This window comes from Virgibacillus subterraneus (assembly GCF_900110695.1).
In the GTDB taxonomy this organism is placed as follows: domain Bacteria; phylum Bacillota; class Bacilli; order Bacillales; family Amphibacillaceae; genus Lentibacillus; species Lentibacillus subterraneus.
Genome location: NZ_FOEH01000006.1, coordinates 1 through 57,671, shown reverse-complemented (window position 1 = coordinate 57,671; position 57,671 = coordinate 1). Strand labels below are relative to the sequence as shown.

Here is a 57,671-nt window from a genome sequence, read left to right as displayed (position 1 = left end):
CTGCACCTGTAATAATGGCTACTTTATCTTGTAATCTATTCATCTTTCTACGTCCTTTCTGCTATGCATTAGTCTTTTGTTAAAGAAAATTGGCTTATCGTCACGTATAAATGGCGAAAGCCTTAATTGCATTTATGCAGTAAAAAAGTATTTATACCTTCTTACTGGTTAAAAAAAAGTCTTCCATGAGTTCCAAAAGATTGTCAAGATCATCAATCAGTGGTGAATGTCCACTTCCGGTTAGTTCTTTGTAAGTTGCTTTTTCTCCATAGTCCTCGATGAGCTCATCTGTCATTTGTTTTGTAACAACAAGGTCTTCATCGCCCCAGGCAATTAATAACGGGATGCTTATATTCTTGATTTTGTCTTGACCTTTCGTAAGCCCGTTATGAACATTGCTTAGATTGAAGATATTTAACACTTGATACGTCTCAGCAAGATTTCGCTGTGTTGTCATGTCAGCCAAATATTTTTCATATCTTGCTTGATTAGGCTTATCTTTTCGGTAAATTAACATATCCCACGTTTGCTTGAGTAAATCGAAGTTCTTTGTGTCATATGCATTTTGAACAACTTTTGTTTTGCCATCCTGCTTAACTTGCTCCAACGTTTCAAGACGATTTGATGTTACTGGCAATCCATCTGCTCCAGTTTCAAAGTAAGCATATCCTCGTGAAGATGCGGAAGCTAGTAAAAATAGATGTGTCGCATAATCAGGATAATCAGCACAAAACTGCTGGGCAACTGCTCCTCCGAGCGACCATCCTACAAGTGAAAAGTCCCGCAATCCAATTTCATCAACAAACAGTTTTAAGTCATTCGAGAAATCCATTATCGTTTCTATCGGCTTGTTGTAGGATGATTCACCAAACCCACGCAAATCTACTGCATATACTTTAAAGTCTGGTGATAGATTTTCAATTACCAAGTCCCAATGAACCGATGATGTCATGTTCCCATGAACAAGTAACACGTTCTTATCTCCACCCTTTCGTTCACGATAAGCGATTTCTTCACCATTCGACAATAAAACCTTGTTCAGCAATACGTTTGACATAAGACTAGCCTCCCTTTATTTTCCCCATTGAATCACATTGGCTCCCCAAGCATATCCAATCCCGGCAGAAACAAGTACTACGATATCGCCATCTTTAAGCATATCACGGTCTTCTGCAAGCTCGAGTGAAATAATTTGATCCATTTGACCAATATGACCATAGTTTTCCAAATAGATAGATTTGTCATAATCAACACCTAGCTGATCTAGTACGTATCTATGCGCAGACCTCTTCATGTGCAGCATCGCAACATAGTCAATATCCTCTTTTGTATAACCGCTTTTGTCCAGTGCCTTCTCAATACACGTTATAAAATTTTCCATCGATTTTTGTTCCAGACGTTTTTTCATCTCTGGTGGGTCCAGTACATCCAATTGATACAATCCTGCGTCCAGCGTTTCTTTAGTAACTGGATTTTTCGTACCACCTGTCGTAACAACTACATCCTCAGAAAAAGAACCATCTGTAATCATGTGGGTTGCCAGCAAATGGTTTACAGCGTGATCCTTTTGTAAGATTATTGCACCCCCACCAGCTCCAAGATTGAACATAAATCGGGTACGAGGATTCTGATAGTTAATAAAATCGACATTCCGGTATCCACCCGCTAACAAGACAGTGTTTATACCTGGATCAGCTAACATCATATCTTTAGCCAGCTTTAGTGCCATTATCGTTGTTCCGCACCTCAATGCCGTATCAAATGCCCAAGCATTGACTGCTCCAATCTCATACTGCAGTTTTATTCCAGCAGTCCATAAGGGATATTCTTTATGTTCTTCCCCAATATAGATTACAACGTCAATTTCTTTAGGATCCAACTTCACTTTAGCTAATGCATTTTTAGCAGCAAATATCCCCATTTCACACGTATGATCGTCTTCGCCAGGGATAGGTTTTTCTCTAATTCCCATCTTTTCTTCAATAACTTCCATGGGGAGTCCGGACTGATCAGCTAAATCTGCTGATGTAAGCTTCTTTTCAGGAATATATACCCCTGTACTTAAAACACCTACTGCTTCCATAACCGACACCTCATTTTTTAAATAACCCTTTAGTCACTCGATTAGAAAACTTGGATTGTATTGTTCCGGCAATACCTAATGGGAAGAAAATAACAGCTAAAATATAAACAATCCCATATAAAATAATCCAGCGTTCGAAAATCCAATGCACGTCAGCTAAGTCCGATAGCCAGTGGTGAGCAAATTCTACCAATCCGGCACCGATAAGTGGACCAATCAGTGTTCCAACCCCACCGATAATCGTCATTAACAAGGCATCCAGCGTAACGTCTACTGCAAATACACTTGTATCAATAAATCGTAACGACAATACATATAGTACACCGGCAAAACTTGCAATCACACCTGCTATTACACTAACAATCACTTTATAATGCAGTACCTGAAATCCTAAAGATTCAGTACGATTTTCATTTTCTCTTATCGCCACCAGCACTTTTCCTAATGGTGATTTTGTAAATCGCCTGAGTCCAAAAAAGAAGACTACAAGTGAAATAAGACAAATCATATACATCGTTCCCGAGTCTCGAAGGAACTCTGGCAATCTAAATGTGAACCCTTCTCCACCACCAGTCAAACTGGTCCACTTTTCGGCAGCTACCAGAAACAGCCCAGCCAGTGCCAATGTCAGCATGGCATAAAAGTGACTTTTAAGCCGCAGCGTGAGTATACCGGCTATAAAACTGACAATCGCAGCAATAATTACCGCAACTAAAACCCCTGCGGCTAAAGAAAGTAGTGTAGAATCGTTTAAATCCATCACAATTGCAGCAGAATATGCACCAATCCCAAAAAACATTGCATGTCCGAATGAGATAATACCGGTGTATCCCAGAAGCAGATCGTAACTCATTGCAAAAATACCAAAAATAAAGACCTGCATAATCATAAATAGCATGCTGCGACCTGTAAATAAGAATGGGACGATAAACAATAACAATGCAAAGGCTATATATATCCAGGTACTTCTTTCAATATGGCGTAAATTCATTTATTATCTCACCCCTTCACCTTAAATAATCCTTCTGGTCTGAAGATAAGTACTGCTGTCATCAAAAGCATATTTACCGCTAACGATAGTGCTGGTACATAATAAGCCATAAATGCTTGAGTTAACCCTACTAAAATAGCTGCAAATAAGGATCCTTTAAAACTGCCCATTCCGCCAATAACAACCACAATAAACGCTAATATCGCAAACTCCAGGCCCATTTCTGCATATATAACTCCTGAATATGGTGCCATAAGCATTCCACTCAATGCCGCCATCGCTGCGCCGACCATGAATACTGCCATAAATACAAATTGGATATTAATTCCGAGTGATTGTACCATTTCTTTATTCATTACTCCTGCTCGAACAATTAATCCAATACGCGTCCGTTTTAAAATAAACGTAGTAAGCGCAAATATAAATATTCCTACTGCTATGATAAATAATCGATATTTAATGAGGATGATATCACCCAACATAAAGCTCCCGTCAAGAAATGCCGGGGGAACTGCGGACTTTTGTTCTGGCCCAAAAACGACCTTAATCAATTCACCAAGCACCAGCATAAGCCCTAATGTTATTAATATCTGTTGAATGTGATTTCCGTAAACCGGTCTGATGATTAAAAATTCCGTAATTGCTCCCAAAATCAGCCCCGTTACAATTGCAGCAGCTATTCCAAGCATGAAATTTCCGGTTAGATTGTAAACCCATACACCGCTGAAAGCTCCCCAAACAAATAAACCGCCATGTGCAAAGTTTAAAACATCCATTAAACCAAAGATCAGTGTAAGCCCTGCCGCGAGAAGGAAAATCAGCATACCGGTCGCAAGCCCATTTATTGCCAAACTAACTATTAAATCCATACCTTCCCCTCCCTATGCAATACCTAAATATTTTTTCATCAATGCTTTGTCATTTTTTAATTCATCCATCTGGCCATTATGAATTGTTTGCCCATCATCAATAATATAAAAACGATCACCAATTTTACTTGCCATTAGAAAATTTTGTTCCACCAGCAAAATGGTCGTTTGTTCCTTCATTTGCTGAATAGATTCCATCACTTTCTCTACGATAATCGGAGCGAGCCCTTTACTAGGCTCATCAATTAAAAGCAATTCATTTTCATTTACATATGCTCTTGCAATTGCGAGCATTTGCTTTTGTCCTCCACTTAATTGTCCACCTGGTTTCTTCCAGAATTTTTGAAGATCCGGGAATAATCCAAGAACCCATTCCATACGTGTTGTTGTCTCTTCATCTTCTTTTTTCATTGCAACTTTCAAATTCTCACCAACAGTCAGGTTATCAAATATCCCCTGATCTTCTGGCACATAGCCAATCCCGTTTTGGGCAATTGAATGTGTCTTTAACTGTCCAATTTCTTTATCATTATAGATAATGGATCCACCAGAAGCCTGATTTAGCCCCATAATTGTCCGCAAAGTAGTTGTCTTGCCGGCACCATTTCTGCCAAGAAGTACGGTTACTTCACCCTTTGGTACTTCAAATGAAATGTCGTGTAATATATGATATTGCTGTATGTATGCTTCAACCTGTTGTAGCTCAAGCAAGTTGCTCATCGTACATGCCTCCTAGATATGCTGACTGAACCGTTTCATTCTCAATTATCTCCTCAGGGGTTCCCTTTGCTAATAACTCCCCATGAAATAGAACCAGTACTTCATCCGATAAGTCCATAATCATGTCAATCTTATGTTCTATTAGCACAATTGTCCGATCCTCTTCTTCCTTAATCTTTTTAATCACTTCGATAATTGCCGGAACCTCTTCAAGGGACATTCCTGCTGTAGGTTCATCAAGCAAAAGGACCTCTGTATCCAATGCCAGCAGCATCGCCATTTCAAGCTTCCTTTTTTCCCCGTGTGCGAGGTTAACAGCACGTAACTCAGCTTTTGCGTCCAGGAATACTCTTTCAAGAAGCTCCATCGCCTTTGCTTCAAATTGCTTGTAATACTTGAAATGTGCAAGCATTTGATAACGAACCTTTGCTTGGGATTGCACCGCTAATCGAACATTTTCAAGTACTGTCAGATTAGGAAAAACATTTGTGATTTGAAAGGATCTTCCTATTCCAAGACGAGTTCGCTTAGTCGTTGATAGTTTTGTAATATCTTGATCCTTATAAAGAATTTGACCGTTTGTTGGAGATAATTGGCCACTAAGCAGGTTAAACAATGTCGTTTTCCCCGCACCATTTGGACCAATAATGGAGGTAAACTTCTTTTCGGGGATTTGTACGGAAATATGGTCAACAGCTGTATGGCCGCCAAATGCTATAGCCAAGTCTTTTGTTTCCAATATTGCGGTCATCGTTATTCCTCCCTGTGAATTAATGGTGGAACAACCCCCACCACATCAGGCGAGGGGATGTTCCAAGTTTGGTCAGTTAATTATTTTTAATTGGTGGTGCAGTTTCCTCTGGAGTAAGCACTCTTTCCAGGACAGGAATAGGATAATCATGCTCGTCACTTTCCTCTAATGTGACAGCATATAATGATTGTAGTGCCTGATGATCTTCTGGACGGAATGTCATTGTTCCTTTAGGTGATTCAAAACTCATCCCTTCCATTGTTTCTATCAGTTTATCTGCAGATGTCTCTCCTTCTGAATTCTTAAGTGCTTCCACAATTGAAATTGCAGCACTCATACCGCCAGGAGTAAATAAATCTGGTACTTCACCATCAAAGCGCTCTTTATGTTCCTTGACCAGCCAATCATTTACCTCATTATCAGGTAATGAATGGTGGTATACCGTAAACCCTGCCATTCCAACCAAAGGCTCCATTGTTGGCAATGTAGCGATATCTGCTACACCAGTTGAAATCTGAATACCCTGTTCCTGTACTTTCATGTCAGCTATCTGATTCCAAGGTGTATTTGCCCCTGCCCAAATAACATATAAATAATCTGGCTCTGACTCTATAATTTTTTGGATATTCGCCGTGAAGTCTGTCGCTGCAGGATCCGCATATTCTTCATGACTTATTTCTGCACCCAGATCAGTTGCTGCTTCCTTAAATGCTGCAACTCCGTCCTGCCCAAATGCAGAATCAGGAGCAAGTGTCGCAATTTTTACTCCTTCATCAGCAATTGCTGCTGCACCTGCGACAGCATCCTGAGATGAATTACGACCTGTTCTAAAAATATAATCGTTGTACTCTGAACCTGTAATACTGTCCGCTACAGCTGGTTCAACAACCATGATTGTTTCATATTCCTCTGCTAATGGTGTCACTGCCAAGGTATCACCTGAACTCGATGATCCTACAAGGAAATCCACATTTTCATCCTCTAATAAACCAATAGCTTTTTGACGAGCAACTTTCGGATCTGTTTCAGTATCCTCAAAAACTACTTCAATTTTTTTACCTGCTACTTCCATTGTTCCATCAGTTGCATAGTCAAGTCCTAACTCAAATCCCTTTCTAGTTTGCTTCCCATATGCTTCCAATGCACCAGTTAATGAAGCAAGAACACCAATTTTAACCGTTTCAGCCGTTTCTTCCCCTTCTCCATCACTTCCATTAGATGAACCTTCACTTTCACCAGAAGCATCCTCATCTCCACAAGCTGTTACAAACACAGCAATTAACAGCATGATAAATAAAAACCCAGTTATACGCTTTACATTCATGACTAGTTTCCCCCTTTTTAAATGGTTGTTTCACTTGCAGTTATCATAAACAATTGAAGTTACATAGAAGTAACAACTCTACTTTTCACCCAGCCAGCGGATTACCGTAGCTGCCCATGTATACCCGGTTCCAGCAGAGACTGCTACAGCAACGTCCCCTTTTTTAAGTAACCCTTTTTCCTCAGCGATATGAAGTCCATAGCAAGGATCCAGTGCTGACATGTGCCCGTAATGGTCTAAATAAACAGCCTGTTTCTCCTCCAACTCCAATTTATTCAATATTTCATGAAACATTGACTTTTTTGTATGGAGTGGCAATAGAACTTTTAAATCCTCGAGATTTACACCACTTCTTTCTAAGGCGGTTTTAATTACTTTTATAAAATTTGGTATCGATACAGGATCTAAACGTTCTTTCATACTTGACGGGTCTGGCACATCAATATAATGAGATTTATCATCAACAACCTTTTGACTGACTGGATGAACAGATCCTGCACCAGGAACTAAAACGTCCTTACTAAATGAGCCATCTGTGATAATTGATGAGCCTAAAATTTCACTTTCAGTAGCGTTCCTGGAAACTAAAGCTGCAGCTCCACCATCAGCAAAATTAAACATAAAACGCGAACGCGGATTATCGTGATTGATTATCATCGACTCTTTGGAGCCACCGGCAAGCAGTATGTTATTTATATAAGGATCAGAATTTATCATATCCTTTGCAACTTTAAGTGCTAAAGGAAAACAGGAGCTTACATTCATCATCTCAAATGAATAGGCATTTATTGCCCCTAACTCATGCTGAATCCGGGAGGACGCTGTCCAAATCTGATAATCTTTAAAGGGACTCCCAAAATAAATAACTACATCAATAGACTCCGGATTTACATTTTCCAGGATCTTTTTTCCTGCTGCTATCGCTAGATCTGATGCATGCATGTCAGACGATGCTACTCTTTTTTCTACTAGACCAAATTTTTCAATTATAATATTTTCCGGGATTTCTGTTTTAACAGCCAGGTCAGCTGCAGTCTCTATTGTGTCCGGTGTGAATATGCTAGTTGCTTTTATACCTATCATTATCCCTGCTCCTTCTTCGGAAGCTTCATAACCCCTTCACCATCCAGCACGGTGCTCCCGATCTGATTTCGACAAGTTGTCTGTAAGATTAACAATCTTGAATCTTCGTTTATGTTTATTACTTCTGCGTAAGCTGTTATGGTGTCTCCTATATATACTGGCTTGGTAAAGGTCAATGATTGGGATACATAGATGCTGCCCGGACCTGGCAAGTGCATACCTAATAGTCTTGATAACATGCTGGCGGTCAGTAAACCATGGCTAATTCTCCCACCAAAAAATGTACTTTCAGCATATTCCTGATCGATATGAATTGGATTATAATCACCACTAAGTCCTGCAAACATAATAAAGTCCGTTTCCGTTACCGTTCGGGAAAATTGCGCTGACTGGCCTATTTCAAAATTCATGTAAGATTTCACCCCTATCCCAAATAGTACGTAATGCCTTCTTATCTATTTTTCCAGTAGCATTTTTAGGTAATTCATCCAATTTAATTATTTTTTTAGGAATTTTATATTTCCCTAATTTACTAGAACAATAGGCTTTGACCTCATCAGAAATTACCGAATGATTACGATTGGGAGACAAGAACGCAATAGGCACTTCCCCCCATTTTTCATCATGGACGCCAATTACAGCAGTCTCACTCACTTGAGCTAACTCCTTTATTACCTGCTCAATCTCCAATGGATAAATATTTTCACCACCGGAAATGATCATATCCTTCTTTCTTCCAGCGACATATATAAATCCTTCTTCATCACGACGAACTAAATCTCCGGAATAAAGCCATCCATCACGAAGTGCCTTATCTGTTTCATCAGGAAGCCCCCAATATTCCTTCATTACATTTGGACCTTTGATTAAAAGTTCTCCTATTTCACCATCAGGTACAGACTCGCCACCCTCATCAATAATCGTTATATCTGTAAACATTACTGGCTTTCCAATAGATCCTACTTTTCTTTTATAATCTTCTTTTGATATCATAAATATAGTGGGTGCTGTTTCTGTCATGCCAAAGCCTTGCCCAAAAGGAAGGCCATGGTCAATGTATGCATTTATTAGTTCTTCAGGACATGGTGCACCACCACTGTAAAACCAGCGCACCAATTCAAAATTGGCAGTTTTGAACTCCTTACTTTTTCTAATCGCATCATGTATGGCAGGAACTCCCATGACAACCGTTACCTGATAATCCTCTATAGTTTGTATTGCACTTTCCGGTTCGAACTTTTCAGGTATGATAATTGTTCCACCAGCAAGTAAAGTCGGAAAGGCAAATAATCCTATCCCACCTATATGAAATAGCGGGAGAAGAATAATAGATTTATCAGCAGATGTAATATCTATTGCCAATTGATTATTTACAGCATTCCAATACATGTTTTCCTGCGTTAAAACTGCTCCTTTAGGACGCCCCGTTGTCCCAGACGTATAACAGATAATAAAGGGATCGCTTGATAGATGAGAGGATTCACTAATTTCTTCATAGCTAAGTTTGCTTATGTCGGATTCATCAAAGGAGAAAGCGTTTCCAAAATTAATGTGATTCCTTATATCGTTATATAAAACCTCCGTTTCACGCTCATATATGATCGTTCTCGCTCCACTGTCCTTAATTTGAAATGCTAGTTCAGGTGCGGAGAGACGAATATTTAAAGGAACAGCGATCAACCCCAAATGAGCAATAGCAAAATATGTAACCATATACTCTTCACGGTTTTGTGAGAGGATAGCTACTCGATCACCCTGACTTAGCAGCAATTTATGTTTAAGTATGGAAGCCATTTTATGGATGTCCTGTGAGAGATCACGATAGGTACTTTCTTCCTTCACACCAATCATTGCTACCCTATCAGGTGTTATCTCGGCTCGTTTATGAATCCAATACGAGATGCTATTCATTCTTACTTCACCTCCTTAGCGTTTAATCCATTAAAAATTAATTCCATGGCATCATCAAAAACGTGTGCGGGAACGACTTCTTCATCCCAATATACCCAGCGCATACCGATGAACTGTCCTATCCCCATCAGACAATAGCTGACAGTTTCAGCATCCAGCGGCTTGCATTCCCCGTTACTCACGGCTTCATTAATAGATTGAACAAAGCCCTTTGCCAACTTTTCGTAATACCAGCGATAAAGATCCTTATCGACCAGGACGGATTGCTGAATGATACTATAAAGATTTCGATGATTGATAACCCATTCAAAAAAGGCTAAGTAACCTTTCCGCTGCTTTTCCTTAAATGCAGATGCTTCTTCCATTGCTACTTTTATATGATGCCGCAGATTCGAACTTAACTGATAAACCAACTCATCGTATATTGCTTTTTTGGTTTGAAAATAATTATAGAAAGTTCCTTGGGCAACACCAGCACGTAAGGTGATTTCTACTATTGACGTTTCAAAATAGCCTTGCTCACCGATAATTTCTTCAGCTGTATCGAGTATTTTTTGTCTAGTAATCATCCCCTTCTTTGTTAATTGGTTATTTTCAGGAATTGACATATGAACCACCTCTCAGTTTTTGATTATACGGAAATTTCTAAAAATTATCAAGTGTTTTCAGAAATATTTTTAATAAAGATTGACATGCTTAATATCGCAACGGAAATATGCTCGCTTTACGTGAGATCGTTCGGTGTTGGTACAGGAATTTAGACGAAACTCACAGAAGTTTAGCATATTCCAACTGTTGGTTTAAATGGTTTAAAATCTTGTTTTTATCCATAACAATAGACATTTGTTAATTTCCAAGATATTGTGAACAAAGCTTAGCTTAGGAAATTCACAAAGCCTTAATAGTGGATGCTGTAGTTGCACTTATGCAGTAAGAAAGCTTTTTTACTTTTATATGGAAATACCTCACTAGCTTGGTTACAAATTTTTCTTCATAATAGCTGGTGGCTGCGTGTTGCGGAGGCATGGGGTTTTCTTTAAAAAACTTAACGAGCGGACACAGGGGACGCTATTTCTATAAAAAAAAGACCTATTCGATCTTATCCGGACACAGAAGCCCTTATTTTACATATATCATGGTAAATAGAGGGCATTTGTGCTAAATAAGGTCCCTGGTGTCCGCAAACACCACCATTTTCGTGGATTTCTACCAAATAAGGTCTCTGGTGTCCGCAAAATCTCAAATTCGCTATATGAAAACACCTCTCTAATTCGACCACAAATTCATTTTCATGCCAGATGGTGACTGCGCATTCGGCAGCCTTGTTGGTTTCTTAACTGCTAAAAAACCCCCTTGATTCTGCTGTTATCAAGGGGGGGTTATCAGTATGATTTTAGCTCTTCCGATTCGATAATCATATAGTACATTTCTCTAGTTGGTTCCATCGGCTCGATTCCAAGTTCTTCCTCTAAATTAGAAGCACATTTCTCATACCATTTAATTGCTTGGGGACGGTTATTATTTTGATAGTAGCTATACATTAACAGGCGATATGCCTCTTCCCATGCATTATCAATCGCTAAAATCTTTTCACACCAGTCAATACATGCATTGAATTCACGGAGTCTAACTGACACCTGTGCCATTTTTTCCAAACCACGGAGATAAATTAATTGCAGCCGTTCACGTTCTGTAACACACCAGTCCGTAAATCTGAGATCTGCCAGATAATCGCCTTCATACAATGCTAGGGCCTTATCCAACTTTTCTTTGGCATGCTTTGGGTCGCTTTCTTCAATTCCGCTTAGTACTCCTTCTTCAAATATAATACTATCTAATTTGTATCCAGAATCTTGGTTCAGCCCGTATGCACTGCCTTTTCGTTTTATAAAAAAGGATTCCTCACGAGCCTTTCGCATTGGTTCCAATGCTTTTAATAATGCATTCAGGGTAACTTTAAATGTTTTATTTGCACCATTCTCATCCTGGTTAGGCCAAAGCTTTTGGAGGATTTCCTCTTTTGATATGAGCTTTTCCCGATTCGTTATAAGTAATTCAAATAGCTCCTTAGCCTTTCCACGCTGCCAATCAGTGTTTTCAACTTGCTTATTTCCTAGCCAAACCTTTAAATGACCAAATGTCTGAATTGTTAACGTATAGCCTGGATGACTTTTTATTGTTTCATCAAACCCAAGTTCATATAGTAATCTTGAAACAAATGCGGGCTCTATATCAAGATTTTTAGCCTTTAACAGCATGGGAGCAATGTTTTGAACATCAGTTGGACCAAAGGTAGTTCTTTTTTTAAGGAAAAAATCATATTCTTCTGTTTGCAATTCCTTCAGAAAGAGTTGCATCTCTTGTTTGAACCTTTCATCATTTTCCTGTTTAAAGGCGATAAACGTATTCCAAAACCTACTAACTAAATTGCCATAACGATCACCACATGATTTAAACTCTCTGTGAACCTCCATCATAACTTGTGACGCTCTTTCTAAATCATTGTTATAAATTTCGGTTATCCCAATACATAACTTAATCATTGCGCTTAGCCAGCGATCCTTAACTTTTTCCGTTTCACGCAATCCTTTATTTGCAGTTTCAACTGCTTGATCATATTGTTGCTTTTTTCCATAAAGGATTGCTAAACCCATATAAGGCTCCGCTTTACCTCGTGATACGTTAATTTTCTCCATGATATCCAAGGCGGTCTCATAACAATTAATTGCTAAATCAGACTCATAGTGATCCGATAACTGAACAGCATGGCCCATTCGCATCCATCCGCATGCCTCTACAAACGGAGACTGGATATTCAACCCTAACTGTATTCCATTACTCGCCAGTTTTCTACTCGATTCAGCTTCACCCATAAATGCTTCGATAATCGATAGCAGAATGTCTGTTTCGCGATGAGACTGTGGTAAATGTTTTGTTGTTTTTGCGTTTTGTTTTCGTTGAATCAGAGTCTCTCGGGCTTTTGCAAGTTTGCCAGTCCGCAAGTATATTCGCGCTTGAAGGTTTCCCTCTTCCAATGGCAAATTTAATTCTTTTGCACGATCAAACCAGGATTCTGCTTTCATTGCCTGACCAGCATTTATCAGGTTTTCAGCCATTAACTGATATAGTCTTGCCATCTCTTCCTTGCTTGCACTTGACCTCTCACGCATCTGGATAGCCTGATTCACATAGCGTTCTGCAATGTCGGGCTGGATGGTATCCAGATATATTCGCGCCATCCCTTCGAGTGCAATGCCAGCAATATAATAATCTTCTTTACATCGCTCCAGTATCCGGTTATAGTTCTGCTCGGCTTCCGCATAGGATGACCGGTAACGCTCAATTTCACCTTGATAGAAATATAGAATCAGATCTTTTTCTTTAAACTTTTCCGGTAGCTCGTATAATAACTCGTATAAGTGCTGCAATCTCCCTGTTCGAAGCAATTTAGATCCTTGTTTTTGCAAGATATGAGCTATCGCACTAAATGCCTGTATTTGTCGATAATGGTATAAAGCTGTTTCCATATGAAATATTTTTTCGTAGTATTGTGCCGCTCGTTTATGTAAGTCTTTGAATTCGACTGGATACGTTTTCTGCAGACGATTTTCTAAAAAAGCCTTGAATAAGGCGTGGTAGCGATAATGACTACCCTCACCCTCTACAATAAACAAATTCTGTTCAACCAGTCCTGCCAGAATTTCCTCTGAACCGTTAATTTGTAACACATAATCACTAACATCAGGTGTTAACACATCAATGATGCTCGATTGTAATAGGAATTGTTGCGTAATTAGTGATTGTTTTGATAATACTTCAGACGCCAAGTAGTCGAATAAATCCTGCAGCGATTGCTGACGATTTTGAAAGATATTATCTATCGATGACTCTGATTGCATATGCTGGATAAACATACTAAATGCTATTGCCCATCCTTCAGTTAACTGATGAATTTTTTGTAAATCTTCTGATACTAGGTTAACTTGATATATGTCTTCTAGAACATGATGCATTTCATCAGATGAAAGAACTAAATCATTTTGTGGAATATCAAGTAAGTCACCCTTTATCTTTAATTTCGGTATGATATCCCATTTCGGTTTAGTTCTGCTGGACAATATGATATGCATATTTTCCGGAACATAATCAAGAAGCTGTTTTATCCATTGCTCGATTTCATTCGAATTTTTTACATGATGGAAGTCGTCCAAAATTAATGTAACCTGTTTTTTCATTTCAATAATCTCATTAATAAAGGATGAAGTCAGTGACCATATTTGCTCGTCATTAATGTAATTGTCCAACTTCTCAATTTCATTTAGAATTGATTTGCCAAACAACGGATATTTTAACTTAACTGCGTGAATTAATTTATTTATGAAAGGAAGGATGTCGTCATCGTTTTGGGAAATTGAATACCAGCATGAACCAGGACTAATGTCATGCACAAATAAAGCCAATGCAGTACTTTTTCCATATCCTGCGCCAGCATGCAATAATGTGAGTGGATACTTATTCGCATTGATCAGTTTTCGATTCACTTTTGCGCGCCTAACAAATCTATCTTTTATTGGTGGTGGACTAAGCTGACTTTGTATGATTGGTATTTTCCCCATAGAACCCATACCTTCTTTCAAAATTTCAGTCTCCCCTTATTTTAACATATGATTTAAGATTCAAAATAATTTCTTTAGCTTCCTTGTTTGTGATATATTTTACTTATGTAACAAATTTTAGAAAATTTGGCTTATCGCAAAATAAAAATATGGTTAGAAAGTCATATCGATACAGACATAGACAAGGGGATCATAATGAGAAAACATCTATTTTGGATTATACCATCCATCATTATTGCAATTGGCATTTTCAGTGTTTTTTATCAAAATATTACAAACGCGTCAGAACCTCCAGATGAAGGCTGGAGCAGAGCATTACAAATTGGAACGACAACTGTAAATAACGGACTTCCAGTACAAAAGACTAATGACGATAAGCTTATCATTCAGACTTATGAAGAAGGCCAGCTTTTGACTAAGACATTAAATAATAATTTTGAAGTAGTTAATGAAAATTCGTATGATATTCCGTTTGACAAATGGACACAAGTGTTTATTCAAGAAAATAATCTGATTTACCATGATTACAAACACATTTATGACCAGAAAGGTAACATAATCGTCTCCGATGCTAAACGATTCTATCCATTGAAGGACACCATTCTTTACACAAAAGACAATACATTATATAAGCTTAATCAAGTTGATAAGACTTCAAATAAGCTGATGGATTTAAAAGATGGTACAGATGAGATCACTCCATTCGAGGGAAAACAGGGACTTTACTTAATGACAAAAAATTCCATTAATAATAATGTTGAGATTAATGTTTATGCAGTTAAAGCTAAAGGTATTGAACAAGTCCATCAGGAAAAATTCACAATTACGTTTGGACAAATTATCAACCATATCGATTTTGCCGTTAATGACCAAGAATTGACTTATGCATTTGAAACACAGCAAAAACAATCCCAGGGACCACCACAATTTTATACGTACTATAAGCAAGTAACCATAGGTAGCAATGAGAAGTTTCCACTAGAGCAATTGAAGTTCAATGACCCTGCTGGCAACGGGAACCTTAGTGAAGTTGGTAGTATTAACATCTCGTATCGTGACGGCAACCCCCATTTCATTTTTAATGCTAGCGGCTACACTCAGACAAAATTTAAAGAAAATACTGCATTCAATATCTATTCAGCATCCATGTCAGATAATGGAGATGTAGAAGTCTTTCGTAAAAGTAATACACCTGATGTATCAGGAAATCCACAATGGCTGGATGAATCAACAGTTATATGGCTTGATCTGAAAGGGGAAAGCAATGATATAAACGTTTCCTCCAGCAAACCTGCAATTGTTGATAAGGCTCCTGGGCTGACTATGGATGACTGGATTAGAGGACTCGGCAAAACACTGGGTATGATGTCCATGACGGTAATCACCATATCTATTTCAAGTATTTGGTTTATTTGGCCCGTAGTGTTCATAGTCATCATGCAGATGTCAAAAAGTAAAAAGCTGGACGAAGATCCGCCATGGATATTTTACACAGGGGTAGGTATTTACATGCTGGCAGTCTTCATTTTTAAGGACTATATTTTCGTTCAGTCGATCTACTTAAATGCACCTGATTACCTGACGTTTAATGGCAGCTCGTATGTGTTTATCCTGCTATCCGCTATGATTGCATACATTGCAGCACAATCAACAAAGAAAACAAGGGACTGGAATGCATCGGCTAGGATATCTTGCTTTGTTGGGGCGCACATTTTAATGCTACTTTCATTTTTCGGACCATATTTTATCTAAAGGATAAGGCTGTCTGCAATTGAAGCAGACAGCTTTTTAAAGCACTTTTAGACAGATTTCTAATATGAAAATCATTTATTTCCTTATATATTCCAATCTGTGTTATAGTAAAAAACAATCATTAAAGAACAATTGGGGGAAACGAGCATGACATACCAACGAAAGAAAGCCACATTTGCAGGCGGATGCTTCTGGTGCATGGTTAAACCGTTTGATAAATGGGATGGGATTCATGGGGTAGTGTCTGGATATACAGGCGGTCTGACTGCCAACCCAACCTATGAAACTGTAAAAAGTGGAACAACCGGTCACTATGAGGCTGTTGAAATCACTTATGATCCTTCAGTTATTTCCTATGAGACAATTTTAGAAGTATACTGGCGTCAAATAGACCCGACCGATGATGGCGGACAATTTCATGATCGCGGCGATTCATATCGGACAGCTATTTTTTATCATAACGAAGAACAAATGGAACTAGCTGAGAAATCCAGGCAGTTACTCGAAAACAGTGGAAAATTTTCCAAACCAATTGCAACCAAAGTCCTGTCAGCTACAACTTTTTATCCAGCTGAGTCGCATCACCAGTATTACTACAAAAAAAATGAGGAACATTATTTGCAGGATCGTGCTAAGTCGGGACGCGATGAATATATTGAGGAAGTATGGGAGAAGTAGATGACTAAATCTGCTTCTATTTATTTTCTTGTTGAGATTTCACTTATCCGGCCGAAATTTGTGATATCCACTGTGGTCCCTCACATCCAGCTAAATATTTCGCCTATTGGGTTGAATATACATACCCTACCTACTTTTTTAGTGGCATTCACCAAGCATTAATAGTGAGTGCCTTAGTTGCATTTATCTAATCAGAGAGTAGTTATGCTTTCTTATCTGCCAAAAAAGTTTATTTGTATACTCCAAGTATAGTATAATTAAACCTTTACAACTATAGGGAGCGAATTCAATGCCTAATAATCAATCATTAACACCCTTGAAAATGTTATTATTCAGTTTTCATGCTACAAATACAATTATCATAAGCTTCTTGCCATTGTACCTTAACTATAAAGGATTAAATGGTACGGAGATAGGATGGGTACTAGCAGTCGGTCCTTTAGCTGCAATCTTTTCACAACCTTTCTGGGGCTATATGAGTGATAAATATAAAACCGTTAAAAGAATGCTGATAATTTGTATTTTCGGATTACTGATTAGCAGTGTTTTATTTTTCCAAATGAATGGTTTACTTGCAATTATTCTAATGGGATTCGTATTTTACTTTTTCACCTCACCGATAGGGGCTCTTGGTGACAGCTTGGCTCAACGCCGGGCAGATGATTTACGAATTTCATTCGGAACAATCCGAACATGGGGGTCAATCGGTTTTGCAACCTCTTCTTTAATTGTTGGGGCGGTTCTCTCAGAAATTGGTGTTCAATATATGATCTGGCCATACTTATTTTTTGGTGTAACAGCATTAATTGTCGCGTTTCGCTTAACCGATGTGAAAGTAGAATCTGATCCTATTCAATTAATTGATGTAAAGCGATTAGCCAAAAACAAGCCATTTATCATTTTTCTATTTATGATTATGTTTCTGACAATTTCACACCGCGCAAATGACAGTTTTATTGGATTATACATTACTGAACTTGGTGGTGGCGAAGGATTAGTTGGCATAGCTTGGTTCATTGGTGTTGCAAGCGAGGCAGCAGTCTTTGCACTGGCTGGTCGATGGTTCAGAAAATACCATACGCTATTATTTATTATTTTTGCTGGAACTATCTACAGTATGCGTTGGTTCTTGTATGCTGCAGTTGACGATCCGATGTACATCCTTGCATTACAGTTTTTACACGGCTTAACTTTCGGCGTATTCTATTTAGCATCATTTGAGTATATCACCAGATTAATACCAAGCATATTACAGTCAACTGGACATCTCGTGTTTTATTCCGTATTCTTCGGCGTATCAGGAATCATCGGATCGCTTACTGGTGGGGCATTAATAGATTCATACGGCGGTGGAACATTATACTTTGTACTGGGTTGTTGTGCATTATTCGGCACTTTATCTCTAACTGCATTTCACCTGTTACCATACGGAAAAAAAGCTTGAGGCTAAGACTAAAGCGCAAGCGCCTGTTCAGCGCCGTATGGACTGGACTGACCCGTGTGAGATAAAGGATACACGAAGAGCGTAAGCGATTCGATGTTGACTTATCGTAGACACGGGGAGGGAAGTCCACTAGGCGCTAAGCGCTGGAGCTGGACATGACTGATTCAGAATTCCAGTTATCCACGGCACTTAAATTTTGTGGTATCCTAACAAACAAAAGCGAAACCATCCTATGAGATGATTTCGCTTTTTTTCAGTGTTCTAGCTTAGGAACATAAAATAAAGAATAAATATAACAAATAATACATACATAACCGGATTTATTTCTTTGATACGGCCCTTCAATATCATCGTGATTGGGTAGAAAATAAACCCAATAGCAATCCCGGTTGCAATACTATATGTTAATGGCATCATAATAATAGTTAGAAATGCTGGTACGGCAATTTCAAACTGATCCCAGTCAATATTTTTCAGTGTTGACGACATCAATACCCCAACAATGATCAGTGCTGGTGCAGTTACTTCTGCAGTCACAACACTCAACAGAGGTGAGAAAAATAGCGCGAGAAGGAAAAAGCCTGCTGTTACGATTGAAGTGAAACCAGTACGACCACCGGCTCCCACGCCTGCAGTTGATTCAATATAAGATGTTGTTGTGGAAGTCCCGGCAACCGAACCAACAACTGTCGCTGCTGAATCGGCAAAAAGCGCCTTTCCTGCACGCGGAAGCTTATTATCCTTCATTAATCCTGCCTGATTAGCTACCGCCACTAAAGTCCCAGCTGTATCAAAGAAATCAACGAACAAGAAAGTTAAAATAACCACTAGCATTTCAATAGTAAAAATATCACCAAAGTGAGCGATTGCCTGACCAAATGTTGGCGCTAAGCTGGGAACTTCCCCAACAATTCCACCAAGACCTGACGGCGGATCAATCAGATTAAAGATAATTCCTGCGATAGCAGTTAAAATCATACCATAAAAAATGCCGCCTTTAATATTTAAACTTAATAGAATAACAGATATTATAATTCCAAAAATTGCTAGCAGTACAGTTGGTGATGTTAAGTCACCCATTCCGACAAGTGTTGCGTCATCACCGACAATTATTCCTGCATTTTGAAAACCTATAAATGCAATATATACACCAATACCCGCTCCAACTGCCATTTTTAAATTTGCCGGAATAGCATTGATAACTTTTTCGCGAAGTCCCGTTAATGTCAAAACGATAAAAATAAGTCCGGAAGCTAATACGCCCGCTAGAGCAGTTTCCCATGGTATCCCATATCCCAGCACAACGGTATACGCAAAAAATGCGTTTAACCCCATACCGGGTGCAAGCGCAATTGGATACTTCGCAAAAATACCCATAATTAATGTACCGATAGCTGCTGCAATGGCAGTTGCTGTAAATACTGCACCTTGGTCGATTCGTGTAACTCCTTCTGGTAATTCTTCAATTCCTACCAATGCAAGTGTTGATGGGTTAACAAATAATATATATGCCATGGCAAGGAATGTCGTTAGTCCTGCCATAAATTCAGTCTTATAGTCTGTTCCCAATTCTTTAAAACGAAAATACTTTTTCATCACTATTCCTCCTCACTTCATCTCAAATATTAGAAACTTTGCTTATCGCTAAGCCTTTGTTGCATTTATGCAGTAAGAAAGGAAAGATTACTTAACTGCAAATAAAAAACACCCTTGATGGACAAGAGTGCTACAAAACTATGCAGGAAAAAGCAATTTGGCAAAGATATACTCTCTCAGCCTAATTACTATTATCCGCGTAGTCAGACCATTTACGGTAGTCTGGTAGAAACTCTGGGCCCTATCCCCGAAATTATACGCAAGATGCTTATTTAATTACCGAATCTAAGACTATATTACTATCAAAATTCGACAAAGTCAACAAAAAAACGAACAATTATTCAACAAGTTAATCTAATGTCCGTTTATTCCCATTCGATTGTTGCAGGTGGTTTGCTGGTTATATCGTAAACAACTCGGTTAATGTGCTCAACATCATTCACAATTCTTGTCGATATTTTCTCCAGAACATCCCACGGAATTCGTGCCCAATCCGATGTCATCCCATCGATTGAGGTGACTGCCCGGATACCAATTGTATAATCGTATGTGCGGGCATCCCCCATCACACCGACACTTCGGATATTAGGAAGGACTGTAAAGTATTGCCAAATATCACGGTCCAATCCTGCTGCAGCAATTTCCTCACGTAGGACGGCATCTGATTCACGAACGATCGCCAATTTCTCGTCTGTTACTTCTCCTAATATTCGAATAGCAAGACCTGGTCCTGGAAACGGCTGTCTCCAAACAATTCCCTCTGGTAATCCGAGCTGTAAACCAAGTTCCCTTACTTCATCTTTAAATAAGGTATTCAATGGTTCAATTAATTCGAACTGCATATTCTCTGGCAGGCCACCAACATTATGGTGTGACTTAATTGTTTGTGCTGTATCTGTACCACTTTCAATAATATCTGTATAAAGTGTACCTTGTGCAAGAAAGTCAATATCCTTCAGCTTTGCTGCTTCATCATCAAAAACATAGATAAATTCATTACCAATAATTTTACGCTTTAGTTCAGGATCATCCACTTTCTTCAATTTAGATAAAAATCGATCAGCAGCATCAATCTTAATAATGTTCATGTTAAAATCATCAGCAAATGTCTTCATAACATCGTCTGCCTCATTTTTCCGCAACAATCCATGATCGACAAATATACATGTGAGCTGATCTCCTATTGCTTTGTGGATGAGCGCTGCAACAACAGATGAATCAACCCCTCCGCTCAAAGCACACAAGACGTTCCGATCACCTACTTTTGCTTGTATTTTCTCTACTTCCATATCGATGAAATTTTCGATTGTCCATTCACCATCACATTCGCACACATCAAAAACGAATTGCTTCAGTAAATGATTTCCGTACTCAGAGTGACGAACCTCCGGATGAAATTGTACACCATACAATTTACGACTATTATCGCTCATGGCAGCTATAGGTGTTGAAGGACTAGTTGCATCAACTTGGAAAGATACAGGTACTTCCATTACTTTATCCCCATGACTCATCCAAACAGACTGATTTTTTGGTGTGTCTTTAAATAATATTGGGTCATGTGTTAGTTCAATTAGAGCCTTCCCGTATTCACGATTTGTGGCTTTAGCAACATTGCCACCAAAATGTAAAGCCATAATCTGCATGCCATAGCAAATTCCTAAAATGGGGATATCTAATTCAAAGATTTCCTGATCACATCGGAAGCTGTTTTCATCATAAACACTATGCGGACCGCCTGATAGGATGATTCCTTTTGGGTTCATTTTTTTAATAGCTTCTGCTGTTAATTTGTGTGAGTGTAATTCACTGTACACACCGTGCTCTCTAATCCTTCTTGTGATTAGCTGATTATATTGACTGCCGAAATCAAGCACTAAGATCATTTCATTACTTTCCATGTCAATCACTCCTATCCATTTACACGCTATCGATAAAGACAACAGGTTTACCCACATTAAAAACCTGGACCTACCTACTGTGCAGAATATAAAAAACTACACAAAGGCAGAAATCCAGGTCGACAAATGAGCATACCTTGAGAAATTCCGCCTTCATAGTCAGAGCGTTTACGGTGCTCCGGTAGATACTTTCGAACCATATTATCGAGGATATACGAACGGCGTATTTATTTCGTTAAAATTAATATTATCCTATTCTACTAATCAAAAGAAGGACGGTCAAGCCATTATACGTTTAATTAAATTTTTCCACAATTGGCGTAAATTTACTGCTTCCTCAGTATCCAGTTCATTTTTATACAGGATACGTTCATAATGACTTGTTAAACGTTTCATCGTATTTGAACCATAGAGTGAGTCAATTCGTTTGGAATACTCTCGTAAAGTTTGATCAGCATCTTTTGGGAATCCGTTATGTGCCAATACATTGAGTAAATGGTGATATGCGTTTTGATATGTTTTCGCATCACCTTTATTTTTAATTTTCATGTTTAAATATACTGTCTTCCAGCGAAATCTTGTTAGATAAATGATAAATGTGAAAAGAAGTATTACAGTAAGTCCAATTAGAACATACCACCAATTCACTTCAAAATTGCTTGTATTACTAGTAGATGATGATGTTTCTGATTCATTCTCTTCTGGCAGCTGTTCTTGCTCAGACTCGGTTTCTGGTGCCTCATATTCGTCATCATTTTCTGATGTACTATCTGAGTTAAAATGAAATTCTGCCATATTAGGAAATCCTTGTGTCGGTTCGAAGGGAACCCAGCCTTTATCTGGAAAATAAACTTCAACCCATGAATGAGCATTGGAATTTGTTACCTCATATATATCATAGGAATTCTGATTTTCACCTTCTTCAACTATTTCACCACTCGTAAAGCCTTTTACCCATCTTGCAGGAATATCAAGTGATCTGAGCATTACTATCATCGAAGTGGAATAATTGTCACAATACCCTGCCTTGGAATCAAATAAAAATTGATCCACATAATCCTGGTTTTCATTAGGGACAGGAACATCACTTATCTGATACACGAATCCATTTCTGCTAAAATACGATTCTAATGATCTGGCTTTATCATAACGATTATCATCTTCTGCAGTAACTTCTGCCGCCAGTTCACCTACTCGCTCTGGTAATGAATCTGGTAATTGTGTATATCGCTCGTTTAGACTAGCAGGATCCTCATCGCTTACTTTACGTAACTCATCAATAGCAAATGAAGGTCGTTCATAAGTAATCGTGTAGTTATTCAGCCTTAGACTACTTCCTTCAAGCTCTGTTCTAATTTCTCCAAACTGACTATCAAGCATTAGTCCAACATTCTGTGTTGTTTCAACACCGCTAATGCCGTATGGATAGATCAGTTTTTCCATATTGTTATTACCTTGAAAATCCAGTGTGGTAGTAAACTTCTCTGTTTCTACACTGTCAGCAAAAGTCTCAAGTGAGATAGCATTATTTTGCTGTAATTCATACTGTGGATCCTGCGACTTTTCCCAACCTTTTCCTGTATAGACATCCTTCGTTTCTACTCTCCAGTAGTGGTCATCTTTAGCTGCTGCCTGAAATACTGGGGTATAATCTTGTACAAAGGAACCACCAAGTCGTGAATCATTATCACCGTACCCGACCTTACTGACCCCCGAGCCAGCATCTGAACTCCCAGCGTTTTCAGCGGTGCTTTTCAAGAAAGGAACTGGATCAGGCCACTGCGGGTCAAATTTCGGTGCAGCAAATCCTATTAACGTGGAAAATAGTACGATAGTTATTAAAGGGACAACCCATATTGGTGATTTTTTTAACCACGAAAAGCGAATTGCTTCACGGTCAATTTCTTTAAAGAAGTTTGTCATACCTAGTGCAACAAACGATACGATGAATGTACGGACAATTGCTGCATCTGCTTCATATATCGTAAATGTATCCAGAACAGTTATATAAATAATCGTAAGTAGGACAAATAAGAAAATCCGCTTCATGACAATGAACCAATAATGCAACAGATAGCTCATTAGCCAGATTAACAATAAGAATAATACACTGCGGAATAAAGGCGTTAATTCGTACCATTGCTGTGAAAACAATACATTGATATTAAACGATATTTCCATAAATAGTTGATCGAACCATAGTTTACTAAAAAGAGGGTGCGTTAAAAATAGACTATTAATAATAAAAAGTAACCCGAATCCTTTTAAAGGCATTGATATATACCATTCAATTTGAAGCATAGAGATAAAAAAGCAAAATATTGTAAACAAAATAAAAACGGTTAAGTTGTTTACATCACCAATGACATTTACCGGATAAAGCCATTCCAGAAATAAAACAAATGCGCAGATATATAAAATAGAGGTGTATAATAATGGGATTTTCATTTTCATGATACATTCACCTCAATAATTTTCTGGACTAACTGTCTTTCAGTTAAAACATTAATAACAACACCTTCAAAACGAAGCTGCTGGATAATATTGTGTTCACTACGTGAAATAAGTGCAGATGATTGTATGAATAGGATAATTACACGTTTAGAGCGTTGCTTCACCTTCTGAATTGATTCTCTGAACATGTCATCCATGTGAGTTGTAACCAATATCATGTTAGCTCCCGATGAAATCTTCGTTGTTTCCTCTCTCAATACCATCGAAAAGGACCTTGTCCCACCAGGCTGCAGTCTTGTTAAGTGTTGCCTGATTAAATCTTTTTTGGCTGGATCATGGTGCATAGGAAAATAAACCACGTTTTCGCCAATTGACAGAAAGCCTACTTGTGATGCCTGTTTTCGGATCGATTCCACTAACGACATTGTCAGCTCAATTCCTGCTTCAAAAGCCAGATCATTTATTCCACGATTATAGCAACTGTCCAATATGACCATTGTATCTGTACTTTTTTCTTGTTCGAATTCTTTTGTGATTATTGTATTCTTCTTTGCTGTCTGTTTCCAATCAATCCAAGAAAATTTATCACCAGGCGTATACTCACGGATCCCCGTTGCAACATTTGAATTCTTTAAATTCATCGCATAAGCAGAAATAGACCCTTGTTCATAGCTAGTGATACTTTCTGTAATGTGTACCGGACGTTCATTTGGAAATGCTACAATTTGGTCTGACAAGTAAAAAATATGCTCTTTTTTAACAAAACCAAGCACATCTCCAGTTCTTATGCGTAAAGCCTGGAGCTGATGTTCACCACGAGGTACTTGCTCGATATAATATGGCAGTTCGATTTCACGACTGAATCCCGGGAAAACAATCTTCTTTATTTTGCGACTTACTTGTAACTTATTTGGTTTATCCATGTTACGGTACTTCTCGTTTTGATTATCCACTTTTTGAAGAGTATCTGGGAAAATCTCCTCACAAATACAATAATATAAGGGGTAAGGGATAGTTCTCTTTATTTTAACCGTGACAGCTATTCGTCCTCCAGCCCGAATGACATGATGTGACAAGCTTCGTGTGACATGCCATCTTTTGATTGGGTAAAACAATAACCCTAAATGATAAAGGAAAATCGGCAGAAACCCAAAAAATAAGAACCAGCTTACAAACCCGCCCTGGAACATTGCAAATGAAAATAAAAGTAGTAATAAGAAAACGACAAAACTTAATTTGCCTATAAATCTAATAGTGCCAGTCATTAATTAAATTCCTTCCGAATCGGGATATGTGTATCTTTAACAACTTTTTCAATAACCTTATCACTCGTAAGCCCGTCATATTTTGCTTCAGATGTTAAAATAACTCGGTGAACCAATACAAAAGGGGCTAAGTACTTCACATCATCTGGCAATACATAATCACGACCATGAATGTATGCATAAGCTTTGGCAGCCTTCATTAAGGAAATTGATCCACGAGGGCTCACACCTAAATAAATGGCTTTATTGTTCCGTGTTCCAGTTACTAGATTTATAATATATTGTTGGACATTCTTGTCGATATAAACATCCTTGACTTCTTCTTGAATGGATAGTAATTCATCTCTATTAATAACAGATGATATAGATTCAATTGGATGATCTTTAGATGTGAGCTCTAACATCCGCAGCTCTTGTTCAATTGATGGATAACCCATTTTTAATTTTAAAATAAATCTGTCCAGCTGAGCTTCCGGAAGTGGGTATGTTCCTTCATACTCAATAGGATTCTGTGTTGCCATGACAAAGAATGGCTGTTTTAATGGGATTGTATTACCATCAACGGTAACGTTCTTCTCTTCCATACCTTCAAGTAGTGCAGACTGTGTCTTTGGAGAAGTTCGATTGATTTCATCAGCTAGGACAATATTCCCGAGAATAGGACCACCTCGGAATTCAAACTCCATTTCTTTTGGATTATAAATAGAAACTCCGGTAACATCTGAAGGTAGTAAATCTGGTGTGAACTGAATCCTTCTAAAGTCACAATCCAAAGACTTTGCTAATGTTCGCACAAGCATTGTCTTGCCAACACCCGGTACATCCTCAAGTAAAACGTGCCCCTGTGCCAATAATGCTACCAAACTTAAGGTAGCAGCTTCTTCTTTTCCAATCATAACTTTATTTATATTCGCAAGTACCTTTTCTACTCTTTCATGATATATAGCAGTTTCTTGCATCATCTTGACTGACCCCTTCCCGGCTACGTTACTTTTCTATTAAATTAGTTAGTTTAACTATACTAAAAATGTCCTATGAATAAAAGCATAATCACAGGCATTTTTGATTATTTGAAAAATTTGGCTCATCATCCAAAAAAGGTGCGCCTTCGTTTTACAAAAAAGATATAAACTGCGTCGTAACTTAATCGTGATTTACTTCCATCTTTTATAAGATGAGTGCTATGACAACGATTAGGAAATTCACTACACTGTTTTTTTCACTTTATCCTAATAATTAACAAATATATATCGTGATGGATAAAAACAAGATTTCAAACCATATAATCGTCAGTTTCGAGAAACGCGCAGTTCTTTTTAATTTAGGTACGGAAAAATACTCGCTTTCACATTGTTCTTAGCCAGTGGAGCACTTCAGCCTCTAATTAGAAATCTCTACCAGCGGAGGCAGAATACGTGGACTCCTATGGGAACAGCACGTGTCCAAAGACCCCGGAAGAAGCGTTCTTAGCATAATGAGAAGACTGAGGGCGTCCCATGGCTAATAAGACACTGCAAATGTGCTAGCTTGAGCAAATGTCGCATTGGTACCCTGAACGGTGAAAGCGAAATATTCTGCCGAAACGAACCTAAGCACTCAATCATCATTAGAACAAGAGAAAGCAGCATAAAAGAAAATTCTCATTGTGTCGCAGTTCAAATCAATTACAATGGTTAAAAAGCATCAATCTTTTAAGAAACGTCTTCAGTAAAAAACTTACAATCTAGTATTAGTCGATTTGGGCTGTTTTATACGGTAACATCGGATTTCCATTCATCCCAACCCAAATATTGGATTGCTCCAATTGAAACGCTAACTGCAGGAGCATGTCCTCTGCACCTTTGGACGCCATTACCTGAACGCCTAAAGGAAGACCATTTTCCGACTGATAAACCGGAACGGACATTGCTGGTTGTCCTGTCAGATTCGCAAGCTGTGTAAATGGTGTATAAGTTAAACTTGGCAGAAACATGTCATAAATCAGTTCTTGCTGTTGTGACTTATCTACCTCTCTAATTTGCTTCACAAGATTTCTCTTCTTTGTTTCTGAATGGGACAACTCACCAATTTTCGGTGCTGTAAATGCTGTAGCTGGTGTTATATATAAGTCATATAATTGATGAAAAGCAGCCATTTTTGCTGCTGCGACATCCCATGAAGCCAGACTTGCAGAGAACTCAGCTGCTGAAACAGATTTCCCAGCCTCATTCAGCAACCAAGTTTCAACCTCAACATCCTCAGCAGTCAGTGGTCTGCCGAGCGATTTTTCAAGCTGTTGAATGACAGAAGAGATTTCACCACTATTCATGAGATAGTAATCTTTCATTAATTGAATACCATCTACATCATTTTCTTTTTCCTCAACAATATGCCCTTCATTTTCCAACCATTTAACTGTCTTTTCTACAGCTATGCTGGCATCCTCTGAAACAGGGGTGTCTACAGGTGATTTCGTCGTATAAGCAATTCGAAGTGAATTATTAAATGGCTCTTTCATATTGTCCTTGTAACTTCCACTAAATAGCGGTGTATTAAATGCCGCTGCTGGCTCTACAACTTGAAGATTATCAAGCATTGCAGCACTGTCACGTACACTTCTGCTCAGTACGAAGTCAATTGCCGCACCTTGCCATTGACGCCCTACTCCTGGACCAACAGGGGTACGTCCGCGAGTTGGTTTTAGTCCAAATAAGCCAGTGAAGGAAGCAGGAATTCGAATTGACCCACCACCATCACTTGAACCAGCAACAGGAACAATACCAGCAGCAACTGCAGCCGCAGATCCCCCACTTGACCCTCCTGATGAATGGTCCTTATTCCATGGATTTCGTGTCGGTCCATATAGTTCAGGCTCGGTAATGTTTTTCAATCCAAATTCAGGTGCATTCGTATGCCCCATAAACAATACTCCAGAATCACGAAGCCTTTTCACAAAATTTGAGTCATACTCACTTATTGTAGCCCCTAGTAGTTTAGATCCAGACGTGATCGGCTCACCCTTTAGTGATTGTGAAAGGTTCTTTAATAAGAAAGGAACACCAGAAAAAGGTCGATCTGCACTAAAACTGTTTACTTCATTTCTTACACGTTCTTTTCGATTATGTACAACAGCATTTAAAGTTGGATTAACTTTCTCCAACTGCTGGAAACTTAGATCCATCAACTCAGATGGGTTAACTTTGCTTGCTTTAATTTGTTCTGCCATTTCAGTAGCATCCATTGTCAAGTATGTTTGAAGGTTCATTAACTCACCCCAGATATTTATTATTTATATTGTATCATTTCATTCAACAGTTTCCATTTTATAGCATTTAAAAATCATATATTACTTTCCTTGTTATCCAATCCTCAGATTGAATGTTTCCCATTACTCTAGATTCTTATACTGGATACCTGACTGTTTGTGTATAAGAGTCTTATTTATAGCCAAACTAATAACGAAATAGTTTGAAGGGGGAAAGAAGGCGAACGCAGACCATTAACAGCCCTCGAATGGCCAACCTTTTCTTTAATCTTCTAAGTAATGATTCGGGCATGGATACGTTAACAGGCTTCAGTTAGGTTGTACAATTGAAGTAAGTGAAGAAATAAATCATAAAAGGCATCAAGATTACAGAAAAACATGTTAGTGTGCGGAGTTGCTGCCATTGGTATTAGCTTCTAAGGAACGAGTAAACACCAAACATTAGAAGAGAATCAGCTACACAATATACAAGGCTCAGATCTGAAATCGCATTATTTTCCGAGGATGGTGCAAATATAATTACAGATAATGAATGGCTTGAAGAGCCGCCGCGTATGATGGATCGTGAGGAATTAGTAAAGGAGAAGTGAACATATGGAAAATCTTAAGAAAAATATCCCTTTAACCTCTGCGGAAATCTCCAGCCTATGGACTTCCTATCAAAATGAGACAATGACGATATGTGGATTAAAATATTTTCTGCAACACGTTGACGATGATCAAATACAATCTATCCTTGAGCAAGTACTAGCCGTATCAGAAGAAAATAAAAGTAAATTGACGAACTTCTTTAACGCTGAGAACTACCCTATCCCACACGGATATACGGAAAAGGATATAGATTTACAAGCTCCACGGCTTTTCGCAGATAAGCTTTATCTTGAGTACATGCTCAATTTAACAATCTTATTACTTGCTGCATATGGGACAGCATTAGGACTTGCTGAGCGGACAGATGTGATTAAGTATTACTCAAATTGTCTAAATACAACACAAGAATTACATTCTAAGATAAAAGAAATGTCAAAGGAAAAAGGGATTTATTTACGCTCTCCAAAAATTCCGAAGCCTAGGCAAATCGATTTTGTGAAGAAACAAAAATTTTTAACTGGTTGGTTTGGTGACCGCAGACCACTTCTAGGCATTGAGATTGCTAACCTTGTTTTCCACGCAAAGCGCAATGCTCTTGGACAAGCAGTTATTGCTGGATTTAGTCAAGTCGCTAAATCCAAAGAAGCAAGACGTTACTTTGAAAGAGGCAGGGATATTTCTGGCAAACACGTTAATATTTTTACTTCCATCCTGCATGAAGAATACTTGTCTAATGGAACATTGATACTATTATCCGAAGTAACTGATTCTACAGTTCCACCTTTTTCAGACAAACTCATGATGTCGCTTGTAACTCTACTTACCGCATCTGGAATCGGTCAATATGGTATGGCCATGTCAGCTAGTCCTAGACACGATTTAGGTGTCCATTATACCCGTTTAATAGCAGAAATAGCACACTATTCCGATGATGGGGCAAACATCATGATTAACAATGGATGGCTAGAACAGCCGCCAATAGCAGCAGACAGAAAAGAACTGGCAGACTAAATAACAATGGAAAAACAATACGGGAAAAACAAAGACAAATTAGAAAAGCTGCTATGGAGTATTGCCCTACCTGGATTTGGACAGTTATTAAATGGTAAGTATCTTAAAGGAATTATCTTAATTACACTCGAATTTGTTGTTAATGTTTTTGGGCATTTTAATCAAATAATCCTACTTAGCTTTAATGGTAATATCAGTGAAGCCATTGAACAAACCAATTACCAATGGTTGATGTTTTATCCATGTCTATATTTCTTCGCGATGTGGGATGCTTATAATGACGCAGAGGGAGAGAGTAAGCCGTATGCATTTATGCCATTCGTGTTTTCAGCTTACTTTGTAACAGTTGGTTTAATCTATTCGCAAACGTTTACTATTTTTGGACATTTAATTGGGCCAGTATGGCTACCAATAATCTTTTTAAATTTTGGTCTGCTTATAGGTGGGGCTATACGATGGGTGTTGTTGAAGCGACTTGAAAAAGGTCATAATACATAAAGGATTCCATGCAAATGCATATACATAAGCGGGAATCCTTTTTGTTTTATTTCATTTATATTCTTTTCCGACTATAGAACAGGACTAATAAACTTAAAACAATTATGATCGCAGTTATTACTAACATGGGGAAATAATCACCAAACATTGAATTTGTCTTAATATCCTTATTCACAGTACTAGACTCATTAATTTTTACTCGATCAGATAACTTATCAAGATGGTACGAATTAATGATAGTGCCATCTTCCCTTACAATATCCAAAGTCCCATCCTCATTCACTTCTCTATTCACCTGTTCACCCTGCATATGGGTAAATCTCAATTCTTCAGATGTTTTATATGTTTGTTCACCAGCTTTAAATGTAGTCCCTTTGGCAACGCTGGATCGCTCAAAGTTTTCAAATCCATAGTTTAGCAGATTTTTAGTATCATTGTATGAAGCGGACGACAAATTACTATTCAAAGTAATTACTATGAGGTTCAAATCATTTCTCTCTGCTGTAGTTGCGAGGGTGAAACCGGACTTACTTACATATCCTGTTTTACCACCTGTAGCGCCTTTATACGGAATAACTTGCCTAACTAATTTATGATGTTTCAAGAGGGTTGTATCCCAAGATTCACCATTCCATTTCAATTCTACTGTACCAAAAATATCCCGAAACGTTTGGTTTTTCATAGCATATTTCGTAATTTTGGCTAAATCTTCAGCTGTAGTAACGTGATTTGGATCATAAAGACCATGAGGATTTTCAAAATGTGTATATTGTACACCAATTTCATTTTTTAAATATGCATTTAAGTCCGTTGAAAATTGTTCAACACTCCCGCTTAAGTGTTCCGCAATAGCCACACCGGCATCATTGCCAGAATTAATTAATAATCCCTGAACAAGCTTTTTGAGTTTAACTTGTTCCCCTTCATTCAAAAAAACGCTTGTACCTTCTTCATCGCTAGCGTTCTCACTTACAGTTACAACATCATCCAAGTCACCTATCTCTATTGCATAGATTGCGGTTGCGATTTTGGTAAGACTTGCTGGATACATGGATGATTTGGAACTTTTTTCATAAAGTACAGTACCGGTTTCTGAATCCATTACAATTGCAGCTTCGCTAACCACAGATGGCCGCTCCTCACCAGATCCAGCATGTGCATATGCCAGGGATGGTGAGCTTAAGATTACGATGACCACTACGAATAAGATGATTCTATTCACAATTACACCTGCTTCTTAGTTGATATATATTTTTATTGTATATTATTTTCACTGATATTTTGTCCAGATTAATTAATTGTTATTTGATTGTAACAGGAAAATAAAGGGAATATTTTCATTTATTCAGAAAACTCGGCACTTGTTAAATAGATTCTTATGAAAGTGTATTTTGCTTTCTTGGAACCCCTTATACTTTGTACAAGCCTTAATGGTGAATGGCTAAGTTGCACTTATTCAGTAACAAAACCCTCTGATGCCCAGATCACGAAATATTAGGAAAACCGTAAATGTATTTCTAAGGTTTACTGACGTTTACTGAACGTCACTGAGTCCACTCAGTGTTACTCACGGTTCTTTACGCCGTTTGGGCAATAGAAAGATGACTGTTAGTGTACTAGTACTAGGAAACAATTGGGAGGATTTAGAATGAATAACAACCAGCAATCGCCAAAAAAAAGAATTATTGACGTTGATATCCATGAAAGTGTCCTGTACAAAGATTTATTCAAGTATTTAGACAATCCTTACAGAAGGTATATAGAGGATGCAAATTGGATTCAGGAGAAACATTTGCCGTATACACAACCCTCTGTGGCGGGTGTGAATCGTGCTGATGCAAAAACACCAGATGGCGGAATAGCAGGGTCTGATCTACCCTTCATGCAGGAACAACTGCTTGATGACATTGGTCATGAGTACGGTATTCTCACCGGTGCCTTGGATCCTTCACCATCATCTATGCACGGATGGTATGAGATGGCGACAGCACTAGCTTCTGCCTATAATGACTGGCAAATAGAGAATTGGTTAGAAAAAGATGAGCGTTTGTACGGTTCTGTACACATTAACGCCGAAGACCCAAGTGGAGCCGTTCGTGAAATAGAACGCGTTGGTTCACATCCGAAAATGGTTCAAATATTGCTGCCTATTGATGATAAGATGTGGGGCGATCCTTATTTCCACCCCATATATGAAGCTGCCGAAAAACACAATTTGATGATCGGCATGCATCACAATGAGCCACCTATTTATTATGGTAAATGGCCAAGATACTTTATAGAATGGCACAGTCTTCTGCCAACAACACACATGATGATGGTCACAAATATGATTTTCAATGGTGTTTTCGAGAAGTTCCCAAACCTTAAACTTATGATGATTGAAGGCGGCTTTACTTTTGTTCCTCACTTAATGTGGAAGCTTGATCAGCAGTATACTGACCTTCGTCACGAAGTACCGTGGATTAAAAGAAAGCCCAGCGACATTATGAAAGAACATGTCCGGTTTTGCACCCAGCCATCAGAAGAATTAAATAAGAAGGATTTCTTATCCGTACTTGATCAGATGGGTTCAGAAGAAATGATCTGCTTTGCAACGGATTATCCGCATTGGGATTTTGATTCGCCACATCGAGCCATACCGAATTTTGACCCTGATTTAAAGAAAAAGCTATTTTCCGAAAACGCCAGAGCATTTTATCCAAAATTAAAATAAAGGAGGGATAACATATGAAGGAACAAACTGTCTGTCACATCGATGATATGCAACCGGGGGAACTTAGAGAGTCTGTAATAGGACGAATTTCTATAGTAGTTTGTAAGACTCTAGATGGAGAATTTTACGCATTTACAAATAAGTGTATTCATCAAGGTGGCCCTTTAGCCAAAGGTAAACTTTGTGGTGCTCCCCAGTCTGATAACCCAGGTGAATATACATTTTGCCAGGATGGGGAAATTCTTCGTTGTCCTTGGCATGGACGTGAGTTTGACGTAAAAGATGATGGCCGCATGCTAGCTAATCCAGAACGTAAACTGCCAAGCTTTCCGGTCAAAATAGAAAATGATTATGTAATCGTATATAAATAATTGGAGTGGTTTTTGTGCATCAAGAACAACACATCCATGACGTGACTATTATCGGAGGAGGTCCCGCTGGATTATTTGCGACTTTCTATGGAGGTATGCGCGGAATGGATATTCACTTAATTGAAAGTCTGCCAGATCTGGGTGGACAGCTAACTGCATTGTATCCCGAAAAGTACATCTATGACGTTGCTGGCTTTCCAAATGTAAAAGCCAAGACGCTAGTTAAACAGCTTGAGGAACAAGCATTAGCATTTGATCCTGATATATCCTTAGATACAGCTGTAACACATGTAGAAAAATTAGACGATAAATTATTCCAAATAACAACAACAAAAGGTGTATACTTTTCAAAAACAGTAATAATCAACAGGCGGAGTTGGTGCCTTCCACCCACATCGTCTGCCTATTGAAAATGCTATAGAATATGAAGGTTCACATCTGCACTACAGTGTTAGTGATATCGAAACATTTCGGAATAAGAGAGTTCTGATTTCAGGTGGAGGAGATTCAGCTGTTGACTGGGCATTAACGTTACAGTCTGCTGCTTGCGATGTTACATTAGTACACCGTCGTGACAAGTTTCGTGCCCATGAACAAAGTGTAAAACAATTACAAACATCCGATATTACCTTATTTACTCCTTATGTTATTAATTCTTTATCAGGGGAAAATGGAGAACTGAAACAAGTAACAATTGGGAATAAAAATAGTTCAGAGGAAATTAGTTTGGACATTGATTCGCTAATAGTTAGTCATGGATTCAAGTCAAATCTAGGACCTATCCAGGACTGGGGAATAGAATTAGAGAAAAAATCTATCATTGTCAATCCAAAAATGGAGACGAATATTGATGGTATTTATGCTGCCGGTGACATTACTAGCCACGAAGGCAAAGTAAACCTGATTGCCCTAGGATTCGGTGAAGGGCCGATAGCTATTAATCACGCAAAGTCATATATTGATCCCAAATCACGCGTTCAACCCAAGCATAGTACTAGCCTGTTTTGACAGCAAACCGATAATTTACAATGACAGGAGGATTCTGAATGTATAGTAAAAAGATGTTTATAAATGGGGATTGGATCCAGCCACACAATGACCAAACCCGTGATATTATTAATCCCTTTAACCAGGAAGTCGTCGCCACTGCTGCTGAAGGTGATAAAGCAACTGCACAAGAGGCTGTCAACGCTGCTAGAATTGCTTTTGATAACGGGGATTGGCGAAATACTTCTGCCACAGAGCGCGGAAAGCTTATATTTAAGGTGGCTGATTTTATTGAACGCGACAAAGAAGAACTAGCTGAGCTAGAGACACTTGATACAGGGAAAACAATAGCAGAAAGTCGTGCAGATATGGATGATATTGCTGGAGTTTTTCGTTATTATGCTGGACTAGCTGACAAAGATGGTGGAGAAGTTATTGAATCACCTATCCCTAATTCCTCGAGTAAGGTCGTACGTGAACCAATAGGTGTATGTGCACAAATCACCCCATGGAATTATCCGTTACTCCAGGCTTCATGGAAGATAGCACCTGCACTTGCAGCTGGTAATACGGTGGTATTGAAACCGAGTGAAATCACACCACTTACTACCATAAAAGTTACTGAGTTAATCGAAGAGGTTGGAATACCAAACGGTGTCTTTAATTTAGTACTAGGTGCTGGAGATACGGTCGGCCAAGAGTTAGTTGATAACAAGATGGTCGACCTCGTATCCTTTACTGGAGGTATTCACACAGGAAAGAAAATAATGAAAGCTGCAGCCGATTCCATGAAAAACATTGCTTTGGAGCTTGGTGGTAAAAATCCAAATATCGTTTGTGCCGATGCTGATTTGGAAACTGCATTGGATCAGGCACTTAACGCAGCTTACTTCCATGCCGGTCAAGTGTGTTCCGCTGGTTCCAGGTTAATCGTAGAGGATAAAATCCACGATTCCTTTGTATCTCAATTAGCTGAGCGTGTTAAAAAAATTAAGCTTGGCAATGGGTTTGATGAGACGACACAATCCGGGCCAATGATTTCAGCCGAACATCGTGAAAAAGTGGAAAGCTTTGTAGCAATTGGGAAACAAGAAGGGGCAACTTTACTCGCAGGCGGAGAGCGCCCTGATTCCCCTGAGTTACAGAACGGCTTCTTTTATAGGCCAACAATTTTCACAGATTGCACAACAGATATGGAAATCGTCCAAGAAGAAGTATTTGGACCTGTACTAACAGTTGAGCGTTTTACAACCAAAGATGAAGCAATCCAATTAGCTAACGATTCCATTTATGGCTTAGCAGGTGCAGTCTGGACAGAAAATATGCTTAAAGCTAATCATGTAGCTGCCGAACTCCGCATGGGAACGGTATGGATTAACGATTTTCACCCATATTTCGCCCAAGCACCCTGGGGCGGCTACAAACAATCAGGGATTGGTCGGGAATTAGGTAAACCTGGCCTTGAAGAATATACAGAAGTAAAACACATCTTCCTAAACACTAAGCCCGAGCCGATATATTGGTTTAAATAAGTTCTTTATTTCAATAACCGATGATTTAAAGGCTGCCACAGAAGGTCGTATCAGAGTCCTTTCTATGGAAGTCTTGCATGATATTCCAGATATAAGATTAAATAGCATTTGAAAGGTATATCGTTAGCCTATTACAAATTTGGCCACAGAACTTTCATCCCCTTAGGCAAGTTAATGAACGGATAAAAGTTTCTTTGTATAGATAGCTTGATTAGGATTACTTTCATAATGTTCAGGAGGGAAGTTTTGGTGCCTGTTATAAGATTGTTCGATTTATATTAGCTTTTTCTCGCCGTAAAACACTTTATGTTTAGCCAAGCAAAAATAACTACCCTCTATCCTGCTAGGCTTATGGGTGGTTATTTTTTTTGGTCTGACAGAACCGCCACAATTAATGACCCAAAAGTGATCATTAGTACAAGCGTTTCGAACACTGTCACCTGCCACCATCCCCTCTCACTTTTAAGTCAGGGTAGTGAATCGCCATTTGTGAAAGCTTTATTGTGTAGATTTGTTGGTTATCTTATTATTAATTTATCATTTTACTCGATATATTCACTCTAAAATTAATTCTTTTTCGGGTAATCCATTTGCGACTTAAATACCCTTTCCTCTATCTTGCCATTTATAAATAGTTGTTTATTTTGCAATTCAAGGTCTGTTAAGAATTATTACCCTCCCATAATGTTTTTGATACTTACTTTATAATTTTAATATATATAATGATATGGGCAGACCTGCTCGTCTTATTACATTTATTATTTTTAAAAGCGCAAAAAAAAAGCCTAAGCGACAAAACTCCTTATTCTTCCAAGTAAATACACTGGCTTAACGGCGGGGATCCTAACACAATCCAAATTTTGATAAACAACTCTAATCGTGGCTGAGACACGTTGTTAAATATTTTGCTTATATTTGGCGGTTGCATCTCCAGTTGGTCAGCCACATCTTTAATATAGATATTTTTATTTTTAGCTATTTCTTTAAATCTGTTCTTCACTTTTGCCTGTGCATTGTTTTTAATCAATGGGTTAACCTTATTAAAATGTTTTATTTGTTCTACTTTATCCACTATACAACCCACAACAAACTCCTCAGTTTTATAATTGTCACTTCTATTTTTGTCTCTGTGGCGATTTATTAAATTTTCCAGTTCTGTTATTTCTCTTATTTGTTCATATGTTTCATCATTTAATTCAATAGTAATTTTTTTCACGTATAAATCACCTCACTTTGGGACAATGTATAGTTGAAAGGATGATAAAAAATGATTAAAAATAATGATAAAGAAGATGTTATAGAAATAATCCATGAAACATTTGATAAAGGTAGAAATGGGTAATATTAAATTCAAGAAATTGTGGAGTTAAGCGAATTAACCTTCTGTTTATTAATACAAGACTCAGGTATAGTTCCTTAACTCCTTTCTGTTTTAATGTAAACTCTTTATAAGAATATATTCTATTTCTTCTGGAAAATTCCTTTGCGATTAATATACAGAAGAGCCTGATTACAACTGTATCACTTAAATGATTTAATATTACCGAGTATCAATCAAGTGGAACTGCATCCTTTCTTCTACCAGGAGGAAGTGCGCCAGTAATATGAAAAGCATGTCAATATGAACCGACCATCTTGCTCGATCCAAGAATATAACCATTCGACTTCAATTTCGTAAAAGTCAAAGTAGCGGACTATATCTATTATGTTAGAATATCCATATCAGTCACATTTATGAACAAGTTCCACGTTATTTTTTGAAATGCAAGATAATTGTTCATTATCCGAATCACTTAACAATACTGAAGCTAGGAATAATAGTTCAATATTTTCCTCATCTATTGGGACTTCGATCAACGTTTTGAATACTGCTTGTTCTAATTCAGTTAAGCTACCACTATCACCTTACTAACAGATCCTTCCACATCAAGAATTTAAGGGCGTAACCAGATACAAATCCCATGTCCTCGCTGTATAAGCTCTACAGTGGATGGCAGGAAAATTCTTTCTTCAAGCATTCTTTGCAAATTCAAATTTAATCTTATAATCTTCATCTAGTGTTAAAGCTGTACTAAACGTTTTCTTTCCCTTAAATCCTTTTAGAACTTTCGTCCGCTTCATCTCACACAACGTTTTAATCATATTCTTCGTTAACGTTTTTCCGGCTAACTTTTTCGGAAAAGTTACTTTGCACCCTTCTTTGTAAGCGGAACATCCATAAAATTTGTATCGATCCATAATAGATCCTGTAGGACAGGAAGGACATTTGGCGATAGGATCATTCCATTTGCTTTTCTCTCCGGTGCTTCGAACGTTAACCTTTTGAATCGAGTCGGGGATTTCTTGAATTAATGTTTCAATAAATTGGCTTGTCTGTTTAATAAATACTTGTTTCGATCCTTCACCGCTGCCGATTTTCTTTAAGTATGATTCCCATTTCGCGGTCATAGAGGGGCTTGATAATAGCGTTCCTTCAATCGCTTCACAAAGCATAATTCCTTTATCTGTGATAGACACGTTGTTTCTTTTCACTTCAATATATTTCTGTGCCTTAATCGTTTCAATAATACTTGAACGAGTGGCTTCTGTTCCCAAACCTTCAACTTCCTTTAAAATTTCCACATCTTCCTCATCATCCATGAGCTTTCCGCAGGTTTTCATCATATTGATCAGTTGACCTTCTGTGTACGGCTTCGGCGGCTTCGTCATACTTTCCTTAATATGAAGTCGTGCGCCTACCTGCTCACCATTTTGGACATACGGAAGATTTGCTTCCTTCTCCTGTTTTGCTTTAGACGACTTTGGAAATAGCTCTTTCCAGCCGCTTTTCACTTCTCTTTTGCCTGTAGATTTAAAGGGTAAGTCATAAACATTTGTAAAAATCGTAGTCTCTTCATACACGTAGTCCGCATGGAACATCGCGAGGGTCGTGGCCAGAACTTCATGATAAATATTAAGTTCTTCATAGCTTAGTCCAGTCAGCTTTTTTTGAGAGGGGACTGATTTTGTCGGAATGACCGCATAGTGTTCCTGAACCTTGCTACTGTTTACATACCGTTTATTGGGTTTTAGGGACGCAGGTTTGAACGAAATGTTCAACACTTCCTGATACGAATTCAAGTTATCCACTAAATAAGCAAATTCATGTTCGGTTATAAAGTTACAGTCTGTTCGTGGATAGGTGACAAGGCGCTTTTCATAGAGTTTTTGCAACGTCTTGAGGACTTGCGACGGTGTATATTTCCAACGTCTGTTGGCAACACTTTGCAGGGTGGAAAGCGAATGCAGTTTAGGTGACTTTTGATGTTTTGTCTTTTTGTCTGTATTTTGGACAATCCCTATTAAATCCACCTCTTCTTTGAGCCCATACTCATCCAAAAGTGCCTGCACCTTTGTCTTATCCTTTTCCTTAATCTCAGCCAACCCTTGATATATACCTGCCTCCGATTGAAAAGACCCCTCAATCTGGTAAAAGGGTTCGGATTTAAAGTTTTCAATTTGCTTGTGCCTTTGATAGATTAAATAAACTGTAGGAGACTGGACGCGTCCAATCGATAAATAGCTTGGGAAACCTTTTTTCTGCAAAAGCAAAGTAAACAAGCGACTAGCATTGATTCCAACCATCCAATCACTGATTTGACGGGCTTTCGCTTCATCAAACAACCGCAAATCCCTTTCGTTGTTTTGTAAATTCTTAAATCCTTTACGTACTTCATCTCTCTCGAGAGAATTAATCCACAAACGTCGAATAGGCATTCCTTTTACACCCGTTAAGCGAAGAATACTGTAAAAAATATTCGACCCTTCCCGATCGACATCTGCCGCATTCACAAGCACATCCGCCTGCAGGAATAACCTCTTGACCGCTCGAAACTGCTCCCACTTTCCTTTAGAGACCTTCTCATGGAACCTCTCTGGAACAATCGGCAGTTGATCAAGCTTCCACTTCTTCCACTCGGGCTTATAATCATGGGGTTCATTTAATTCAACCAGATGGCCGACTCCCCACGTGATTGTCGCACCATTTGGGAATGTATCATCTGGCTTTAATTGAATGTAAGTTTTCGTTTTTTCCAAAATCGTAAAGGCCTCTGCATATGCTTTTGCCTGAGAGGGTTTTTCCGCTAAGATGACCACTTTCGTCATGGTCTCTCCTCCCTTCAATGAACTTAATAGTACTATGAGATATGATTGGTATTCACCCCTTGAAACCCTTCTTTCACGAACATATGTTTCCATTAATTATACCCCGTTCAAATACTTAAATCAATGATTAACGCAAATATTTTTTTATTTTTCAAAATAATTTCGTGTAGCTTGTTCCAGATACTTGAAGTGCCACATAAACCCTTTGTTCATGTGACACTCCGCATCTACCTCATTTTCGTCCCTCACATAAAAGCGATAGCGTGAAAATCTGTAAGGGGGAACCAGCAGACCCTCTTTTCTAACATTTCAATAAAGTTATCGGTTACCTGCTTCTTCTTTTAGTACTAATTTTGCGACCGCTTCGACATGCGCCGTCTGCGGAAACATATCCACCGGCTGAATACCTTCAACCGCATAGCCGTTCTTCTCCAAGTACTTCAAATCCCGTGCCTGAGTCACCGGGTTACAAGACACATACACTACCCGCTTCGGCTGCAGCTTCACCATGCTGGATAAGAACGCTTCGTCACTCCCGCTTCGTGGCGGATCCATTATCACCACATCAGCTTTCTCACCACGTGCTGCCATCTTCACCATGAACTCCCCGGCATCGCCCTGATAGAATCGGGCGTTTTTCACACCGTTGCGCTTTGAATTATGGATAGCATCACGAACCGCATCATTATTCAACTCCACACCAATGACCTTTCCGGCTTTCTTACTGGCAATCAGACCAATAGTGCCGATGCCGCAATACGCATCCACCACAGTTTCCTTTCCAGTCAGCTCTGCCATGTCAATTGCCTTTGCATACAACTTTTCCGTCTGGACCGGATTAATCTGATAGAAGGATTTCGCCGAGATATCGAACTTCAGTCCGCAGAGTGTATCTGTTATGGTACCCTTGCCAAACAGTACTTTTTCTTGCTTGCCCAGAACCATACTGGTGTCCCGGTTATTGACGTTCAGCAGGATAGTCGTAATTTCTGGATGCTCTTTTCTTAGTGCTTTCACAAAATTATTACTGCCCTTGAACATAGGTGAAGCAGCTACCAGCACTACCATGATCTCACCGCTTTTCTTTCCGACCCTCACCAATACGTGTCGCAAAAATCCCTGCCCAGTGTCTTCGTTGTAAGGCTGCATTTTAAAGGACTTCATCATCCCCTTGATGGTTTGAATAATCTCATCCGCTTTTTGATCATGGATGATGGACCTTTCCATTGGTATTATCTGATGAGTATTTTCAGCGTATAGCCCACATATAATCTGCCTTTTTTTATTCAAACCGAATGTCATAACATTTTTGTTACGGTAGTAAAACGGAAGCTCCATGGTTATGATTGGCTCTGGTTTTCCGAAAGGCTTCATTAGTTCATCTATAATTTTCTGTTTGAAACGCTTTTGGGCATGCTCATTCATGTGCTGAATGTGGCACCCCACGCCCTCGTAATAAGATGAGCGCGATAAATTGGCACGGTCTTCTGAAGGTTTAATCACCCGCTTCAGCTCTGTATCGAAAAAACGCCCTTTCTTAGAAATGTTCACCTCAGCCGTCTCACCAGGCATTAGATGCGCTACTTCCAATTGCTTCCCTTTCCACTGAACAATGCCTTTTCCATCATTGGTCAGACCTGAGCAGGTTACCTCTGCGGTTGCGTTTTTCTGGCTACGCTGACGCGCATTATTCGCCGTATGCTTGCCTTTTGATTTGCCGCCTTCCGTTCGACTCCCACGTGCCACGTACTGTTTTTCAGATTTATTGTGCTTTTTTCCCTTTTTTCTATATTCGCTATTCTTTTTTTTAGTCATAGGCACTTCCCATCTTTCCTTCTTCTTTGACACCTCATTATATAATACACAAAGCCAGCAAGTAAAACGAACTATCGTAAAAATCGCCTTGGTCACTCTCAACACAAAAATTGTACAGAAATCTAACAAGAGAGAGAACAAAAGCGAGCGCCTGTTCAGCGCAGTATGGACTGCGCTCAGCGCTGCGGGTGGGTCGACGTTTCCGCGCAAAGCGGCGGTCTAAGCCGGTCTTCCTGTTCCCTGTTAAAGGATACACGAAGAGCGTAAGCTGCCCCACAGGACGTGGGGTAGTTCGACGTTGCCACAGGATGTGGTGGTTTTAGTCGAACATCCTTTATTTCTTTCTTAGAAACGGGGAGGGAAGTCCACTAGGCGCTAGGCGCTGGCCGGTGAGAACGCCACGTCCTGTGGCATCACCGGCACTAGTACGTCCTGTACGTCGGAGCTGGACGTCGCTGATTCGGAAGTCCAATTATCCACAACACTTAAATTTATAATTTCCTATACATTAAAAAAGAGGCTTCTCAAAAGTTAGATTTAACTTAAGAAAAGCCTCTTATTATATTTACAATGTTAAGTCATACTTTCACTAACATCAAAACCCTTTTATATCAAGGGAATGGAAGTATAGTTCAACTCCCAGGTCATTTTCATTTTTTGGATTACATCATGCCCGGCATTCCGCCGCCCATGCCGCCCATGTCTGGCATGCCGCCACCGGCACCGCCATCTTCTTCTGGGTGGTCTGCTACTACTGCTTCAGTTGTTAGGAACATTGCTGCAACAGATGCTGCATTTTGCAATGCTGAACGTGTAACTTTTGTAGGATCAACAATTCCTGCTTCAACCATGTTTACCCATTCGCCATTAGCTGCGTTATAACCAATGCCTACTTTTTCACCTTTTAGGCGCTCTACTATGATAGAACCTTCAAGGCCTGCATTGTGTGCAATTTGACGAACTGGTTCTTCTAATGCACGAAGTACAATACTTGCACCAGTAGCTTCGTCATCACCTTTAAGTGATAGTCCGCCTACTTTACTAAGCACGTTAACAAAAGCAGTTCCACCACCTGCAACAATACCTTCTTCAACTGCTGCACGTGTTGAGTTCAATGCATCTTCAATGCGAAGTTTACGTTCTTTTAATTCAGTTTCTGTTGCAGCGCCAACTTTAATTACTGCAACGCCACCTGCTAGTTTAGCAAGACGTTCTTGTAGTTTTTCTTTATCAAATTCAGAAGTAGTTTCTTCAGCCTGTGCACGAATTTGTGCTACACGAGCGGAGATAGCTTCAGGGTTTCCTGCACCCTCGACCATTGTTGTATTGTCTTTTGTAACAACAATTTTGGATGCGCGACCTAGTTGCTCCATTGTTGTACTTTTCAGGTCAAGTCCAAGGTCTTCTGTAATTACTTCAGCGCCAGTTAATGTTGCGATATCCTCAAGCATTGATTTACGACGATCACCAAAGCCTGGAGCTTTAACAGCTACGGCATTAAATGTTCCGCGAAGCTTATTGACAACTAATGTTGCAAGTGCTTCCCCTTCAACATCTTCAGCAATCATTAGAAGTGGTTTACCTTGCTGTACTACTTGTTCTAGTACTGGTAATACTTCTTGAATGTTACCAATCTTCTTATCTGTAATTAGAATGTAAGGATCTTCTAGTACTGCTTCCATTTTATCCTGGTCAGTAACCATATATGGAGAAGCATACCCACGATCAAATTGCATACCTTCAACTACTTCTAATTCAGTATTAAATCCTTTTGATTCTTCAATTGTAATTACACCATCGTTACCGACACGTTCCATCGCTTCAGAAATTAGACCGCCAACTTCTTCATCACCTGATGATACAGATGCAACTTGTGCAATTGACTCTTTGCTTTCAATTGGCTCTGAGATAGATTTCAATTCGCCTACAGCAGCTTCTACAGCTTTTTCGATACCGCGACGAACACCTACTGGATTAGCTCCAGATGTAACGTTTTTCAAACCTTCACGAATCATAGATTGCGCCAATACAGTTGCCGTAGTTGTACCGTCACCTGCAACATCATTTGTTTTCGATGCTACTTCTGATACAAGCTGTGCACCCATGTTTTCAAAATGATCTTCTAGTTCGATTTCTTTGGCGATTGTAACACCATCGTTTGTAATTAATGGTGAGCCATATTTTTTATCTAGAACAACATTACGACCTTTTGGCCCCAATGTTACTTTTACAGCATTTGCTAATGTATCCACGCCATTGAGCATTGCGCGACGAGCGTCTTCACTAAACTTGATTTCTTTAGCCATAGAAATTATCCTCCTTAAATTCGTATGATATATCTTTCTGACATTTTAATTTAGCCTACAACAGCTAAAATGTCATTTTCGCGTAGAATTAAGTATTCTGTGCCTGAATATTTCACTTCTGTTCCAGCAAACTTAGAGAAGACGATACGATCTCCTTCACTTACCTCAAGAGCAACTCTTTCTCCATTGTCTGTTACACGGCCAGAACCAACCGCCACAACATTACCTTCTTGTGGTTTTTCTTTTGCAGAGTCTGGAAGGACAATACCGCTTGCTGTCTTTTCTTCTTGCTCAACAAGCTCGATTACTACACGATCTCCTAGTGGTTTAATCATGTACACAACCTCCTTAATTCCTTTTCTTATTTTTATTATTTATTAGCACTCGAATATAGCGAGTGCTAATTCCAATTATTATAATAAATAAATCAGCTAAAAAATGCAAGTATTCTCTTTTAAATTTTTTCAGTTTTATATTTGTATGTCCATCTAAACCATTCTATTATAACGCATACTGAAATTATGATAAAATATTTATAGAGTCTTTCTTTTTAAGCTGTTAAGATAGTAGCCATTAAGGCTTGCACTCCTAAGCATAAAAAGTTTTTAGAAGACTTGGTGTTCGCCAAGCTTTAATGGAGAGTGCTTTGTTAAAGAAAAGTAAGAAAATATAACTGCTATGAAAGCAAAATACGCTTTCATAAGAATTCCTTTAACAATAAGCAAGTTTTCTAATAGAGAAATTATCCAAAGCATACACTATATTAATTATGAATGCTAAAGGGGTCGTTACATTTTGACAAAACGTTATTGGTATGTGATCTTAACATATTTAATTATGCAATTTTCAGGATTACTATTTGTACCAATCCTGCTTATAACATTGCCAATAGGACGGCAAGATGCTGTTATCTATTGGACAATATTCAGCTTTATCATTGCCCTGATTATCGTTTTAGTATTAATGAAACCAGATATGAAAATGGCACAGTCCAGAAATGCCGTATCAATCAGGGGCGTTATTCTATGGTCGTTTGTTGGTGTTTTTATGGCTTATTTTGCCCAAGCAATCGCGGTGACTATTGAAACGAGTGTCTTTAATATTGAACAAGGTTCCCAAAATACGGAGATGATTATGGATATTACACGTGCTGCACCAATATTTATGATTATCCCTGCAATAATTGCACCCATATTAGAAGAACTTATTTTTCGTAAAATAATCTTTGGAGCGTTATATAGCCGTACTAACTTTTTTATTGCGGCCCTACTCTCCGCGCTTATTTTTGGCGTCATCCATGGAGAACCACAGCACATCCTGATATATGCATCGATGGGATTTGTTTTTGCCTTTTTATATGTAAAAACAGAACGCATTATCGTGCCTATAATTGTTCACATGGCTCTTAATTCTATTTCTGTAATTGTACAATTTTCATTGGATCCTGAAGATATTGAAAAAATGCAGAAGCAACTTGAACAGATGCAGATGATTTTAATTGGAGGCTAATACAGATATGAAGATCTCACCAAAAGCTATGTTTGTCATTTATTTTATAATGGGGATACTATTCACGTATATGGCAATACAGAGTACCGGAGAATCCGTTTGGAACTTTTCTACTATCATTCTTGCAATAATTGCAACACTTGATTTCGGTGTCGGATTTCGAATGCTCGTCATCCATTTTAGATTAAAGAAAAAGGATTAGAAAACTGGGCATTCGCCGAGCCCTTAGGCGAATACACTTAGTTGCACTTATGCAGTAAGAAAGTAGATATACTTTCTTATTTGCTAAAAAGAAGTAACGCTGCTATGCGTTACTTCTTTTTAATTCATTCAGTTCTTCAGTTCCCTTCATGGCAAATGATACTGGGACCATCAATAAAATGAATACACCGGCAATCATGAAAGCCTCGTTTAATGCCTGCAATGTAGCCTGCTGGGTTTCCATATTCTGAGTAAACAGTTGTGCCCGCCGTACCTCATAATAAATTGAGAAAAAGACGATTCCAAACGATGAAAATATTTGTCGGATAACATTATTCATTGCCGATCCTTGTGCAACCTGATGGTCAGGTATCGTGTTCATCCCGGCTGTAGTTGCAGGCATATTGCACATACCGAGTCCTGCACCTCGAGCAGAGTTCAAAATCAGGATAAACCAAAATGATGTAGACAATGTGTTAAACCCAAGAGCCAGTGTGAATCCTCCAAGAATAACAAGACCAATTGGAACCACGTGTTTTGGGCCTTTTTTATCCAATATTCTTCCACCCAAGGTCATAAACACACCACTTAATAAGGCAGCAGGCAAAAATAATAAACCTGTCTGTATTTCACCTAACCCATAAACTTCCTGAATCAACAGCGGCAACAGGAATATTCCTGAAAATAGCCCGATTGATGCAGTTGCCGTTATAGCAATTGAAACGGTATATGTTGGTATTTTAAAAATAGATAAATCAAGCAATGGCTGTTCTTGTTTGTTCTCATACTTCACAAAGATAAAAATAAGGATTAGTCCAGTTAATATTAACCCGATGCTTAATGGTGAGAACAGTAATTCTAATGTAGCTCCTCGACCCAGCGCATATAGTATTGAGCCAACCCCACTTGAGATTAACAGGAATCCAGGAAGGTCAAATTTAAGATCCTGGTTTTTTTCGGTTGGGGCTAGATATTTAGTAGAAAATAATATTCCTAAAAGAGCAAATGGCAGATTAAATAGAAAAAGGAACTGCCAAGTAAAAAACTCGATAACAACCCCGCCAACGGTTGGTCCAATTGCAGGTGCTACCATTGCTGCAACACCATAAATACCAACGGCGAGACCTCTTTCATTTTTAGGAAATGCGTTAAAGATAAGTGCCATCGCTATTGGCATCATAAGGCCTCCAGCAGTACCCTGAATAGCTCTTGAAATAATTACCATACCTAAATCAGACGATACCGCCCCTGATATCGAGCCAATCATAAATATGATGAGCCCAATTATGTAAATACGCTTTTTCCCAAAACGATCACCTAAGTAACCTGTCAACGGCATTGTCATTCCCATCGACACCATAAAAATTGTCAGCATCCAACTGACCGCTACAGCATCAACTTCAAATAGTCTCATAAAGGTAGGCAGTGTTGGGTTTAGCATACTATTATTTAAAATGACGGTGAATGTCCCAAACAATACTGACATTACTACAAGCCATTTAGAATCTATTCTTCGCATGCAAATACCCCCAGTAACAGAAGTTAGCTATTTGAAATTTAATCTAAGTCCAGTGGATAATGTTTCAAAAAGTAAACCAATGATTGCAATTCTACTGCTAAATCAATATGATGAACACGGATTTTCTCAGGAACCGTAATTCTTGCTGGAGTGAAGTTAAGGATTCCGGAAACGCCATAGTCGACAAGTCTGTTTGTAATGCTTTGTGCTTCATTGGCCGGTACAGTTAAGATTGCTACACTGACTCCTGTCATTTTCTCCTCTAAATCATTAATATGAAATATCGGTACGCCTCCAATATCTGTTCCAATTTTTTCTGCATTAGTATCAAAAGCCTTCACTATCTTTGTATTGTTATTTTTCATAAAATTATAATGTAAAAAAGCAGTTCCAAGATTCCCTACACCAATTAATGCAACTTCAGTTACCTCATCTTGGTCCAATGTCTTTCGGAAAAACCCAAGCAGGTATTCGACGTTGTAGCCATACCCTTTTTTTCCCAATGCCCCAAAGTAAGAAAAGTCTCTTCTGATAGTAGCGGAATCAACTTTTACCGCCTCACTCAGTTCTTTTGAAGATACTCGCTTTTTCCCTTGGTGATTCAAGTTATTTAAAAATCTATAATATAATGGAAGCCTCCTTGCTGTAGCCTGCGGAATTTTATTTTGATCCATGATTATTCCCCCTGATCTTCACGATAGTAATTTCCTGACTTACCGCCTTTTTTCGACAGTACATACGTTGGACCGATTACCATTCCTTTATCAATTGCTTTACACATATCATATACCGTAAGTGCTGTAGCTGAAGCTGCTGTTAGGGCTTCCATTTCAACACCTGTACTTCCTTTTGTCTTCACAAATGCCTGTATTTGCAATACATATGTATTATTAGTCTCCCAATCAAATGAAATATCAATTCCCTTTAATTGTAAGGGATGACACATCGGTATCCAGTCAGGTGTTTTTTTGGCAGCCATTATTCCAGCAACCTGAGCCACCGAAAGTACATCTCCCTTTTTCATCTTATTTGTTGTTATTTTTTGATAGATTTCTTTGGTTACTTGAATACTTGAAATAGCAGTAGCTGTCCGCTCGGTTTCACTTTTATCACTAATATCAACCATTTTTGCTCTTCCCTGTTCATTAAAATGAGTAAAATCTGCCATATGCTCAACTCCCTGCCATGTCTTATTAAGACCTATTCTATCAGAAAAAAACAGATAAGTCGTGATTAATTTCACAATATCATTGCCGAGCCAATTCATTATAAGATACACTTGTATAGGATGAGGTGAACGAAATGATTATTATGCAAATGAATGGTCTCTCCAAATCATTTGGAGCAGACGAGATTTTATCAAATATAAAAATTGAAATAAAAGCTAAAGACCGAATCGCGATTGTTGGCAGAAACGGGGCTGGCAAGTCAACCTTACTTAAAATTATGGCTGACGAACTTTCTCATGATGTAGGTGAATTGTTTAAACCAAAGGATCTAACCACAGGCTATCTTTCGCAACACACTGGCCTTGAATCTGATAAAACCATTTGGAATGAAATGGTAGAAGTATTTGAGCACTTGCTAATCAAGGAGCAGGAACTTCGTAGTCTTGAAAAAGAAATGGAACGGGCAGCAACGCTTTCTGACGCAAACTATGAACAGCTTCTGCTTGATTATGACAAAAAACAACAAGCGTTTGATGATGAAGGCGGTTATCGATATGAAGCTGATATCAAAGCAGTTCTAACAGGCTTACATTTTCATGATTTCGATTATAATACACCAATAAATGAGCTTAGTGGCGGGCAGAAGACGCGTCTGGCGCTCGGGAAGTTATTGTTGAAAAAACCAGCACTACTGATTCTGGACGAGCCTACAAACCATCTCGACATTGAAACCTTAGCGTGGCTAGAAAATTACTTAGCAAACTATCCCGGTGCTGTAACTATCGTCTCACACGACAGGTACTTCCTAGATAAGACTGTATCAATAGTTTATGAAGTATCTCGTCATAAAACAAAGAAATACCATGGAAGTTACAGTAAATTCCTCGAACAAAAAGCATTGGATTATGAACAGGAATTGAAGGAATTTGAAAAGCAGCAAAATGAGATTAAAAAAACAGAGGACTTTATTCAAAAAAACATTGTACGTGCATCCACAACAAAGCGGGCTCAAAGTCGACGTAAGCAATTAGAAAAAATGGATAAGCTTGACAAACCAAAAGGTGATGAATCATCTGCCTCTTTTTCGTTTCAGATTAACCGAAGAAGTGGCAATGATGTGTTAAAGATTGATGATTTATCCTTTCAATATGATGAAACACCCATTTTTTCCAATCTAAAAATACATGTTAACAGAGGAGAACGCATTGCACTTGTTGGCCCCAATGGAGTTGGCAAAACAACTTTGTTAAAAACAATTCTTGGTCAGATTAAGCCAACAAGTGGAACAATTCATGTTGGTACAAATGTACAAATAGGATATTATGATCAGGAACAGCAAACATTATCATCGTCCAAGACAGTATTGGATGAATTGTGGGATGAATATCCCTCTGTAGATGAAAAAGATATTCGTACTGTTTTAGGTAACTTTTTATTTTCTGGTGATGATGTTCTACAATCTGTCCGTTCACTAAGCGGGGGCGAAAAAGCGCGATTATCTCTAGCAAAACTGATGATGCAACAAGCAAATTTCCTTGTACTTGATGAACCGACGAACCATCTGGATATTGATAGTAAAGAAGTACTGGAAGCCGCATTGATGGAATTTCCAGGAACAATTATTTTCGTATCACACGATCGTTATTTCATAAATAAGATTACGGATCAGGTCGTTGAAATGCAAAAAGATGGGGCAACTGTTTATTTAGGTGATTATGACTACTATACAGAGAAGAAACAAGAAGAAGTTGAAATCGAGAAGCTGCAACAGGCAACAGAAGTAGTGCACACTCAAAATCAACGAAAGAACAAATTTAAAGAGGAAAAAATAATTCGTAGTCAAGAGCGTAAACGACAACGCCGTATCGACGATTTAGAATCGATAATTGAAAACCTCGAGAATGAATTGGCCGCTATTGAACAAAAAATGACTGAACCGGAGATATTTCAAGATCACGAAAAGTCACTAGAGCTGACAAAACAAACCAGCAAGCTTAAACAAGAAATCGAGCAATTAATGGAAGAATGGACAGCATTACAAGAGTAAACCACATGATAGGCTCTTCATGTGGTTTTTTATTTAAATAGATAATCCTGTTGAATAGAATATTCTACAGCTACTCGATAGACAAGGCCAAGTCCGATCATCGTTGCCAATACCGAGCTCCCGCCATAACTAATTAATAATAACGGAATTCCAGTTATCGGCATAATCCCGATTGTCATACCTATATTCTGAAATGCGTGTATCAGCAATATGCTCATATATCCTAAACACAGGTAGGCACCAAACGGAGTATGCTGAGAACTAGTTAAACCTAGTGTCACAAGCTTGTATAATAAAAGAAAATATAGGAAAACAACTATTGCAGTGCCAAGGAAACCAAAACTTTCGCCAATTACTGAAAATATAAAATCTGTGTGATTATCAGGAGTTCCCACTTGTAAACTACTCAATCCTTTACCGAATAACTGCCCTGAGCCGAGCGCACGTATTGACCGATCAAATTGAAAGGTGTCATTAGTAGTTTCCTGTGAGGGATCAAGCCAGCTGGTAACACGTTTCACCTGATATTCTTCAAGTCCTATTAACTCCTGCGACATTTCAGGGAATTTAACAGTTAACCCTACCGCCCCGCCAATAATTATCGTAAATGCTAAAATTAAGCCAATAATTATTTTCCAATCGATACCTGATAACAGAACCATCATACAAGCTATGAATATATAAACCATTGATGTACCAAAATCCGGCTGATTCATGATTAAAATTACTGGAATTGCTGTTATTAAAACAATCTTTAAAAAAAGTAAACTATCACTTTTTAAAGAACTTATTTCATACTTCTGCTTGTGCCTGCTAATGGCGGCGGCCAAATACAATACTGTTGTAATCTTCGTGAATTCAGCTGGCTGCATCGACATTCCGGGCAAAGTAAACCAGCTTTTTTGTCCTTTTATAATCGGAGCAATACTTTCAGGACTAATTAATAACCCAATTAACACTAGAACACCCACGATGTAAATAAGAATACTAGCTTTATATAATTGTTCTAAATCAAAAAATTGGATGACCGCTGCAATTAAAATACCGGCGATGAACCATAAAATCTGCTTCAGAACAAATTCATCCCCATTATACTGTGGCAATTGTTGTGCATTATAAATGGATATTAAACTAACACAAATGAACAAAGTCAGTAAAATAATAAAATCACTTTGTATGTAATGGGATTGTTTAGTTGACATTGAATCTCCACCAAATTTCTTTCTTTAGATATTGTTCAAACGTTTGATTAACTTTTTGTGAGTTATTAAGATAATCCACAGACATATACACAGGAAAATAGTGAATACATTCGTTTCTGAATAAAGTTATACACAAAATCCACAGTTATCCACTGATTTATCCACAATTTATATCCACATCATTATCTTAATCAAAACTTGCTTTCGCAAAAAATATCCACAGTCCTGTGGGTAAACATTAAAGCTAAAGAATCCATTCATATTAAATAACAACATTAAAAAGTCACAATTAAAAGTAAATTTTATTTTAAAACTAATGAAGGGTTTGCATTCAAATCCCAATCAGACCGTTTTCCTTGTTCATATGCGATGTACCCCGCTGCTGCAATCATCGCAGCGTTGTCTGTACATAATTTTAGTGGTGGAATTAATAAAGGTATATTCGTGCCACTAAATTTTTCATTTAAAGATTTACGTAGCCCGTCATTCGCAGCAACCCCTCCTGCAACAATAACTTGTTTTACATTATAGGCAATGGCTGCTTTTAAAGTCTTCGTCGACAACACGTCGACAACACTACCTTGAAAGCTTGCAGCAATATCTTCTTTTTTCAATTCATCACCACGTTGCTTCGCGTTGTGGATCGTGTTAATTACGGATGATTTTAATCCGCTAAAGCTAAAATCAAAGCTGTCTGCTTCAAGCCAAGCACGTGGAAAAGTAATATTTTCTTCTCCAGAAGCAGCTAACCTGTCAACATGAGGACCACCCGGATATGGTAACTCCAGCATACGTGCAACCTTGTCATACGCTTCTCCTGCCGCGTCATCACGTGTTTCACCTATCAGCTCATACTTCCCATGTTCTTTCATTAAAACAAGCTCAGTGTGTCCACCAGAAACGATTAGAGCTAATAGTGGAAAATGAAACTCCTGTTCATAACGATTAGCATAAATATGTCCTGCAATATGATGAACTCCAACTAAAGGTTTTTGTTTTGCAAATGCAAGTGCCTTTGCTGCATTAACACCGATAAGCAACGCTCCAACTAGACCAGGGCCTTCAGTCACAGCAATCGCGTCAATTTGATCCCAGGTAATATTTGCTTCATTAAATGCTTCTTCCAAAACAATTGTTATTTGTTCTACATGATGGCGCGACGCAATTTCTGGTACAACCCCTCCAAATCGCTTATGGCTTTCAATTTGTGAAGCCACAACATTGGAAATAATCTCTCTACCATCTTTGACGATTGCAACAGCAGTTTCGTCACAACTTGTTTCTATTCCAACTATATAATTTTCTTTTTTCATGATAAATTCACCCACATTACAATAGCATCTTCTTGATTATCCTTATAGTAATTTTTGCGAATGCCACCAGGGACTAGCCCAAACTTCCGGTACATCCGCTGTGCGACTTCATTAGACATTCTGACCTCCAATGATAACCGCTTTGTTCCCATTTGTATCGCTTGTTCAATTATATATAAAAACAATTTCTCTCCTAATTTGTAGCCTCTGTACTTAGGCGTAACAGCAATATTTGTAATCTGTGCATCGTCAATTACGAGCCACATCCCCGCATAACCTATAATTTCTTTGTCTAATTCCATAACATAGTAGTGCGCATGTTGATTTCCACTTACTTCCTGAAGAAATATATCCTCTGGCCAAGGTGAATCAAATGTAGCCCTTTCAACGTCCATAACAGAATCAATATCAGCCAACTTCATTTGTCGAATAACTAACTCAGCCATTATTTTGCTTTTCCTTTTGTGCATTTAGCCACTTGGCTTCAGCTTCAGCCATACGTAAATAATTTGGTGTCAATGTATGGGTTACATCTGGCTCTTGATTTGAACCAGTTAACGCCAAATGAGCTGGGTCGGCCATATGAACAAAGCCATTCGGGATAATTGCTCGATCTCCCAAATATTTCTGAATTGCTTCTTGATGAAGTTCTATTTCCGGACTTATAAATAACACTTCTTTTTGTGTGGATGCTAATTCCTGCAGCCAATTCTCCATGAGTATATTTTTTTCCTTATCCACTAATTCAAGCTCACTATTTCTCCAGCGATATAATCCAGTAAAAACTAAACCTCGCCTAGCATCGAAAAATGGACATACGTATGAATTAAAAAATCTGCCCTGGTATGCAAGAACTTCGAGACTGGAGACTCCAACAACCGGAATGTCCAGCGCCCACGCCATAGACTTGGCAGTGGCAAGCCCAATACGTACACCAGTATATGAGCCAGGACCTTTTGCAACTACAATTTTGTCTAGCTGGTCAGGCGTCATATTCACATCATGCATTAATTGATCTATTGCAGGCATTAACCTTACTGAATGATTCTTTTTTATATTCGTAACGACTTTACCTATTAACTGATCATCTTTAAGTAAAGCAACACCCAATACTTGATTTGATGTATCCATTGCAAGTATATTCATTCAAGTAACTCCTCATATTTAACCGAATAATTCGGCTGTAATCCATTCAAAATGTGTACCAATGGCAGTGAATTCTAGCAAGCGAGTACAATCATCTAGGTAAGAAAACTTTATATTTAAACGCTCATCCGGTAAGAATTCCTCGATAAAATGTGCCCACTCAACTATTGAAATTCCATCTCCGTTAAAGTATTCATCAAAACCAATATCTTCATCAGAATTCTCCAATCGATAAACATCCATATGATATAGAGGCAGTTCTCCCTCATACTCTTTTACAATCGTATATGTAGGACTATTTACGTTTCGTTTAATACCAAGTCCGTTAGCAATCCCTTTTGTGAATGTTGTCTTCCCAGTTCCAAGGTCACCCTCTAATGTAACAACATCACCAGGTTTCAAAAATAATGCTAACTTCTCAGCTATTTTTCCTGTCTCTTCAACAGAATTTGCCTTTAATTGATGCTCGCTCATTCTTTTCACCTACTCCAAGTGGGTATAACCCTTTTTTTCCAAAAGTTTCTTTTTATTTTTTTGATTGACTCCAAACACTTTGTGCTCATCACTTTTACTGAAATCAACATAGCCAACTTCTTTAAGAGGAGTATTTGTTCTTTCAGCAACTAACTTCATGGCTTCCCATTCAGCTTTCGCAACGGTACCTACAAGTTCGAAATCTTCTCCACCAAACAATTTCCACTCACGCTGAAGTTTAACAGGAAATTGTTTATATGAAGTACTTGTTGGCAGTTTATCTTCATATATAGTTATACTTACTTTCGATGCCTCCGAAATTTCATTCGCCTCATTAGCAATTCCATCACTAATATCATTTAAAGCCACTCTAGATAAACTTCCCAGTTCCAAAGCAAATGCCACCCTTGGTTCAGGCATACGGTGTTTATTATAATAGTATTCCTTTTCTTTAAATTTACCGGGGTTATTAAGTATGTGAAACCCTGCTTGAGAATCACCTAACGTCCCAGTCACGAACAAAATATCACCTGGCTTTGCAGAGCTACGATATCTGGCATTTCCTTTACTTACAAAACCAATTACAGTTATAGAAATCGACAACTCTTTTCCCGAAACTGTATCACCACCAATTAAGTCCATGTTGTGTATAGTTGCCAGATTGTCCATCCCTTTGTACAGTTTGGTTAATTCTTCATCGGCCCAGTGTTTCGGGATAACAATTGATACGAGATAAAATGCTGGCGTTGCTCCCATTGCTGCTAAGTCACTAATGTTTGCAGCAAGTGACCGGTACCCAATATGAAATGGATCCATTGTTGCTCTTGAGAAATGTACTTCCTCAACGAAAGTATCTACAGCAGTTACAATATCTTGTGATGTATTGCGAAAAACTGCTGCATCATCTCCTATACCTTTTACAACTGAAGACTGCTTGTAAGTCTGTTGTTTTATCGAATTTATAAAAGAAAATTCATCCATAGATTACCACCACTTCTCATTGTTAACTATGTTAATGATAGCAAAAAGAGGATAAAAAGAAAAAGTAAACGTTATTTTAACTATTATTGGTGATATTTGATCTTGCTAGCTAAATTTAAAAAGCCGCTTCCAAGTTGCGCGGAAACGGCAGTTAAGTAATATAAACTTTTTAATATTATCGATAAAATATAAGACTCTATGAATTAGACTTGTTTGGCATCCATTAAAGTGATTCTTATGAAAACAACCCCTTATACTTCTACAAAGGTTAACGGAATCTAAGACTTTTATTTTTTAGCGGACACAGGAGACGTTATTTCTATAAAAAAGTGACCTTTTCGAACTTATCCGGACACAGAAGCCCTTATTATATATATATCATGGATAATAGAGGGCATTTTTGCTAAATAAGGTCCCTGGTGTCCGTCAACACGACCATTTTCATGAATTTCTGCCAAATAAGGTCTCTGGTGTCCGCAAAGCAAATTTGCTATATGAAAACACCTATCAAATTCGATTACAAATTCATTTTCATGATAGACGGTGGTTGCGTATTCAGCAGCCATGTTGTTTTTTTTAACTGAAAATAAAAAAACATGTTTCCAAAATTGGAAATCATGAGTTAAAAGTAATGGCGGTCCGGACGGGACTCGAACCCGCGACCTCCTGCGTGACAGGCAGGCATTCTAACCAACTGAACTACCGGACCAAGATATATTTATGTGTTAACTAGTGGTGACTTATTCAACGTAGACAGTTGAAGTAAATTCGACTTAGTAAATTAAATTAAATTGGTTGCGGGGGCAAGATTTGAACTTGCGACCTTTGGGTTATGAGCCCAACGAGCTACCAGACTGCTCCACCCCGCGATATGAGATAATATTAACTTAATACTGTTTTCCGTATTGCTAAAAAGCAATTTCTTATCTTCCAGAATAAATCTAGAAGGCCTGGCGGCGTCCTACTCTTGCAGGGGCAAAGCCCCAACTACCATCGGCGCTGGAGAGCTTAACTGCTGTGTTCGGCATGGGAACAGGTGTGACCTCTCCGCTAATGCTACCAGACCTAAAGAATCTTGTTCACAAGATGTGAACTACATCATCATAAATTCTTTATCTAAAATTAGGAGACAAGATATATTATATGCATTTCTAAGAGAAAATGCAAGGGGTTTTTTAAAGTTTGTACCCTAAAAACTAAATAAGAGCTTCACATCAACGTTTTCAACTTGTCATTATTAGTTAAGTCCTCGATCTATTAGTATCCGTCAGCTACACGTGTCACCACGCTTCCACCTCGGACCTATCAACCTCATCGTCTCTGAGGGATCTTACTCACTCGAAGTGATGGGAAGTCTCATCTTGAGGGGGGCTTCATGCTTAGATGCTTTCAGCACTTATCCTTGCCACACGTAGCTACCCAGCTATGCTCCTGGCGGAACAACTGGTACACCAG

46 protein-coding genes, 2 tRNA genes, 2 rRNA genes, 1 pseudogene and 2 riboswitches (1 of these 53 running past the window's edge) are annotated in these 57,671 nt (G+C 38.5%); of the genes and pseudogenes, 12 read left to right on the top strand and 39 right to left on the bottom strand.

The features are described 5' to 3' along the window. The 13 genes from fabG to BMY13_RS15675 all read right to left on the bottom strand — a co-directional run. Positions 1-43, bottom strand: the start of a protein-coding gene (gene fabG / locus BMY13_RS15735; RefSeq protein ID WP_092505749.1) for a 3-oxoacyl-ACP reductase FabG. 701 nt of this gene lie to the left of the window's left edge; only the first 43 of its 744 coding nucleotides appear in the window; its start codon is at positions 41-43; the stop codon falls past the left edge of the window. Between the two features lie 108 nt (positions 44-151). Then, positions 152-1,057 (bottom strand): intracellular short-chain-length polyhydroxyalkanoate depolymerase, encoded by a 906-nt coding sequence (phaZ, locus tag BMY13_RS15730; protein WP_092505747.1) that lies wholly within the window; start codon positions 1,055-1,057, stop codon positions 152-154. A 15-nt stretch (positions 1,058-1,072) separates the two neighbouring features. Beyond that, positions 1,073-2,083, bottom strand: a complete 1,011-nt coding sequence (locus BMY13_RS15725) for a 3-oxoacyl-ACP synthase (RefSeq protein WP_092505745.1) — start codon at positions 2,081-2,083, stop codon at positions 1,073-1,075. Between the two features lie 10 nt (positions 2,084-2,093). Further along, positions 2,094-3,074, bottom strand: coding sequence for a branched-chain amino acid ABC transporter permease (locus tag BMY13_RS15720; RefSeq protein ID WP_092505743.1), 981 nt, complete (start codon positions 3,072-3,074; stop codon positions 2,094-2,096). Between the two features lie 8 nt (positions 3,075-3,082). Beyond that, positions 3,083-3,943: a branched-chain amino acid ABC transporter permease gene (locus BMY13_RS15715; RefSeq protein ID WP_092494397.1), complete on the bottom strand. Its 861-nt coding sequence runs from the start codon at positions 3,941-3,943 to the stop codon at positions 3,083-3,085. Positions 3,944-3,955: 12 nt separating this feature from the next. Further along, positions 3,956-4,663: an ABC transporter ATP-binding protein gene (locus BMY13_RS15710; RefSeq protein ID WP_092494398.1), complete on the bottom strand. Its 708-nt coding sequence runs from the start codon at positions 4,661-4,663 to the stop codon at positions 3,956-3,958. Next, a complete protein-coding gene (locus BMY13_RS15705) occupies positions 4,647-5,414 on the bottom strand; it encodes an ABC transporter ATP-binding protein (RefSeq protein WP_092505741.1) in 768 nt (255 codons plus the stop codon). Before BMY13_RS15705 ends, BMY13_RS15710 begins: the two co-directional genes overlap by 17 nt. Before the next feature lie 76 nt (positions 5,415-5,490). Further along, positions 5,491-6,738 carry a substrate-binding domain-containing protein gene (locus BMY13_RS15700; RefSeq protein WP_092505739.1) on the bottom strand — a complete coding sequence of 416 codons (1,248 nt, stop codon included), beginning with the start codon at positions 6,736-6,738 and terminating at the stop codon, positions 5,491-5,493. A gap of 78 nt (positions 6,739-6,816) precedes the next feature. Then, positions 6,817-7,824 carry a 3-oxoacyl-ACP synthase gene (locus BMY13_RS15695; protein WP_092505737.1) on the bottom strand — a complete coding sequence of 336 codons (1,008 nt, stop codon included), beginning with the start codon at positions 7,822-7,824 and terminating at the stop codon, positions 6,817-6,819. Then, positions 7,821-8,231: a MaoC family dehydratase gene (locus tag BMY13_RS15690; RefSeq protein WP_092505735.1), complete on the bottom strand. Its 411-nt coding sequence runs from the start codon at positions 8,229-8,231 to the stop codon at positions 7,821-7,823. Before BMY13_RS15690 ends, BMY13_RS15695 begins: the two co-directional genes overlap by 4 nt. Then, positions 8,221-9,732: an o-succinylbenzoate--CoA ligase gene (gene menE / locus BMY13_RS15685; RefSeq protein ID WP_092505733.1), complete on the bottom strand. Its 1,512-nt coding sequence runs from the start codon at positions 9,730-9,732 to the stop codon at positions 8,221-8,223. Before menE ends, BMY13_RS15690 begins: the two co-directional genes overlap by 11 nt. A 2-nt stretch (positions 9,733-9,734) precedes the next feature. Further along, on the bottom strand, positions 9,735-10,340 hold the full coding sequence (locus BMY13_RS15680; RefSeq protein ID WP_092505731.1) for a TetR/AcrR family transcriptional regulator: 606 nt from the start codon (positions 10,338-10,340) through the stop codon (positions 9,735-9,737). Positions 10,341-11,114: 774 nt separating this feature from the next. Continuing rightward, positions 11,115-14,369: an AfsR/SARP family transcriptional regulator gene (locus tag BMY13_RS15675; protein ID WP_245736127.1), complete on the bottom strand. Its 3,255-nt coding sequence runs from the start codon at positions 14,367-14,369 to the stop codon at positions 11,115-11,117. 174 nt (positions 14,370-14,543) lie between these two features. On the opposite strand from BMY13_RS15675, the gene BMY13_RS15670 reads away from it, so the two are divergent. The 3 genes from BMY13_RS15670 to BMY13_RS15660 all read left to right on the top strand — a co-directional run bounded on the left by BMY13_RS15670 (position 14,544) and on the right by BMY13_RS15660 (position 18,222). Beyond that, positions 14,544-16,100: a hypothetical protein gene (locus tag BMY13_RS15670; protein WP_092494402.1), complete on the top strand. Its 1,557-nt coding sequence runs from the start codon at positions 14,544-14,546 to the stop codon at positions 16,098-16,100. A gap of 147 nt (positions 16,101-16,247) precedes the next feature. Beyond that, entirely contained in the window at positions 16,248-16,778 is a 531-nt protein-coding gene (gene msrA / locus BMY13_RS15665) for a peptide-methionine (S)-S-oxide reductase MsrA (protein ID WP_092505729.1), read from the top strand. Positions 16,779-17,067: 289 nt separating this feature from the next. Beyond that, a complete protein-coding gene (locus BMY13_RS15660) occupies positions 17,068-18,222 on the top strand; it encodes an MFS transporter (protein WP_092505727.1) in 1,155 nt (384 codons plus the stop codon). 261 nt (positions 18,223-18,483) lie between these two features. On the opposite strand, the gene BMY13_RS15655 is transcribed toward BMY13_RS15660, so the two are convergent. The 6 genes from BMY13_RS15655 to BMY13_RS15630 form a co-directional block, all read right to left on the bottom strand. Next, complete coding sequence (locus BMY13_RS15655; RefSeq protein WP_092494405.1) at positions 18,484-19,818, bottom strand: NCS2 family permease; 1,335 nt, start codon at positions 19,816-19,818, stop codon at positions 18,484-18,486. A gap of 180 nt (positions 19,819-19,998) precedes the next feature. Then, a riboswitch (purine riboswitch) is annotated at positions 19,999-20,099 on the bottom strand. Positions 20,100-20,183: 84 nt separating this feature from the next. After that, positions 20,184-21,719 carry a glutamine-hydrolyzing GMP synthase gene (gene guaA / locus BMY13_RS15650; protein WP_092505725.1) on the bottom strand — a complete coding sequence of 512 codons (1,536 nt, stop codon included), beginning with the start codon at positions 21,717-21,719 and terminating at the stop codon, positions 20,184-20,186. Positions 21,720-21,855: 136 nt separating this feature from the next. Continuing rightward, positions 21,856-21,957: riboswitch (purine riboswitch) on the bottom strand. A gap of 41 nt (positions 21,958-21,998) precedes the next feature. Beyond that, entirely contained in the window at positions 21,999-24,173 is a 2,175-nt protein-coding gene (locus BMY13_RS15645) for a transglutaminase TgpA family protein (protein WP_092505723.1), read from the bottom strand. Continuing rightward, positions 24,170-25,438 (bottom strand): DUF58 domain-containing protein, encoded by a 1,269-nt coding sequence (locus BMY13_RS15640; protein ID WP_092505721.1) that lies wholly within the window; start codon positions 25,436-25,438, stop codon positions 24,170-24,172. Before BMY13_RS15640 ends, BMY13_RS15645 begins: the two co-directional genes overlap by 4 nt. Then, the gene (locus BMY13_RS15635) at positions 25,438-26,400 is read right to left on the bottom strand and encodes an AAA family ATPase (protein ID WP_092505719.1); all 963 of its coding nucleotides are present in this window, start codon (positions 26,398-26,400) and stop codon (positions 25,438-25,440) included. Before BMY13_RS15635 ends, BMY13_RS15640 begins: the two co-directional genes overlap by 1 nt. Positions 26,401-27,167: 767 nt before the next feature. Further along, positions 27,168-28,682 (bottom strand): amidase, encoded by a 1,515-nt coding sequence (locus BMY13_RS15630; RefSeq protein ID WP_092505717.1) that lies wholly within the window; start codon positions 28,680-28,682, stop codon positions 27,168-27,170. Between the two features lie 594 nt (positions 28,683-29,276). Here BMY13_RS15630 and BMY13_RS15625 point away from each other — a divergent pair. Both BMY13_RS15625 and BMY13_RS15620 read left to right on the top strand, forming a co-directional pair. Next, positions 29,277-30,284 (top strand): DUF3231 family protein, encoded by a 1,008-nt coding sequence (locus BMY13_RS15625; protein ID WP_092505715.1) that lies wholly within the window; start codon positions 29,277-29,279, stop codon positions 30,282-30,284. Between the two features lie 6 nt (positions 30,285-30,290). Beyond that, on the top strand, positions 30,291-30,782 hold the full coding sequence (locus tag BMY13_RS15620) for a hypothetical protein (protein ID WP_092494412.1): 492 nt from the start codon (positions 30,291-30,293) through the stop codon (positions 30,780-30,782). A 55-nt stretch (positions 30,783-30,837) separates the two neighbouring features. Here BMY13_RS15620 and BMY13_RS15615 read toward each other — a convergent pair whose 3' ends face one another. Next, complete coding sequence (locus tag BMY13_RS15615; RefSeq protein WP_092494413.1) at positions 30,838-32,004, bottom strand: D-alanyl-D-alanine carboxypeptidase family protein; 1,167 nt, start codon at positions 32,002-32,004, stop codon at positions 30,838-30,840. Between the two features lie 426 nt (positions 32,005-32,430). Here BMY13_RS15615 and BMY13_RS15610 point away from each other — a divergent pair, with 426 nt between their 5' ends. From BMY13_RS15610 to betB, 4 genes and pseudogenes are all read left to right on the top strand, one after another. Then, positions 32,431-33,498, top strand: coding sequence for an amidohydrolase family protein (locus BMY13_RS15610; RefSeq protein ID WP_092494414.1), 1,068 nt, complete (start codon positions 32,431-32,433; stop codon positions 33,496-33,498). Positions 33,499-33,512: 14 nt separating this feature from the next. After that, positions 33,513-33,869 (top strand): Rieske (2Fe-2S) protein, encoded by a 357-nt coding sequence (locus BMY13_RS15605; RefSeq protein ID WP_092494415.1) that lies wholly within the window; start codon positions 33,513-33,515, stop codon positions 33,867-33,869. Between the two features lie 14 nt (positions 33,870-33,883). After that, a pseudogene (locus BMY13_RS15600) lies at positions 33,884-34,877 on the top strand (NAD(P)/FAD-dependent oxidoreductase). 38 nt (positions 34,878-34,915) lie between these two features. Then, positions 34,916-36,388 (top strand): betaine-aldehyde dehydrogenase, encoded by a 1,473-nt coding sequence (gene betB / locus BMY13_RS15595; RefSeq protein ID WP_092505712.1) that lies wholly within the window; start codon positions 34,916-34,918, stop codon positions 36,386-36,388. Between the two features lie 359 nt (positions 36,389-36,747). Here the strand turns inward: betB and BMY13_RS20085 are convergent, their stop codons facing one another. The 6 genes from BMY13_RS20085 to groES form a co-directional block, all read right to left on the bottom strand. Further along, positions 36,748-36,822 carry a putative holin-like toxin gene (locus tag BMY13_RS20085; RefSeq protein WP_425445165.1) on the bottom strand — a complete coding sequence of 25 codons (75 nt, stop codon included), beginning with the start codon at positions 36,820-36,822 and terminating at the stop codon, positions 36,748-36,750. Between the two features lie 368 nt (positions 36,823-37,190). Then, complete coding sequence (locus tag BMY13_RS15590; protein ID WP_092505710.1) at positions 37,191-37,604, bottom strand: helix-turn-helix domain-containing protein; 414 nt, start codon at positions 37,602-37,604, stop codon at positions 37,191-37,193. 794 nt (positions 37,605-38,398) lie between these two features. Next, on the bottom strand, positions 38,399-40,534 hold the full coding sequence (locus tag BMY13_RS15585; protein ID WP_092505707.1) for a type IA DNA topoisomerase: 2,136 nt from the start codon (positions 40,532-40,534) through the stop codon (positions 38,399-38,401). A 318-nt stretch (positions 40,535-40,852) separates the two neighbouring features. Next, the gene (gene rlmD / locus BMY13_RS15580) at positions 40,853-42,349 is read right to left on the bottom strand and encodes a 23S rRNA (uracil(1939)-C(5))-methyltransferase RlmD (RefSeq protein ID WP_092505705.1); all 1,497 of its coding nucleotides are present in this window, start codon (positions 42,347-42,349) and stop codon (positions 40,853-40,855) included. Between the two features lie 662 nt (positions 42,350-43,011). Further along, complete coding sequence (gene groL, locus BMY13_RS15575; RefSeq protein ID WP_092494436.1) at positions 43,012-44,655, bottom strand: chaperonin GroEL; 1,644 nt, start codon at positions 44,653-44,655, stop codon at positions 43,012-43,014. Between the two features lie 50 nt (positions 44,656-44,705). After that, the gene (gene groES / locus BMY13_RS15570; protein ID WP_092494437.1) at positions 44,706-44,990 is read right to left on the bottom strand and encodes a co-chaperone GroES; all 285 of its coding nucleotides are present in this window, start codon (positions 44,988-44,990) and stop codon (positions 44,706-44,708) included. 460 nt (positions 44,991-45,450) lie between these two features. Here groES and BMY13_RS15565 point away from each other — a divergent pair, with 460 nt between their 5' ends. Together BMY13_RS15565 and BMY13_RS15560 are read left to right on the top strand one after the other, a co-directional pair. Beyond that, a complete protein-coding gene (locus BMY13_RS15565) occupies positions 45,451-46,164 on the top strand; it encodes a CPBP family intramembrane glutamic endopeptidase (RefSeq protein ID WP_092505703.1) in 714 nt (237 codons plus the stop codon). A gap of 7 nt (positions 46,165-46,171) precedes the next feature. Further along, positions 46,172-46,366 (top strand): YdiK family protein, encoded by a 195-nt coding sequence (locus BMY13_RS15560; RefSeq protein WP_092494439.1) that lies wholly within the window; start codon positions 46,172-46,174, stop codon positions 46,364-46,366. A 102-nt stretch (positions 46,367-46,468) separates the two neighbouring features. Here BMY13_RS15560 and BMY13_RS15555 read toward each other — a convergent pair whose 3' ends face one another. The 3 genes from BMY13_RS15555 to moaC are packed head-to-tail and all read right to left on the bottom strand — an operon-like array spanning position 46,469 to position 49,052. Beyond that, complete coding sequence (locus tag BMY13_RS15555) at positions 46,469-47,884, bottom strand: MDR family MFS transporter (protein WP_092505701.1); 1,416 nt, start codon at positions 47,882-47,884, stop codon at positions 46,469-46,471. Between the two features lie 38 nt (positions 47,885-47,922). Next, entirely contained in the window at positions 47,923-48,558 is a 636-nt protein-coding gene (locus tag BMY13_RS15550) for a redox-sensing transcriptional repressor Rex (RefSeq protein WP_175476832.1), read from the bottom strand. A 2-nt stretch (positions 48,559-48,560) separates the two neighbouring features. Further along, positions 48,561-49,052: a cyclic pyranopterin monophosphate synthase MoaC gene (gene moaC, locus BMY13_RS15545; RefSeq protein WP_092494458.1), complete on the bottom strand. Its 492-nt coding sequence runs from the start codon at positions 49,050-49,052 to the stop codon at positions 48,561-48,563. 134 nt (positions 49,053-49,186) lie between these two features. Here moaC and BMY13_RS15540 point away from each other — a divergent pair, with 134 nt between their 5' ends. Next, on the top strand, positions 49,187-51,100 hold the full coding sequence (locus BMY13_RS15540) for an ABC-F family ATP-binding cassette domain-containing protein (RefSeq protein WP_092505699.1): 1,914 nt from the start codon (positions 49,187-49,189) through the stop codon (positions 51,098-51,100). Positions 51,101-51,129: 29 nt separating this feature from the next. Here BMY13_RS15540 and BMY13_RS15535 read toward each other — a convergent pair whose 3' ends face one another. From BMY13_RS15535 to BMY13_RS15490, 10 genes are all read right to left on the bottom strand, one after another. Next, positions 51,130-52,302: an FtsW/RodA/SpoVE family cell cycle protein gene (locus tag BMY13_RS15535; RefSeq protein ID WP_092505697.1), complete on the bottom strand. Its 1,173-nt coding sequence runs from the start codon at positions 52,300-52,302 to the stop codon at positions 51,130-51,132. 302 nt (positions 52,303-52,604) lie between these two features. After that, the gene (gene tsaD / locus BMY13_RS15530; RefSeq protein WP_092494444.1) at positions 52,605-53,615 is read right to left on the bottom strand and encodes a tRNA (adenosine(37)-N6)-threonylcarbamoyltransferase complex transferase subunit TsaD; all 1,011 of its coding nucleotides are present in this window, start codon (positions 53,613-53,615) and stop codon (positions 52,605-52,607) included. Beyond that, positions 53,612-54,061 carry a ribosomal protein S18-alanine N-acetyltransferase gene (gene rimI / locus BMY13_RS15525; RefSeq protein ID WP_092505695.1) on the bottom strand — a complete coding sequence of 150 codons (450 nt, stop codon included), beginning with the start codon at positions 54,059-54,061 and terminating at the stop codon, positions 53,612-53,614. The genes tsaD and rimI overlap by 4 nt, the downstream gene beginning before the upstream one ends. Continuing rightward, on the bottom strand, positions 54,054-54,761 hold the full coding sequence (gene tsaB, locus BMY13_RS15520; RefSeq protein ID WP_092505693.1) for a tRNA (adenosine(37)-N6)-threonylcarbamoyltransferase complex dimerization subunit type 1 TsaB: 708 nt from the start codon (positions 54,759-54,761) through the stop codon (positions 54,054-54,056). Before tsaB ends, rimI begins: the two co-directional genes overlap by 8 nt. A gap of 18 nt (positions 54,762-54,779) precedes the next feature. Beyond that, positions 54,780-55,235, bottom strand: a complete 456-nt coding sequence (gene tsaE / locus BMY13_RS15515) for a tRNA (adenosine(37)-N6)-threonylcarbamoyltransferase complex ATPase subunit type 1 TsaE (RefSeq protein WP_092494447.1) — start codon at positions 55,233-55,235, stop codon at positions 54,780-54,782. A gap of 9 nt (positions 55,236-55,244) precedes the next feature. Continuing rightward, positions 55,245-56,216, bottom strand: a complete 972-nt coding sequence (gene thiL / locus BMY13_RS15510; RefSeq protein WP_092505691.1) for a thiamine-phosphate kinase — start codon at positions 56,214-56,216, stop codon at positions 55,245-55,247. Positions 56,217-56,848: 632 nt separating this feature from the next. After that, positions 56,849-56,925: transfer RNA gene (locus BMY13_RS15505), tRNA-Asp, on the bottom strand. Positions 56,926-57,008: 83 nt separating this feature from the next. After that, positions 57,009-57,085: transfer RNA gene (locus BMY13_RS15500), tRNA-Met, on the bottom strand. Between the two features lie 79 nt (positions 57,086-57,164). Continuing rightward, positions 57,165-57,280: ribosomal RNA gene (rrf, locus tag BMY13_RS15495) — 5S ribosomal RNA — on the bottom strand. Positions 57,281-57,453: 173 nt separating this feature from the next. Beyond that, positions 57,454-57,671 (bottom strand): 23S ribosomal RNA (locus BMY13_RS15490); the annotation flags it as partial.

What these genes read in the sequence shown, in the direction of transcription:
- BMY13_RS15610 (WP_092494414.1), top strand. Translation starts at nt 32,431, where the DNA reads ATGAATAACAACCAGCAATCGCCAAAAAAAAGAATTATTGACGTTGAT.
- BMY13_RS15585 (WP_092505707.1), bottom strand. Translation starts at nt 40,534, where the DNA reads ATGACGAAAGTGGTCATCTTAGCGGAAAAACCCTCTCAGGCAAAAGCA.
- BMY13_RS15540 (WP_092505699.1), top strand. Translation starts at nt 49,187, where the DNA reads ATGATTATTATGCAAATGAATGGTCTCTCCAAATCATTTGGAGCAGAC.
- BMY13_RS15700 (WP_092505739.1), bottom strand. Translation starts at nt 6,738, where the DNA reads ATGAATGTAAAGCGTATAACTGGGTTTTTATTTATCATGCTGTTAATT.
- BMY13_RS15645 (WP_092505723.1), bottom strand. Translation starts at nt 24,173, where the DNA reads ATGAAAATGAAAATCCCATTATTATACACCTCTATTTTATATATCTGC.
- BMY13_RS15640 (WP_092505721.1), bottom strand. Translation starts at nt 25,438, where the DNA reads ATGACTGGCACTATTAGATTTATAGGCAAATTAAGTTTTGTCGTTTTC.
- msrA (WP_092505729.1), top strand. Translation starts at nt 16,248, where the DNA reads ATGACATACCAACGAAAGAAAGCCACATTTGCAGGCGGATGCTTCTGG.
- BMY13_RS15625 (WP_092505715.1), top strand. Translation starts at nt 29,277, where the DNA reads ATGGAAAATCTTAAGAAAAATATCCCTTTAACCTCTGCGGAAATCTCC.
- tsaB (WP_092505693.1), bottom strand. Translation starts at nt 54,761, where the DNA reads ATGAATATACTTGCAATGGATACATCAAATCAAGTATTGGGTGTTGCT.
- phaZ (WP_092505747.1), bottom strand. Translation starts at nt 1,057, where the DNA reads ATGTCAAACGTATTGCTGAACAAGGTTTTATTGTCGAATGGTGAAGAA.
- BMY13_RS15710 (WP_092494398.1), bottom strand. Translation starts at nt 4,663, where the DNA reads ATGAGCAACTTGCTTGAGCTACAACAGGTTGAAGCATACATACAGCAA.
- BMY13_RS15620 (WP_092494412.1), top strand. Translation starts at nt 30,291, where the DNA reads ATGGAAAAACAATACGGGAAAAACAAAGACAAATTAGAAAAGCTGCTA.
- BMY13_RS15560 (WP_092494439.1), top strand. Translation starts at nt 46,172, where the DNA reads ATGAAGATCTCACCAAAAGCTATGTTTGTCATTTATTTTATAATGGGG.
- moaC (WP_092494458.1), bottom strand. Translation starts at nt 49,052, where the DNA reads ATGGCAGATTTTACTCATTTTAATGAACAGGGAAGAGCAAAAATGGTT.
- BMY13_RS15725 (WP_092505745.1), bottom strand. Translation starts at nt 2,083, where the DNA reads ATGGAAGCAGTAGGTGTTTTAAGTACAGGGGTATATATTCCTGAAAAG.
- BMY13_RS15630 (WP_092505717.1), bottom strand. Translation starts at nt 28,682, where the DNA reads ATGAACCTTCAAACATACTTGACAATGGATGCTACTGAAATGGCAGAA.
- groES (WP_092494437.1), bottom strand. Translation starts at nt 44,990, where the DNA reads ATGATTAAACCACTAGGAGATCGTGTAGTAATCGAGCTTGTTGAGCAA.
- rlmD (WP_092505705.1), bottom strand. Translation starts at nt 42,349, where the DNA reads ATGACTAAAAAAAAGAATAGCGAATATAGAAAAAAGGGAAAAAAGCAC.
- BMY13_RS15635 (WP_092505719.1), bottom strand. Translation starts at nt 26,400, where the DNA reads ATGATGCAAGAAACTGCTATATATCATGAAAGAGTAGAAAAGGTACTT.
- menE (WP_092505733.1), bottom strand. Translation starts at nt 9,732, where the DNA reads ATGAATAGCATCTCGTATTGGATTCATAAACGAGCCGAGATAACACCT.
- tsaE (WP_092494447.1), bottom strand. Translation starts at nt 55,235, where the DNA reads ATGAGCGAGCATCAATTAAAGGCAAATTCTGTTGAAGAGACAGGAAAA.
- BMY13_RS15550 (WP_175476832.1), bottom strand. Translation starts at nt 48,558, where the DNA reads ATGGATCAAAATAAAATTCCGCAGGCTACAGCAAGGAGGCTTCCATTA.
- guaA (WP_092505725.1), bottom strand. Translation starts at nt 21,719, where the DNA reads ATGGAAAGTAATGAAATGATCTTAGTGCTTGATTTCGGCAGTCAATAT.
- BMY13_RS15690 (WP_092505735.1), bottom strand. Translation starts at nt 8,231, where the DNA reads ATGAATTTTGAAATAGGCCAGTCAGCGCAATTTTCCCGAACGGTAACG.
- BMY13_RS15555 (WP_092505701.1), bottom strand. Translation starts at nt 47,884, where the DNA reads ATGCGAAGAATAGATTCTAAATGGCTTGTAGTAATGTCAGTATTGTTT.
- BMY13_RS15680 (WP_092505731.1), bottom strand. Translation starts at nt 10,340, where the DNA reads ATGTCAATTCCTGAAAATAACCAATTAACAAAGAAGGGGATGATTACT.
- BMY13_RS15720 (WP_092505743.1), bottom strand. Translation starts at nt 3,074, where the DNA reads ATGAATTTACGCCATATTGAAAGAAGTACCTGGATATATATAGCCTTT.
- tsaD (WP_092494444.1), bottom strand. Translation starts at nt 53,615, where the DNA reads ATGAAAAAAGAAAATTATATAGTTGGAATAGAAACAAGTTGTGACGAA.
- BMY13_RS15715 (WP_092494397.1), bottom strand. Translation starts at nt 3,943, where the DNA reads ATGGATTTAATAGTTAGTTTGGCAATAAATGGGCTTGCGACCGGTATG.
- thiL (WP_092505691.1), bottom strand. Translation starts at nt 56,216, where the DNA reads ATGGATGAATTTTCTTTTATAAATTCGATAAAACAACAGACTTACAAG.
- BMY13_RS15605 (WP_092494415.1), top strand. Translation starts at nt 33,513, where the DNA reads ATGAAGGAACAAACTGTCTGTCACATCGATGATATGCAACCGGGGGAA.
- BMY13_RS15655 (WP_092494405.1), bottom strand. Translation starts at nt 19,818, where the DNA reads ATGAAAAAGTATTTTCGTTTTAAAGAATTGGGAACAGACTATAAGACT.
- groL (WP_092494436.1), bottom strand. Translation starts at nt 44,655, where the DNA reads ATGGCTAAAGAAATCAAGTTTAGTGAAGACGCTCGTCGCGCAATGCTC.
- BMY13_RS15670 (WP_092494402.1), top strand. Translation starts at nt 14,544, where the DNA reads ATGAGAAAACATCTATTTTGGATTATACCATCCATCATTATTGCAATT.
- BMY13_RS15535 (WP_092505697.1), bottom strand. Translation starts at nt 52,302, where the DNA reads ATGTCAACTAAACAATCCCATTACATACAAAGTGATTTTATTATTTTA.
- rimI (WP_092505695.1), bottom strand. Translation starts at nt 54,061, where the DNA reads ATGGCTGAGTTAGTTATTCGACAAATGAAGTTGGCTGATATTGATTCT.
- BMY13_RS15660 (WP_092505727.1), top strand. Translation starts at nt 17,068, where the DNA reads ATGCCTAATAATCAATCATTAACACCCTTGAAAATGTTATTATTCAGT.
- betB (WP_092505712.1), top strand. Translation starts at nt 34,916, where the DNA reads ATGTATAGTAAAAAGATGTTTATAAATGGGGATTGGATCCAGCCACAC.
- BMY13_RS15705 (WP_092505741.1), bottom strand. Translation starts at nt 5,414, where the DNA reads ATGACCGCAATATTGGAAACAAAAGACTTGGCTATAGCATTTGGCGGC.